We start from the raw sequence: 57,671 nt of genomic DNA on the forward strand, positions 1-57,671 counted from the left end.
AGAGGCTTATCAAAAAACTCATAAAATAATTATGTCGGTCGGTGCGTTTTTTTGTATTATTGCCACCATTAAAGCACAGTAATAAAATGAAAACGATTCGAAAAACACTTTTGGTTTTACTTTTTTTAGCAGGAACCAGTCAGCTCTATAGTCAGGATTACCGTTTTGTGACTACCGGTGTAAGTGTCGCTGAAAAGGATAAAAAAGGAAAATGGAGCGACTATACCGAGTTCCGGAAAGCGGAGATTGTTATCGACCTGAATACGCAGAAAAACAGAATCATGGTCTATTCCGGTGTCGAACAATTATTTAAGATTGTTAAATATTTTGATGTAAAGTCGACTGCTACCGATGATATTGCGTCCTTTCAATGTGTAACGAATGACGGAGAAGATTGTACTATCGCAATTTATACCCGAAAGAAACAAGGAAACCGCAAACAGATGTATATCTATTACAACGATCGGATCATAGTTTACAACATGAAATTCTTAAAAGATAAATAAAAAAAAAGAGCTATGCAGCTCTTTTTTTTTATTTATAGATGACTGTAGAATTACAGTGCCAATTTCAGAATATAATAAATGATTCCGGCAATTAAAGCAGATACCGGAATAGTCAGGATCCACGCCCATAAAAGGTTAATAGTTACTCCCCATCGTACTGCTGAAATACGTTTTGTAATTCCAACCCCGATAATCGAACCGGTAATAGTGTGTGTAGTCGATACCGGAACTCCCATATGCTCGGTTAAATATAAGGTAACCGCACCGGCAGTTTCAGCTGCTACTCCTTCTAATGGTGTTACTTTGGTAATTTTAGATCCCATTGTTTTAACGATCTTCCATCCGCCGCTTAATGTTCCTAAACCGATTGCAAGGAAACTCACAAATGGTACCCAGGCCCAATCTTCAACAAAGTGTGCAAAACGATGATTTGAATCCAAAGCCGTATAAGCTACGTCACCGATATTCATATGGTAACAGATTACAGCTGCTCCGATGATACCCATTACTTTCTGAGCATCGTTTCCTCCGTGTCCTAAACTGAACAACGCTGAAGACACTAACTGTAATTTTTTAAACCATTTATCAGCTTTATGCGGATTGACCTTTCGGCAAATATTCATAATCAGGATGGTTATCAGATAGGCGACAAACATACCGATCAATGGTGCACAAAAGATAAAAAGGAAAGTCGGGATTACTTTGGCGTAGTTAATTACATCCACTCCGTTTTCCGATAATGAACCGGCGTGTGCTAAAGCTGCTCCCATAAATCCTCCTAATAAGGTATGAGAAGAAGAAGACGGAATTCCCAGTTTCCAGGTTAATAAATTCCAGATAATTGCTGCAATAAGTCCCGCAAGAATTACTTCCAGCGTAATAAAGTTCTCATTAACCGATTTGGCGATGGTATTACCAATCTTAAATTCACCAATCCAGTACATCGAGATAAAATAAGCTGCAAAGTTAAACGCTGCTGCCCATAATACCGCCTGAAAAGGAGTTAGTACTTTTGTTGCCACAATGGTCGCAATCGAGTTGGCCGCATCGTGAAAACCGTTGATATAATCAAAAATCAATGCTAAAACAATGATTATGACAAGTAATGTAAAATCCATACGATCTTGTTTCTAGTGATGAGCTGTTATGAATACTTAACCGTAACCGATTCTAAAACATTGGCAACACTCTTACACTTGTCAGATGCAGTTTCTAATGCCGATAAAACTTCTTTGTATTTAATGATATTTTTAGCATCCGTTTCATTTTCGAAAATATCGGCTACTGCTTTATCAAATACGTTATCCGCTTTGCTCTCTAATTTGTTGATTTTTTTACAAGCATCAGCAATTGCTTTCAGGTTTTTAAGATCTTTCAGCTCTTTAATCGCGTTACCGATATGCTGACAAGCTTCTAAATTGATTTCCGTTAACTTACGGATCGATTTTGTAATTTTTTCTACCTGATACAAACGCATTCTGCTTGCCGCTCCGTGCATATAATCCGCTACATCATCAATTGCCGTAATTAGCGCGTGAATATCTTCACGGTCAAACGGAGTAATAAAGTTTCGGCTTAATTCCAGGTTTGTTTTATGTGTAATCTCTTCGATGTTAGCTTCTAACTCTTCAATCTTCTTGTAGTACTCTTCTCTTTCATTTTTCGGGGCATTTACCGCCTCATGAAGGGTTTCTGCCAACTGGATCAGGTTTAGGGAAGCCTGCTCAAAAAGAGGAAAGAATTTCTTATCTTTCGGTACTAAAAACTGGAAAATGTTGTTTAATGACATCATATGTTAATTTAATGACGCGAAATTACCCCTGTAATGTTAAGCTAACGTTAAGTAAACAACAATTCATGTTTAATTAATACTTCCGAAAAACTTCCCCTTTTACCGCCTTTTATTTTGATAATTAAATCGTAAATTAGCCCTCCGACAAACAAACCCAAAAGCTTAAACAACATATAAATGGATTTAAACTTCAACAAAAACGAAGATCATAACAAACTTTTAGTCTCTGAATTAAAGCAAAATTTAACTAAAGTTAAACTGGGAGGAGGCGAAAAACGTATTGCAAAATTACACGCAGAAGGAAAAATGACGGCTCGTGAGCGTATCGATTATTTATTGGACGACAAATCAAAAAGTATCGAAATCGGCGCTTTTGTAGGCGAAGGTATGTATAAAGAACATGGCGGATGTCCTTCAGGCGGTGTAGTTGTTAAAATCGGATATATCAAAGGAAAACAATGTATAGTAGTAGCCAATGATGCTACGGTAAAAGCCGGAGCCTGGTTCCCGATTACTGCCAAAAAGAATCTGAGAGCACAGGAAATCGCAATGGAAAATAAATTACCGATTATTTATCTGGTTGACAGTGCCGGTGTTTATTTACCGATGCAGGATGAAATTTTCCCGGATAAAGAACATTTCGGTCGTATTTTCCGTAATAATGCTATCATGAGCAGTATGGGAATTACCCAAATTGCAGCCGTAATGGGAAGCTGTGTAGCCGGAGGTGCTTATCTTCCGATTATGAGTGACGAAGCCCTGATTGTAGATAAAACCGGAAGTATTTTCCTTGCCGGAAGCTACCTGGTTAAAGCAGCTATCGGCGAAACTATTGACAATGAAACGCTGGGCGGTGCTACTACGCATTGCGAAATATCAGGCGTTACCGATTATAAAGCCAAAGACGATAAAGATGCTTTGGATACGATTAAAAACATCGTTGGAAAGATCGGTGATTTCGAAAAAGCAGGTTATAACCGTGAAAAACCGGCAAAACCGGCATTAGATGAAAACGAAATTTACGGTATTCTTCCGAAAGCACGTTCTGAACAATACGACATGATGGAAATCATCAAACGTATGGTCGATAATTCCGAATTTGACGAATATAAAGCCGGATATGGTCAAACCATCATTACCGGATATGCCCGTATCGACGGATGGGCTGTAGGAATTGTAGCCAATCAGCGAAAAGTGGTAAAAACCAAAAAAGGAGAAATGCAGTTCGGTGGTGTGATTTATTCCGACAGTGCGGATAAGGCAACCCGTTTTATTGCTAACTGTAACCAAAAGAAAATTCCGTTGGTTTTCCTTCAGGACGTAACCGGATTTATGGTAGGTTCCAAATCCGAACACGGCGGAATTATTAAAGACGGCGCCAAAATGGTAAATGCCGTATCTAACTCAGTCGTTCCGAAATTTACTGTTGTCGTAGGAAATTCTTATGGTGCCGGTAATTACGCTATGTGCGGTAAAGCTTATGATCCGAGACTGATTTTTGCCTGGCCAAGTGCCGAATTGGCTGTTATGGGAGGTGCGCAGGCTGCCAAAGTATTATTACAGATTGAAGCTTCTTCGCTAAAAGCAAAAGGGGAAGAATTGACTCCGGAAAAAGAAACTGAAATGTTTGATAAAATCAAAGCGCGCTATGATGCTCAGGTATCCCCTTATTACGCTGCTTCACGACTTTGGACGGATGCCATTATCGATCCGCTGGATACCCGTAAATGGATTTCCATGGGAATTGAAGCGGCTAATCATGCTCCGATTGAAAAACCGTTTAACTTAGGCGTGATACAGGTTTAACACGCTTTTATGTAACAATTTGAAAAATCTACTACTTATTTATAATTAGTAGATTTTTTTATTCCCGGTCTTTTACCGGAAATTGCAAAAACCTATTTTTTCCCCTGAATTAAAAGCTTGTCTTATGAAAAATATTATACTGTCTTCGCTCCTTCTTTTCGGTTTCCAACAGGTTTCCGCACAGTTAATCACTGAAAAAGAAGTATTCACACGTCGGGATTCTCTTCATGGCGGTTTGCGTCCGGAACGTACCAGTTACGATGTACAGCGCTATGATTTAAATATCACCATAAATCCCGAGGAACGCTCCATTAAAGGATTTAATGATATTACTTTTAAAGTAGTTCAGCACACGAATAAAATTCAGGTGGATCTGTTCGAAAATATGAAAGTTGACAGTATTCTGTTTCAAAACAAAAAACTGGAATACCAACGCGACAACGATGCTGTTTTTATAGCTTTTCCGGAACGCCTTTTAAAAGACAGTACACAAAAGATTCGTTTTTATTATTCCGGTCAGCCGGTGGTTGCTAAAAATGCGCCTTGGGACGGTGGTTTTGTTTTCAGTAAAGATCGTAGCGGTAAAGACTGGATTGCTGTAGCCGTACAGGGAACCGGTGCCAGTTTATGGTATCCGGTAAAAGATTCGCAAACGGACGAACCGGATAATGGTGCAACCGTAAAAGTAGCTGTTCCTAACGGTTTGATGAATGTATCAAACGGTCGGTTTAAAGGTAGCGAAGATCTGAAAAACGGTTATACCCGTTGGGATTGGGAAGTAATCAATCCGATAAACAATTATGATATCACGGTCAACATCGCTGATTATGCACATATACACGATAATTATAAAGGTTTAGATCTGGATTATTATGTATTACGCGAAAATGAAGCCAAAGCCCGTAAGCATTTTGAAGAAGTAAAACCTATGATGGATTGCTTTCAGTCAAAATTCGGAAAATATCCGTTCTGGGAAGATAGCTATAAACTGGTCGAAACACCTTATTTGGGTATGGAACATCAAAGTGCTGTGGCTTACGGAAACAAATACAGGAAAGGGTACCTGGGTAATGACCTGAGCGGTACCGGAATCGGACTTACATTCGATTTTATTACTATTCACGAATCCGGGCACGAATGGTTCGGAAACAGCATTACTTCCAAAGACATCGCCGACATGTGGATTCACGAAGCCTTTACCACTTATACCGAAGCTGTTTTTGTGGAATGTAATTTAGGCTATGACAAAGCGCTTTTATATGTAAACGGACAAAGTAGAAATGTCAAAAATGACCGCCCGATAATCGGATTTTACGGCGTAAACAAAGAAGGTTCCGGCGATATGTATTACAAAGGTTCCTTATTACTAAACACCATACGCCATATCATAAATGACGATACCAAATGGTGGAAATTATTGTTGGATTATTCCGAAACTTATAAAAAACAGATTATCGATACCGAAACCGTTGTTGCTTTCTTCAATAAGGAAACCGGTATGAATCTTACCCCTTTGTTTAATCAATACTTACGCTATAAAAACATTCCGGAACTGGAACTTAGAACACGTAATAATCGTTTGGAATACCGATGGAAAGCTGATGTTGAAAATTTCGAAATGCCCATCGAATACACTTATGACGGCAAAACCAATCGGATCAATGTAACAAGTGAATGGCAGAAATTCGACAAAAAGATAAAAGCCGACAAACTAAGTTTTAATACGATGAAAATGTATTTCACTGTTCAGAAATAAACTACAAATATATTTTTTTAACACTTTACATAGTTAAAACACTTATTTTCAACTGATTTATTATTAAATTATAATTTTATTTAGTAACTTTCATCCTAAATCAAATAGTCATTTGTTATGGATAGAGTAAAAAGTTTAAACAAATGGGCAAATGCTCATACCAGCTATCCGTTGGATCTGGTACGAATTGCTCTTGGTGTCTTTTTGTTTTTAAAAGGGGTATTTTTTATCACAAACAGACAGTACTTACATGAAATTCTAGGACAATTAAACAGGAATTTCGGTAGTGAAATGTTACTAATCCATTATGTTGCTTCGGCACATATGGTTGGCGGTATTATGATCATCTTCGGACTATTAACCCGTTGGTCGATTTGGGCACAATTACCGATACTGATCGGAGCGGTTATGATTAACTTTTTTGGGCAAATGAATGCACAAAACCTGATTATGGCTTCCATTACCCTTATGGTCTGTATTTTTTTCCTTTTCTACGGAAGCGGAAAACACTCCGCCGATTATTATTTTAAAATGAATCAATAAGTTTTATAAAATCCCACCACAAAGTCCACTTGAACCAACGTGTATTCAGAAACGTGTTGTGAACATAATAACGGGTGACTTTGTGGTTTTTTTATGCTTTTACGCCAACGTTTCTCTTCGTTTTACCTTACCGGTTTCCGTTTCTTTAAAATGCGGTACAAAAATGATTTCCTTCGGTTTTTCAAATTTCTCCAATCGGTCGAAAACCTCAGGTGCTATAGTATACGGCTCACTTTCTACGACCAACACCAACTTTTCACCCAAAGTAGCATCTTCTTTTCCGATCACAAAAAAACGATGCGAAATAGCCGTTGCCAGTTTTTCTTCAATCTGTTCCGGAAATAATTTTACTCCACCACTATTGATCACATTATCATAACGTCCTAACCAGATAAAATGCGTATCATCTACAAGGTTTACCATATCATTCGTCACCAAAGAATGATCACAAACACGAGGCGCGTCTATCACCAGACATCCTCTCTCATCGGTATGAATTGCAATTCCCGGTAAGATTGTAAAAGCCATATCCTGCACTTTTTTGGCTGCGATATGCGTTATCGTTTCCGTCATTCCATAAGTTTCGTAAACTGCTATTGGCAATGCTTTTAACTTTTCAGCCAAAGTTGCGTTTATTTTGGCGCCGCCGATAATCACTTTTTTAACGAGATCCAATGCTAACAAAGATTGCTCTACCTGTAATGGTACCATAGCTGCAAAATCATACTTCCGCCCTGTTACATCCAACGGATGAGAATCCGGCAATACATAATCCAGCTCCAGTCCGAGAATAAAAGCCCGAACCAGCATCATTTTCCCCGCTATATACTGAATAGGTAAACAATGTAACGCACTGTCACCCGGTTTTAAATCGAAAAAATCACCTGTAGCCAATGCTGAATTCACCATAGCCGCTTTTTTTAACTGAATCGTTTTAGGTGCACCTGTTGTTCCGGAAGTGGTCATTTCGATATAATCTTTTCCGTCAAACCATTCCAGGATAAAAGTTCCCAGGGCTTTTTCGTGTATCTCGCCTTCTTTAATAAATATAAAAGCCTTATCACACAATTCCTTTCCGTTAAAGTGTATTCCGTTTAATTTAAAACGATTGTGTACATTTTTGTAGGTTAGTTTCGTACTCATATTCGTATCGTTATTTTTCAAATACAATTTTACCGGTTAGCTTTTCCTTCCAGTTCTTCCATTGGTATTTCTTCGAAAAGATATAGAGCAATATCGGGAAAATCACGAATACCGGGAGAATCACATCAAATCCGGCAGTCGGTTCCGACATATCTTTTAAAATTGAATGCGTCTGAAAAGCTGTCCAATCGGATGTCACTAATAAAGCTCCGACCAGATTATTGGCCGCATGGAATCCCAATGCCAGTTCCAATCCCTCATCCATCAACGTAATAATTCCCAGAAAGAAACCGGTACCGATATAATAAATCAATATAACATACCCCATTTTTCCAACTTCCGGATTAGCAATATGCATCAGTCCGAACATTATCGACGTAATCAGCAAAGGAATTAACCGACTTCGTGTAACAACACCGATTCCCTGCATCATATACCCCCGAAACAGGTATTCTTCAAAACTGGTTTGCAATGGAATCAATATTATAGCCAATATAAAAAAGGTCAAAAACGGTCCCAATTGAAAGTTTATTTTAAAATTTTCCGGACTCGAAAAATAAACCGCCAGTGTCATTGCCACAGATAATCCTGCCCATAATCCGAACGAAAAGAAAATCCGCCCCCAATCCACTTTAGGTCGGGATGTTGTCAAACTGGTAATACTCTGATGATGGATTATTTTCACCCATCCCCATAAAAACAAACAAGCAACAGATAAAGGTATAATAAGCATTACAAATGTCAGATTTTCGCCAATTGCTGCGATACTCTGGTGTATGGCTTCATCTGTATCTACATCGGCAGCCATTATATAATTGGCAACCATCAGTGTCAGAAAAAAAACCGGAATGGGCAAATACGATAAAAATCTAAAATTTTCTTTTTTGGCTTGTTCAATAAACATATTCAGTTCGTGTATTTTAAAGTATCCTCCGTAAATAAAGTGTTTCGGAGAATTTGTTTGCACTAAGTTAATTTAATTTTCACAGAATATTATTTCCTTTGTAAAAAATATTAAGCCATGATTACGATTTATCACAATCCGAGATGCAGCAAATCCAGAGAAGGACTTTGTCTTTTAGAAGAAAAGGGAATAACGTTTGAAACTGTAAAATACCTGGATCAACCATTAACGACAGAAGAATTACGATCTATCATCACCAAATTGGGTATAAAACCGATTGAATTGGTTCGGCAAAAAGAAAGTTTATGGATTGAAAATTATAAAGGTAAAACGCTATCCGACGACGCACTGATTACCATTATGGCCGAAAATCCGAAACTTATTGAAAGACCTATCGTTATCAACGGTGATAAAGCCGTGATCGGACGTCCGACAGAAAAAATTCTGGACATTATTTAGAATTATTAAACGGTTGTTTTAACAAACATTTGTGATTTTACACTTAAACCCGGGACTACTTTTGCAGTCTTACCTTGTAAATCAAACTAAACATTCATGAAAAGATTTCATTTTGCAGTAGTATTGTTCTTACTATTGTCTTCTGTTGTCTCATTCGCTCAGAAACCGGACACGAATAAAGTGACCGTTACCGGTCGGGTTGTAGACAATGAAACCAAACAACCTTTGGAATACGCCAATATCTATGCCCAAAATCTGAAAAACACTTCCGTTGTTTCCGGCGCTATGACCAACGACAAAGGAGAATTCAGTTTTGAAGTACCAGCCGGTAATTACTACATCAAAGTGGAGTTCCTTTCTTTTAAGACGTTTGAAATCAAACAAAAAGACCTTTCCAAAGATACCAGTCTGGGAATGATTCCGCTTGCTCTTGATGCAAAACAACTACAGGAAGTAACCGTAGTAGCTGAAAAAAGCACCGTAGAAATAAAGCTGGACAAAAAAGTATATAACGTTGGAAAGGACATGACCGTTAAAGGCGGTAGCGTAAGTGATGTTTTGGATAATGTTCCTTCCGTTTCTGTCGATTCAGACGGAAATGTTAGTTTAAGAGGAAACGATAACGTTCGTATTTTAATTGACGGTAAACCTTCCGGACTTGCCGGGATTAACGTAGCCGATGCTTTACGTACACTTCCTGCGGATTCTGTAGACAAAGTGGAAGTAATCACGAATCCATCTGCCCGATATGATGCTGAAGGTGGTGCCGGAATTGTAAACATCATCCTGAAAAAAGGAAAAGCACAAGGTATTAACGGTAGTGTGACTGCTGTAGCCGGAAATCCGGATAACTTCGGAGGTAATGCGAATATCAACTTCAGAAGTAAGGACTTTAACTTATTTACCAATTTAGGATACAATTATAGTAACAGTCCGGGGAATTCTTTTACCGATACAGAAAATCTGGATCGAAATACCGGTGCTATCGAAAGTTATATCGAAGAAAGACGTAAAAATAAAAGAGAGCGTAAAGGATACAATGCCGGTTTCGGATTAGAATGGTACCTTACAAAATCGTTAACCTGGACCAACTCAATCGGAATCCGTAAAAATACAGGAGCAAATCCGGATAACGTATTCTTTAATAATTACGATGCCAATCACAATTATTTGTACACCCGAAATCGTTTTAACGACCAGACAAATGATTCTCACAATTTAGAGTATTCGACCAACTTTACACAGAAATTTAAAAAAGACGGTCATAAACTAACCGTTGATTTTTCGACTTCTACCAATCGTGATGATGATGATGCAACGATCAGCGATACTCGTTTTGATACCAATGTTGCTTCGATTGACCGAACACTTAACAATCAAAAACAAAATCGTAGCCTATTACAATCGGATTATATATTGCCAATTGGAAAAAACAGTCAGTTTGAAGCCGGTTACCGTGGTGATTTCACCGATTTAACTACCGATTACCGTGTGGATCACTTCACAGGTGTTTGGCAAAACGATCCGAGCCTGACAAATATCTTTGAATATAAGGAACAGATTAATGCGCTTTATGCTCAATTCGGTTCCAAAATCAATAAATTCAGCTATATGTTGGGTATGCGTTTTGAAGATTCCAACATCGACATTAACTTTTTAAGAACGGAGCAGTTTAACACTAAGAAGTACAACAACTTCTTCCCTAGCGTATTCTTATCTTATTCTTTCTCACAAGACAACAGCATCAGCATTAGCTATAGCAAACGCATTAACCGTCCGAGAGGTCGTTTCCTGAACCCGTTTAACGGATTATCGAGTAACATCAACGTATTTGCCGGTAACCCGGATCTGAATCCTTCTTATACCAATTCATTTGACTTAGGTTATCTGAAACGTTGGGACAAAGTAACCTTAAATACATCGGCTTATTTTAACAAAACCGACGACAGTTTCCAGTTTATCAAAAAAGCAACAGGAACTGTAATTGACGGTAACCCGGTATTTGCGAATACACCGGTAAACTTAGCAACCGAATACCGGTTTGGTTTTGAATTTACATTAAACTATACACCTTATAAATGGTGGCGTTTGAACGGTAACTTCAACTTCTTCCGAAATGAATTAGAAGGAAGCTATACGTATATCGATGCCAACAATACTGAAATCTTTACCGATTTAAGCAATACGGCTTATAGCTGGTTTACCCGCATTAGCTCTAAAGTAACATTACCTTACGGTATCGACTGGCAAACCAACGGAACCTACAATGCTCCTCAAAATACTTCTCAGGGAAGAAGTGAAGGTATTTTATCGGCTAACCTTGCTTTCAGTAAGGATATCCTAAAAGACAAAGCAACTATTGCGTTAAACGTAAATGACGTATTTAATTCCCGAAAAAGAATTACAGATACCAGCATTCCTTTATTGCTTAATTCACACAGTGAAATGCAATGGAGAGAGCGCCAGATCAACCTGACTTTTACTTATCGTTTTAACAAAAGTAAAAGTGACAGAGACAAACAACAAAAACGTGACGACAACAACGGTGGTGGTGACGAATATATGGGTGGATAATCACGCCTTTGAAAACTATAAAAAAAGCTCCGGAATCCGGAGCTTTTTTTATAACTGATTATTTTTTTATTTGATGATCAACTTTTTAATTACCGTTTTATCCGCAGCAGTAACTTTAGCAATATACATTCCGGAAGTCAAATCCAATTGTAAACGGGTTGTTCCTTCGAAATCGTATTGACGAACCAATTGTCCGGCAACATTATAAAGCTGAACCTGTCCGCGATCTGCAATACCGCTTACCATCAGATAATCGGTGGTTGGATTCGGATACAATACCACTTGTAATTTTGTCATATCGTCCGTTGTTAAAGTAGCCGACCATGTTTCTCCTGCATGAACACCCCAAATATAATCCGCCAAATTAGGATGATCAATAAATGGATTACGGTTCATTTGCCAGGTATAAATATAATTATTACGATTCATTTCAAAATCATCAGAAGGATCGCTGTGATTCCACGTTAATAACGAAGCTAAATCACCCAACTGCCCTACTGTTGTATCCGGCGGATTTCCGTTTACCAAATCCAAAGCATTATAACGAATCGCCATATAAAATAAAGCTCTTGCTACATCCCCTTTCCACGATCCCTGATTACCTACAGGACCGTTGTAATCCGTTCCCCCATAATCCCGATTGTTACGCGAACTGTTTTCCGGTCCGTCTTCCGCTCTTAAATGATGTGCATCGGCATGAGCAGCATTGATATCATCCGCATTCGTTGGCAACCAAACATTAATACCATCCGGTGTAGAAGAAGTTCCGTTGCTAAAACCGCCACGGGATTGCGGGTAGATGTGCTCCCGATTCCAGGTTCCTACGTTACTGCTTCCGGTTTGAAAATCAAGTTTAGCCCGAGGTGCTTCAACATACATCATCCATACCTGATTACTGTTTAACGGATTCTGATCTGCTTTTTTCAAAATATCTACGATGTCACCGTAATTATGCGCACGAACAACAGCCGGATTTGCAATAATATTCTGAATCGCCTGTTTTAAAGCGGCACCGCTTAAGCCCTCCAGCGAACTGTAATACCCAACCGGAGCGGTACTGGAAACTACGCCATGTGTAGGATTTAACGGTGTTCCCCAGGCGGAGGTTGTATAATCATTGTCGATTACACGGATTTCAATAAAATCATTCATTCGTACATATCCAGCAGGAAGCGTTCCGAATTTAATACGCAACACTTCATCACCTTCATCTTCATTATCATCCACTAACTGAATGGTTGTGGTAAAAGAATTGGAACCAGCCGGTATAAGAACCGTCGTATTACCGGTAAAATCGGCATTGGTAAAACTGCCGTTATTCAATGTAAAGTTAAAGGTAAGATTACTTGTGACATTGGTTTGCGTGGTAAAGGTGATCGTAAAACTATCACCTTCCGTCAAATGTGTTGTCGGAGCTGTAATCGTAATTCCGTTAAACTGAATACCGCTTCCGTCGTTATTTCTTCCGGGTGTCGGTGCTTTTACTTCATATGTACCGTCATTCTTTCGTTGGATCGATTGCGTTGTACCCTGTGAATTCGCATTTTCGTTTATTTGCGTTGTGACACCCAATGCCGTCAACAATGCTGTAGCTTGTAAATTACTATTTCCATACACCAATGCATCGATAAGATTCGTTGTGGAAGCCGGTGTGTTCATTGGAAAGTCAGAACCGTTTGCCTGATAAATCGCAATCGCATCGGGTCCGTTCTGAACCGTATTGATCGCGAAAAGATAGTTCGGTACCGGTGATACCAAAGCATTACCCAATACAATAATTCCATTTGCATCAGTTACCAAACCATCCAGATCGATGGCATAATAACTTAAATTGGATGTTCCGGCACTACCTCCGTTAAATAGCACCAATACATATCCGTCTAACGGAAAATTGGGTACTGTCGATTTTAATTCAATAAATTCTTTGTCATCCGTTGATGGTGTATCCGAATCCAATTCGTTGATAACCACCTGAGAAAACATCAAATTTGATACTAGTAAAAGTAAAATTTGCAGTAGTTTTTTTGTCATTTTAAGAAAGTTTAAAGACAAATGTAGCCATAAACCCCAAAAAAGAGCCGCTTTCAAATGTTAATACTTAATTGGATATCAAAAAATTACATTTATTTAACATCAAAAAAGTTAATTTCGACAGCAATAAACAACAAAAACACAATCGTTTTTTTTTTCTTTACGTTAAAGAATTTTAATCAATATTCTGAATTAATATTGTAACATTGTGTATCAGGAATGTGAAAAATAAAAATCAGGTCTAACACCACAAGAAAAGTCAACAATTGAAAGCCTATCTCTATCTTTGTATTGCTTTATTTTCCGGAATTTGTATGAGGGCACAACACCATAGTGCCATGCAAATCACAGTGGACCCTGATGCCCGAACATTAAAGATTCAGCAGGAAATTACGTATTATAATACAACCCGGGATACGTTAAAAGATTATATTTTAAACGACTGGAACAATGCCTATTCCGATAGAAACTCTCCGTTAGCCAAACGCTTTTCCGATGAGTTTACCCGAATTTTCCATTTAGCCAGTGAAAGTGACAGAGGACAAACCAATATTATATCGATTATTGATCAAAACCAGAGAAGATTGGAATGGTCCCGTTTACCCGATCAGCCCGATCTGGTGGATGTTCATTTATTAAATCCTGTATATCCGAATCAAAAATTTAAAATCAATATTGTCTACTCCGTAAAAATTCCAAACGATCGCTTTACCCGTTACGGTTTTGACAGCAATGGCGGATTTTATATCAAAAACTGGTTTTTAACTCCTGCCCGATACGAAAAGGGTACTTTTGTAAAAGACAGCAACGAAAATCTCGATGACATTTCTAATGCGGTTTCCGATTTTGACCTGCAAATCAAAGTTCCGTCAAATCTAACGCTTACTACCGATCTTGATGTTATAGAATCCGGTACTGAAGATACTCATACCTTATACACCCTTCAAGGTAAAAACCGTCAGGATATCCTTTTGGCTGTGGAATCGACCCCAACCTATAGTTTGTATAAAAATGATAAGACCGAAGTAGCTACCAATATTCAGGAAAAAAAACTGAATGATTTCCAAAAAGCAGTGATCATCGACCGGGTGGTTAACTATGTTTCGGAACATTTGGGAAGTCCGGCGCAAAATAAAATGATCATCAGTCAGATTGACTATGACCGTAATCCTTTTTACGGACTGAATCAGCTTCCGAAGTTCCTTCGTCCTTTCCCGGATGAATTCGTTTATGAACTGAAGTTCCTGAAAACCTACATCAACAATTATCTGAAAAATACCTTACAGTTAAATCATCGCGACGACAATTGGATTTATGACGGTATTCAGGTTTATACGATGATGAAATACATCGAGGAAAATTATCCGAATGTAAAAATGACCGGAACATTAGCCCGCTATAAAATATTAAGAGGTTTTAGTCTTTTTACCACCGGTTTTAACGAGCAATACAGCTATCTGTACCTGATGATGGCGCGTATGAATCTCGATCAGCCTATCGGTAACCCTAAAAATACTTTTGTTAAGTTTAACGAACAGATTTCCGGAAAATACAAAGCCGGACTCGCACTGAATTATCTGGATTCTTATTTACAAAATCAGGATGTAGACCATGCGCTACATGATTTTGTTACATTAAATAAATCACAGCAAGCATCCCGTTTGGATATGGAAAATATCCTAAAATCCAAAACGGATAAAAATATCGACTGGTTTTTTAAATCGGTTATCAATTCCAGAGATCTGATTGATTATAAATTCGGAAAAGTAAAAGAAAGTGAAGACGGTAAAACCGTACAGGTAACGGTTAAAAATAATGCTTCTGCTACTGTTCCGATTTCCCTTTACGGCGTAAAAAACAATCAGGTAATATCGAAAGTCTGGCTTCCCAATATAGCCAACGACACGGTCGTTACGGTATCGAAGGAAGGAATCGACAAACTGGCGTTGAACTACGGTAATGAAGTTCCGGAATTTAACCGTCGTAACAATTACAAAACGCTAAAAGGATTTCCGTCATTAAATCGTCCGGTTAAGTTTAATTTTTTCAAAGACCTGGAAGATCCGCAATACAACCAGCTTTTTTATGTACCGGATTTCAATTATAACTTATATGACGGATTAATTCTGGGTATGCGTATTCATAATGAAACCTTACTGGACAAACCTTTCCAGTTTGACATTATACCGGATTATTCCAGTAATACCAAAGAACTGGTGGGAAGTGCGACACTCTCCTATTTCCAAAATGTAAGGGATGAACGCTTGTATAATATTCGTTATTCCATTACCGGTTCGACGTTACATTATGCACCTAATGCTTCGTATACAAAAATTACGCCTTCGGTACAATTCCGTTTTCGGGAACCCGATTATCGCGAAAACAGAAAAGAAACGATTTTATTCCGTCATGTATTCGTAGAGAAAGAAGATTCGCCGTTACTTAAAAATAAAAAGGAAGAAAATTATTCCGTTTTCAATGCCCGTTATTCCGTCGGAGAAGCGGAAACCGCTAAATTATATAGCTTTCTGACCGATTTACAGATTGCTAACAATTTCAGTAAAATATCAGCCGAATACCAATACCGTAAATTATTTGACGACCGTCGTCAGTTAACCGTTCGTTTTTTTGGCGGTACTTTTATGTATAACGAAACCGGAACCGATTTCTTTAGCTTTGGTCTGGATCGCCCTTCCGATTATCTTTTCGGTTATAACCTGATCGGACGTTCCGAATCCACCGGACTTTTTAGTCAGCAATTTGTAATGGCCGATGGCGGATTCAAATCCAAACTAAAAAACCGTTATGCGAATCAATGGATGACAACAACCAATGTTAGCTTTAGTATCTGGAACTGGGTTGAGGCTTATGGCGATGCGGGAATCATCAAAAACAAATATGCGGATCCGCAATTGGTATACGACAGCGGAATCCGTCTGAATCTGGTTCAGGACTATTTTGAACTCTATTTCCCGGTGTATTCCAACAACGGTTGGGAAGTAAAAGATCCGAATTACGGACAGCGAATCCGATTCGTCGTAACACTTAGTGCCAGAACTCTTGTATCGCTGTTTACAAGAAAGTGGTTCTAAACAAACCTTAAAAAAAGTCACATTTTTATTTTATTTTATTAAAAATACCTTCAAAAAAAATAGTTTTCAATAAAATATATTCAACAAAAGCATCACATATCTCCTTTTTTTTATCAAATATTAAATTGTAATTTTTACAATTCTTTGTTTTGTATTGAGTAAATAATTAAATTTGTCCCAATCTCATTTATTATATAATTATGAATCAAACGGCCGCTAAAGAAGCGCTTTCATTTGAAGATTTCAAAACTGAAGTGCTTAACGATTATAAAATTGCAACCACCAGTAGAGAATGCAGCTTGTTGGGAAGACGCGAAGTACTGACCGGTAAAGCGAAATTCGGGATTTTCGGTGACGGTAAAGAAGTGCCGCAGTTAGCTATGGCTAAAGCATTTAAGAATGGCGATTTCCGTTCCGGATATTATCGCGACCAGACTTTTATGATGGCTATTGGTGAAATGACTATTCAACAGTTTTTTGCCGGTTTATACGGTCATCCTGATTTGGCTCACGATCCGATGAGTGCCGGACGTCAAATGGGCGGTCACTTTGCAACGCACAGCCTTGATGAAAACGGAAACTGGAAGAATCTTACCGCACAAAAAAATTCCAGCGCTGATATCTCTCCTACTGCCGGACAAATGCCTCGTTTATTAGGTTTAGCACAGGCCTCAAAAATATACCGTAACGTAACCGGATTGGAAAACAATATCAATTTTTCGGTTAACGGAAACGAAGTAGCCTGGGGAACAATCGGAAATGCGTCTACATCAGAAGGACTGTTTTTCGAAACGATCAATGCAGCAGGTGTATTACAGGTTCCTATGGTAATGAGTGTTTGGGATGATGAATACGGAATTTCCGTTCATGCCCGTTATCAGACTACAAAAGAGAATATCTCCGAAATATTAAAAGGATTCCAACGCGACGAAGAAAACAAAGGATATGAAATTATCCGGGTTAAAGGATGGGATTATCCGGCTTTAGTGGAAACTTACGGAAAAGCAGCAGCCATCGCCCGCGAACAACATGTACCGGTTTTAATTCACGTTCAGGAATTAACACAACCGCAAGGTCACTCAACATCCGGTTCTCACGAACGTTACAAAAGTAAAGAACGTTTAGAATGGGAAACCGAATTCGACTGTTTGGCGCAAATGCGTAAATGGTTAATCGAAAACAATATCGCTACAGCCGAAGAAATTGAAGCGATGGATGCCGAGGCGAAAAAGCAAGTCCTTGAAGGTAAAAAAGCAGCCTGGAGTGCTTACCTGAATCCGATTAAAGAAGAACAACAGGAATTAGTGGCCTTTTTAAATACGATTGCCGCTTCCAGTCCGAATAAAGTATTTATCGAAAAACACAGTAATGATCTTGCTGCTATAAAAGAACCGATCCGTAAAGATATTCTGGTTACGGCACGTAAAGTATTGCGCTTAATCGTTAATGAAAGCGGAAGAGCACAACTAGCAGCCTGGATTACGACTTATACCGATAAAATCCAACCGCGTTACAGTTCGCACCTGTTTTCTGAATCAAAAAATAATATTCATAACGTAGCAGGAGTAGCTCCGGCTTATGATGAAAATTCTGAAGACGTGGATGCTCGTTTGATCATCCGAGACAATTTTGATGCTATTTTCTCTAAATATCCGGAAGCGCTTATTTTCGGTGAAGATTCCGGAAATATCGGAGATGTTAACCAGGGATTGGAAGGGATGCAGGAAAAATACGGTGAATTCCGTGTAGCAGATGCCGGTATTCGTGAAGCGACCATTTTAGGTCAGGGAATCGGTATGGCGATGCGAGGTTTACGTCCGATTGCTGAAATTCAATATCTGGATTATTTATTATATGCTATTCAGATTATGAGTGACGATTTGGCAACATTACAATATCGTACTGCCGGTCGACAAAAAGCACCATTAATCATAAGAACACGTGGTCACCGTCTGGAAGGAATCTGGCATTCCGGTTCTCCTATGGGAATGATTCTGAATGCTATCCGTGGTATTCATGTACTGGTACCGCGTAGTATGACCAAAGCTGCCGGATTTTATAATACATTATTAGAAACTGACGAACCGGCTCTTGTAGTGGAATGTCTGAACGGTTACCGTTTAAAAGAAAAAATGCCGACCAATTTAGGTGCTTTCAAAACCCCTATCGGAGTTGTAGAAACCATTAAAGAAGGTAGCGATATTACTTTAGTTTCCTACGGTTCAACCTTACGTCTGATTGAACAAGCTGCAAAAGAATTACAGGAAGTAGGTATTGATGCCGAAATCATTGACGTGCAATCTTTATTACCATTCGATATTAACCATGATATCGTGAAAAGTCTTGCGAAAACCAATCGTTTACTGGTAATTGACGAAGATGTTCCGGGTGGTGCTTCGGCTTATATCTTACAACAAATTATTGATACGCAAAAAGGATACCTGCATCTGGACAGCCAACCGCAAACTTTAGCGGCCAAGGCACATCGTCCGGCTTACGGAACTGACGGAGATTATTTCTCTAAACCTTCAGCCGAAGATATTTTTGAGAAAGTATATGAGATCATGAACGAAGCCAATCCTTCAAAATATCCAAATCTTTATTAATAAAGTATTTTAAAAAGCCGGAAAATTTCCGGCTTTTTTATTCCAAAACGTAACGTTTTATCCCATTACCGTCTTGTAGTTCGTTTCTACAACAATTGGTTCTCTGCCGGCGGACTACTTTCGAATATTTTCTTCATGATTATTTTCCTAAAACTGATTATTAGATGAGATGATAATCCGGGAAAAATCATTCCGCTATACCAATTCCCTTATTACAACAGTCTGAAACAAAAAAATAATACAATATGCCTGATCATTTTTATGTAATAACCGGAGGACCGGGTGTCGGAAAAACGACATTACTGGAAGCGCTTAAACAACAAGGTTATCTTTGTATACCGGAAATTGCCCGGGAAATCATCCATGAGCAAATACAACAAAACGGAACGGCCTTACCCTGGAAAGATTATGCCTTATACACCCGGCTAATGCTCGAACGTTCTGTAAACAGTTATTGCGATACGATTCAAATTTATAACGGCACTGAGCCTGTATTTTTTGATCGCGGAATTCCCGACACGCTATGTTATGCTTCCTTAACCGATCAGCCAATTACCGAAACAATGGAACGTTTCATCAATCAGTATCGCTATAATACAAAAGTTTTTATGTTACCGCCCTGGAAAGCCATTTATCATACCGATACCGAACGCAAACAGAATTGGGAAGAAGCGATCGCTACATACGAACAAATGATCAAAACTTATCAGCAATACGGCTATCAGATCATCGAAATTCCGAAAGATAGCGTTCAGAATCGTCTTGCCTTTATACTACATCATATATCCTAAGATTACTTGTTACGGATCAAATCTTGTTTCGTTTATAATATCCCGTTCTAAGCTTAAAAAAGAGATAACCGGAAAACGATCGATAAAATCATTGTGATATTTACAATCTTTACTCAATCGTAAAGTGATAAGAATGTCGCTTTTGTATTTTTCATCACTTATAATAACAAAATAGCATATTTCCTCAAAAAGTGTTGTTTTTCAAATCAATATAAAAAAAATTGTAACTTTATAATACGAAAAGTTATAAGAATATCGTTACTAAAATTTATAAGAAAACGTCCTATGCCGGAGAAACAATACTACAGTAATCATCAGGTTTTATGCCAATCGCCCAAACCTTTGGATCTCAAAACTTTTATCCCGTTATATTCCGGACAAACGGAAATAACTACTGCAAAACCTTACCAGGAAGACTTTGCCGTTTTTGAGATTGATCCAACTGTAAAATTGATCGGCGTGGCTCGTTTTGATTTTACAACCGTTATACTTTGCCTTTCCGGAAGTCTGGATTGCATTGTCGGACAACATCGTTTTACAATAAAAGCGCAGGATATTGCTATTATTCCTGCCGAACATATTAATACATTATCCGGTTTTTCAACCGATTTTAAAGCCCGGCTTATTGTTTTTAAATCCGATTTTCTGAAAAAAGGGTTTCTGAATACTGCCATTTTGGATGAATTACTCTATATCAATCCGGACTACCCTCCTGTTTTTGAATTGGATTCGGCAAACTTTGAATCCAACCGTTATAAATTCGACAAAATACAGGAAGAACAAAACAAGGCCAATCCTTTTTTTCTGGATATGATTCGGCTTTACCTGATTCAGATTTTGTTTGATTATAATCGGGTTTGTGAAATATGCTTGCTCAACTCAACAACCAACATGAACCGGCAATTTCAACTCGTTCATAAGTTCAGAAAACTGATTGACAAGCATTTTGCTACGCTAAAAACAGTTAAGGAATATGCCGATCTGCTTCACATTACGCCTAAACATTTGGGAGAATGTACCAAACAACAACTGGGCTATTCAGCCATAGATCTGATTCACCAACGAATTGTATTGGAAGCTGAATTCCTATTGCGTTATTCCGAATTGACAATTAAAGAAATAGCCGGTTTTCTCAATTTTGATACGCTTTCGCATTTTGGTCGTTTCTTTAAATCTCAAAAGAACATGACCCCTTCAGAATATCGTCAACTCCGGTAAAATTGGTTCTTTAAACCGTAATCCTGCTCTTGATGTCCTGGCTGTTTCGCCGGAACTTTGTCAAAAAACAATATGAGAGGTTTAAAAGCAGTGGTAGTAGCTATCGGATCAGTCTTCTTAACGACGGCCTGCCACAACAAAACAGAAACACAAGAAACAATGAATGAAAAAACAACCGGGCTTAATGCCGTACAATTCCGGGTTGCACGTCCGACAAACAATTTAAAGGCAGTGGTCGCTTTTTATAAAGATGCTTTAGGTTTAAAAGAACTCGGCTCCTTTACCGGTCACGACGGATACGATGGTGTTATGCTCGGACTTCCGGATGAACAGTATCATCTTGAATTTACACAACACAGCGATACAACTCCTTTACCGGAACCGACCCGGGAAAATTTACTCGTCTTCTATTTTGATACACCGGAAAAATATCACAAAGCAATCCAACGTATGACTAACTTCGGAATACAACCTGTAGCACCGGAAAATCCGTATTGGATCGGTAAAAGCGAAACCTATGAGGATCCGGATAAATGGCGTGTAATTCTTTTTAACGGTCTTTATAAACCATAGCATGTTATCACTGAACCCGCAATTTCGCAAAACAACAGGAGCTTTTTTTGAGCTCCTTTTTGTCATAACTGTCGGTTTCGGTGTTTTTATTTATTCCGCTACCCAAAGTATTGCTTTGCGTGATAAGGGCGTCATTCCAACCTATAATGATACCGATTTCACAGGAATACTCCTTTATGAAATAATAGCACTATCGCTTATTGCTCTGTTTTTAAAATACAGGAAATGGACTATCTCAGATTTCAACCTTGACTTTCGTATAGCCTATCTTTTAACGGCACTTATTTTAGTATTCATCCGAAATATCCTAAGCTATTCCGGTACCAAACTACTACTAACTTTCGATATTGCTCCTCCGTCAGTAAATTTTGACACCGGATTGTTTAGTATTGTCTCTATAATCCTGATCAATTCCTTTTATGAAGAACTTCTCTTAATCGGTTATATTTTTAAACGCTTCAAAAATTGTCATCCTCTTCTCCCCTTAACATTCAGCTTACTGCTTCGGGTTTCTTTTCACACCTATCAGGGTTGGGGTATGTTACCGTCTGTAATCACTTTAGGACTTGTTCTTGGCATTTATTATCAGAAGTATCAGAAATTGGGACCGGTTATCCTCGCCCATGCGATTGGTAATCTCTTTAATTTTCTTAATTATTACCATAATTGGCTTTCGTTTTAAAATACAAATGTTTCTTTTATTCGTACAATTCTTCTAAATTTGAGATAGTAATCAAAAAAGCATAAAGATTATGGATAAATCAATTCAAAAAATAACACCTTTTCTTTGGTTTGATAATCAGGCTGAAGAAGCCATGAATTTCTATATTTCCATTTTCAATAACGCAAAAGTACTCAAAACGAGTTATTACAGCGAAGGCAGTCCGGCTCCGGCCGGTACACTGATGACTGCTTCTTTTCTATTAGAGGGACAGGAATTTGTTGCGCTAAACGGTGGTCCGCAATTCACTTTTACACCGGCTGTTTCCTTTGTTGTCAACTGTCATAATCAGGGTGAAATCGATACTTTATGGGAGCGTCTTTCCGAAGGCGGTCAGCAACAAAAATGCGGTTGGTTACAGGATAAATACGGTGTTTCCTGGCAAATTGTCCCTTCAATTATGGGCGAATTAATGGGATCCGGCGACAGTCAAAAATCACATCGCGTTATGATGGCATTATTACAAATGGATAAACTGGACATTAAAACGCTTCAGGATGCGTATAATGGCTAAGTCTCACAACTATATTGGTTCTTATTAAATACATTACACACTATGAATCCGCAAACATACAGTGCCAAAGCCGCAATGCTGATCCGAAAACCGGTTTCGGAAGTATTTGAAGCCTTTATAAATCCGGAAATCACCACTAAATTTTGGTTTACCCAAAGTAGCGGGCGATTGGAAGCCGGAAAATCCGTTCAGTGGGATTGGGAAATGTATCATCATTCTATTACTGTCGATGTTAAAATTATTGAACAGGACAAACGGATCGTAATTGAATGGCCAACTACAGTAGAATGGATTTTTACAGCCCGTGAAGATAACACGACATTCGTTAGTATTTCCGATTCCGGTTATGACGGTACAATGGATGAGATTATCGCAGACGTCCGCAATTCTACTGAAGGTTTTACATTGGTTTTGGCCGGCTTAAAAGCTTATTTAGAACATACTATCCAATTGAATCTCGTAGCCGATCGTTTTCCTGATTTTGAGCCTTAATTCTTTATGAAAAATATCTTTTTTTATGGTTTTCTGTTAATCTGCTGTAGTGTTTTTGCCGAAAATCCGATTATTACAAATGTTGATTTTAATGCTTTGGTTCAACAATGGAACAAAGCACACGATACTAAAAATACCAGTTTATTTGCTATTGTATTTGATGATACCGTTTTGTTTTACGGAAAGCAGGAAAGTAAGGCTGATTGCATTTCAAAAAAAATCGCCTTATTTAAAAAATTTCCGGATTTTAAGCAGGAAACCGGTATTGTCAGCCAAGAAAAACAAGCTGACGGAACGGTTAAATGTAGCTTTACCAAAACAGTTCATTATAACGGAAAGAATGAAAATTATCCGTCTTATCTCATTTTTAAACTTTCCGGTTCCGATTGGAAGATCATTGTTGAAAGTGATCTGATTACCGATAAAAACCTTGCCAAAAAGAAAACGAATGCTGTTAAAGTCCCGGAAAATGCAGAAAAAGGGGACTTTAATGGTGATGGAAAATTCGAATATATGTGGTTAGAAACACCTCAGTTAAGTGAAAATGAAATGGATTGTATAGGCAGTTGTAACAGCTATATCCGGTTTTCCGATGCTACAATTCCTACAATCAGCATCCAGGATTGTATTGACGGTATCCCGGTCAATAAAGGGGATTTGAACGGAAACGGAACAGACGAAATCGGTTTGCTACCGGTATGGTTTACCAGTTGCTGGCATTCCTATTATGTCTGGACACTAAAAAACGGCAAGTGGATTTATGCGGTAAAACCTTTTCCTACACATTGCAATCAATGGGAGAATGATGTAATTCCGATTGAAATTGACAAAAAACGCAAAGGAAATGTGATCATCCGCTATAGTTTACTTACAGACGATGACATTATTGTGAAAACGGCATCCGTAAAAATAAACTAACCCAAATCTGATACATATGAAGATTCTACAGTTTAAAATTGACATAAAAGCATCCCGAACGGCTGTATGGAACGCTTTATGGGAAGACTCCAACTATCGCAAATGGACACAGGTATTTAGCGAAGGATCGATAGCGATATCCGACTGGAAAGAAGGCAGTAAAGTCTTATTTCTGGACAATAGTCAAAACGGTATGTATAGCATTATTGACCAAATGGTAACAGGAGAGTTAATGTCATTTCAACATATTGGGGTTGTAAAAAACGGCAACGAAGAACCTTTGGATGACGAAACCGAAAAATGGTCAGGTGCCAAAGAAAATTATATACTGATTGATTTGGGAGACGTAACCCAACTGGAAGTCAGTATGGATATTACAGAAGATTTTGAAGATTACTTTCAACAAAAATTTCCGTTAGCACTGGAAATTGTGAAAGAAATTGCAGAAAACAGTGCATAATTGTACACGATTACCGGTTACTTTCTTTTTTTAGTTTATCTCTGGTTACGCTATATAGTGCTTCAGTTAAAATGGTAGCCCCTTTTTCATTGAGATGCCCACAATCATAAAATAACGTATCCGAATAACCCGTAGATAAATCCAGTAAATCCGGAAATTTGATTTTTAATTTTTCTATATATCCGTTTGTATTGGTTTTGCTACAGTATGGCGTAGTAAACAATACCAGTTTAACATCATGCGCCTTACAAATGGCTATTATCTCGTCCAAAACACTATTCGAATTTCTTATAGTTTCCGGCAGACTATTTTCTATGGCCGGGATATAATTTCCAAACTTTGGTATAAATCCAATTTCCAGATTGTTACTTGGTTTTTTATTGATTAGCGAAAAGAATAATTCGCGTAACCCAATTTTCGGGTCGTTAAGAGCATATCTGTAAAACGGGATATAAAGTAACTCCCGTTCGTTTTTAAAATATTTTTTGATGTGCTGTATTATAATTTCATTATCCGTATATGGCATTGCTTCTGCAATCGAAATATTAGACGGATTGGTGCTTTCGAAATTGGCATCAAGCTGCAGAAACAAATTTGAAACATGGTTCTGATTGGCCAGTAAAAGCTTTAATTCTAATAAATTATCGTTTAATCCGGCACCTTCCACTCCCAGATTAATGGTTCTTTTCCCGGACAAACTGTCAAATAACCGGGTATCTATATGATTCGCCACTCTTGAAGATCCAAGAAAAACAACATCAAAATGACGCTTTTCCGTTTTTAGAATGTATTGCAGTTTGTTTCTCGGATGCGAATGTAAATAAACCTGTGTATAAACAAAATCACATAAAAATAACAGCGTTATTAGTATCGCTACAAGAAGTACCAATCTTTTCCCAAATTTTTTCATTAGAATTGAAAATAAATAAAATCTGTTATTTGTGAATACACACCTAAAATAATGATGAAAAGTAACGCTAAAATCAACTTTAAAATGGTAAATCTACCAAAAAAAGGATGTTCACGCTCTCTTGAAATCCATTCTACAAACAGGAACCCTCCCAGAATTAATAGCAGTTCGACCGAGTAACGTTCGATCGACAGGTAGGCAATTCCTCCTGAAAAATTAAACGAAAACAGGTTTTTAAGGTATACCAATGCTTTGATTACTGTTTCGGATCTAAAAAACACCCAGGCCATCATCGTTAGAAAAAAAGTTATGATCATCTGTGAAAATTCCCGAAAATTAGGTAGTTTTCTCCCTGCTGCCACTATATCGATATTTTCCCTATTGGTTTTCATTAAAATGGAAGGCATGATATAAAATGCATTTAAAAGTCCCCAGATAATAAAAGTCCAATTGGCTCCGTGCCAAAATCCGCTTACCAAAAAGATGATAAACGTATTGCGAATCCGCATTCTGTTACCTCCCCGACTTCCTCCAAGCGGAATATACAAATAGTCTTTAAACCAGGAAGAAAGCGAGATATGCCAACGCCGCCAAAATTCGGCTATATCGCGGGAAAAATACGGATAATTAAAATTACGGAGTAAATCGATTCCGAATAATTTGGATGTTCCTAAAGCGATATCCGAATAACCGCTAAAATCACCGTAAATCTGAAATGAAAAATAAACGGCGCCCATAAACAGGGTAAGCGAATTTGCCGTGTCATATTTTTCAAAAATTTCATTGGCATAGGTCGCACAACTATCAGCAATTACCATTTTTTTAAATAATCCCCATATAATCTGGTATAAACCATCTATTGCTTTATCGGTATTAAAAACTCTTTTTTTCTTTAATTGTGGTAATAAATGTGTCGCCCGTTCTATTGGCCCGGCTACCAACAACGGAAAATAGCTTACAAATAAGGCATAATCCACCAGATTGCGTTCCGCTTTAATACGGTTTTTATAGATATCGATTACATAGGATAGACCATGGAACGTATAGAATGAAATACCCACCGGCAGGATAATTTTTAAAGTCCAGATTGCTACATTAAACCCAAAATGGTGTAATAAATCGGCAAATGATTCTATAAAGAAGTTATAATATTTAAAAAATCCGAGGAAACCGAGGTTTACAATAATACTCAACCAAAACCAAAACTTCTTTTCATTTTCTTTTGAAGCATCCTGCATTTTTAATCCGGTAACATAATCCAATACTGTGGAAAACAGCAGTAAAAACAAAAAACGCCAATCCCAGCAGGCGTAAAAATAATAGCTTGCCGCCAGTAATAAGATATTCTGTAGTTTGAGATTTTTGTTTATTACAAACCAATACAGCAGGAATACTGTCGGTAAAAATAGTGCGAAACTCAGTGAGTTAAAAAGCATCGTTATTCCAGATTAACAAAACTGATTTGGGGCACAATCCCGAAACAAAGTCTGTTTTTTTATTATTCTATATTCTTATTGTAACATTGTTACGCCGGCGAAAATACAAAAAAGCTATCGTATTCATTTCTTATTTTACATCTAAATAGATGATCATATATTATTTTTCCAAAGCTTTTTATTAAGTATAACGAATACACTTCGCGATATCGGCTCATTGTTATTCATAAAGAGGGAGCACTTCCATAAACTGCTTCTTCCCTTTTGTGGTCAGGTACGGATAAATCGAATGCAGGAATAACAAGGTATGATTTCCCATTGGTCGATAACCGATTGTATTTTCGGTAATTTCTTCAGCTGAAAGATAAAAATCAAGAATAATCTGAATCCGCTTGTACAACATTTCATATTCATCCAATAGCTCGGCTTCCCGAAATAATCCGGAATCAATAAACTGTTCGATCATTCGCAGAAACTGTAATTTTCTTGAAATGATCAATTGCTTATAATGTCCCGAAATGACTTCGTTATTTCGCATCAGATGCACAATATCCAGATAAACAAAACGATAGGCATAAATGGTTACAAAAAAGTTCTCCACAAAAGTAATCAGGTTCTGTAAGCTCACCTCCTTTTCTCCCATCAAGCGGAACTCTTCACTGATGTTATTAACCAGATCAAAATACAAAGCTTCTTCAATATCTTCTTTCTTTTTAAAATGATAGGTCAGATTACCGGGACTTATGCCTAAATGTTCGGCTATTTTCCGTTGGCTTACATTAGGCAGTCCGTAAGTATTAAAAAGCTGTAAACCGGCTTCGAGGATCTTCTTTTTTGTTTTATTCATACAACAAAAATATAAAAATTAGTACAACTGCACTAATCTAAACACTATTTAGTACTTTTGCCCTAAACACTTAATCCCATGAAAGTTATCGAAGAGCATGTTGATCTCAGTGAAAAAGCACTGAAAAGCCTAGTAAAAATTGATTTTTCCGATACTTTTTCCACAACCAATCATCAGGATTCTATAGCTGAAATTACGCGAAAAATATTCGGGCAATCCCCTGTTTGGATTCGAACATTGTTTACAATTCGTAATTTTCTGGTTCGATTGATCGGTTTAAAAAATGAAAAGCCGAGCGATTATAACGTTGGTCTTGCTGTGGGACAATATATTGGTTTTTTTAAAGTTTTTTCGGTCGATAAAACTGAAATACTCCTCGGTGCAGATGACACTCATTTAAATTTCAGAGCGCTGATTCAGAATACTTCTACAGCCAACTATAACATTAAAGTAACAACGTTGGTTGCCTATAACAATCAAAAAGGGCGCTATTACATGCGGTTTATTCTACCTTTTCACCGGATCGTGGTAAAAAGCATGGTTCGCCAAGCGTATCAAAATTAAATTACATCCTAACTTATATCTTTTGAAATTGAATAAATAATAGGTAATTTTAGGTAATTCTAATCCAAACCTAAAAGTTATACTATTATGACTAAGCATTTCCTGTTCCTTTTTATGCTATTGATTTGGGGACCTGTATGGGCCTTAAAACCGGATAAAAATTATGTTGCAAAACCTGAAGACTTATCTTTGACCTATACCGCTAATACTATTACAACCCGCGATGGCTATGTATTACAGTCCTGGGCAATTGCACCTAATAAGGAAAACGATAATAAAACCACTTTGATTGTAGCTTACGGTGATTCGGGGAATATGTCATACTGGCTTAATCAGGCATGGGTTGCTTCCAATAATGGTTATACTGTCGTTTTATTCGACTACCGCGGATTCGGAAAAAGTCAGGATTTCAACATCAACAACGACTATTTGTATTACAATGAATTCGCAACCGATTTGGAAGCAGTAATTGAATGGACAAAAGTGAATCAAAAAAATACAAAAACAGGAATTTGGGCACTTTCAATGGGAACCATTATGACCAATCTTGCCCTTCAAAAACAAAAAGTGGATTTTGTAATTGCCGAAGGACTTGTTTATGATCCGTCAGCAATCGCATCTAAAATCAAACAGGTTAAAAACAAAACGATACTGTTACCGGATACGAATTTTGATATTAAAAAATTATCCCGGTCCATTACTTGTCCTTATTTGCTGATTGCCGGAAAACAAGACAAAATGACAACATCGGAAGACAGTAAGCTTTTTTCAGAACTGGCAAAAGGGCGACAATTAATCGAATTTGACGGCAATCATCTGGAAGGATTCACCAAATTATCCGGCGATGGTTTCGGTGCTATTTATATGCAAAAAATACAGCAATTTATCAATCCGTAGTAACCTGTCAACGTTATAACCATGCAAGACATAAAAGGACTCACAGCAAAGGAAGTACTCGAATCCCGAAAAAAGTACGGCAAAAATCAAGTCGACTATAAGAAGGAAAACGGTTTCTGGAAAGCCGTTAAGAGTCTTGTTCAGGAACCCATGGTATTGTTACTGTTGGTAGCAGCATTACTTTATTTTATCAGTGGAGATACCGGCGATGGTATTTTTCTGGCATCAGCGATTGTTTTGGTAGCAGCAATTTCATTATATCAGGATTCCAGAAGTCGAAATGCGCTTGAAAAGCTAAAGGCGTATACCGAACCGGAATGTACCGTGATTCGCAACGGAATTACCAAAAAAATCAAAAGTGAAGAACTAGTTATCGGAGATTCTCTGGTAGCAGAAGAAGGTACTGCTATTGCTGCGGATGCCAAAATTATTCAATCCAATGATTTTTCGGTTAATGAATCCATACTTACCGGTGAATCCCTACCCGTTGCAAAAGATGCTGAAAGTTCAGATTCATATCTTTATCAAGGTACAACAGTTGCCAGCGGATTGGCTATTGCAACAGTTACAGCTATAGGAAACAAGACCAAACTGGGACAAATCGGAAAAAGCTTAGACAGCATAAAAGAAGAAAAGACTCCGTTAGAAAGACAAATCGGGAATTTTGTCAAAAAGATGGTTATCATCGGAGCAATCGTTTTTCTTATTGTATGGCTTCTCAATTATTACCAATCGGGAGAATTACTCGACAGTCTGCTAAAAGCATTAACACTGGCCATGAGTATTCTTCCGGAAGAAATTCCCGTCGCTTTTACAACCTTTATGGCTTTGGGTGCCTGGCGTTTAATGCGACTCGGCATATTGGTCAAACAAATGAAAACTGTCGAAACACTAGGGAGTGCAACTGTTATTTGTACCGATAAAACCGGAACATTGACCGAAAACAAAATGAGCCTCGCTAAAATATATAATTTTGAAACTGATTCTATTTCGGATTATACTGAAGCCAGCGCTAACGGGAATGCCACAATTATCCGAATGGCAATGTGGGCCAGCGAACCTATTCCTTTTGACCCGATGGAAACGGCAATTCATGAAGCTTACCGGCAAACCCATGTTGATGATGAACGACCGGGTTATAAGATTGTACACGAATATCCGTTGGGCGGTAAACCACCTATGATGACGCATATTTTTGAGAATTCAGCAGGAAATCGCATTATCGCTGCTAAAGGTGCTCCGGAGGCATTTTTAAATTCTATTTCTTTTAGTGAAGACCAGAAAAACAGCATAAATTCTGCCATTAAACAGCTGGCATCTGACGGTTATCGCATTTTAGGAGTAGCCGAATCCCGTTTTGAAGGAGATCATTACCCGAAACAACAACAGAATTTTGATTTTACATTTAAAGGAATCGTTGCTTTTTACGATCCGCCGAAAAAAAATATTACTTCGGTATTGCAAGAATTTTATAAAGCCGGTATTACTGTAAAAATCGTTACCGGAGACAATGCCGAAACAACTGCTGCCATTGCACGCCAAATCCAATTCGTTGGCAGTGAAAAAAGTCTGAACGGAGATGAACTGATACAAATGGATCAGCAGGAATTACAGCAACGGGTTCGCGATACTCATGTATTTACCCGAATGTACCCGGAAGCCAAACTTAAAATTATCAATGCTTTAAAAGCACAAAATGAAATCGTAGCGATGACCGGGGACGGTGTTAACGACGGCCCTGCTTTAAAAGCCGCTCATATTGGTATTGCTATGGGAAAAAAGGGGACTGAAATTGCTAAGCAAGCCGCCTCGCTAATCTTACTTGAAGATGACCTTTCCAAAATGGTAACCGCTATTGCAATGGGCAGACGAATTTATACCAATCTGAAAAAAGCTATTCAATATATCATTTCAATTCACATTCCTATTATTCTTACCGTTTTCCTTCCATTAGCATTAGGATGGATCTATCCGAATATTTTTTCACCCGTACATGTGATTTTCCTAGAGCTGATCATGGGACCTACCTGCTCTATCATTTACGAAAACGAACCAATGGAAACCAATACCATGAATGAAAAGCCGCGTCCGTTTTCGAATACTTTTTTCAATTGGAAAGAACTCACAACAAGTATCATACAAGGGTTAGCTATAACAGCAGGAACTCTGGGAATATATCAATATGCCGTTTACCATGATTACAATGAAAATACAACCCGGACTTTGGTATTCACCACATTGATCATTGCTAATATCTTTTTGACTTTGGTCAATCGTTCGTTTTACTACTCCGTCATCAAAACATTACGCTATAAAAACAGTATGATTACAAGTATAATAGGCATAACCCTACTACTACTTGGGCTCTTACTTTTTGTACCGCCTCTGACTGCTTTTTTTGAATTTGAAACGTTATCGCTGCAATCTTTAGTGACCAGTATATTAATCGGGTTTATATCCGTAATCTGGTATGAAATTATTAAGGCTTTTAAACGGTTAAACCATCAGAGTTATAAATGGCTTAAAAGACAAATTTGATGTAAAAAATATTTTTCACGCCCCATCAGCATTGATATTTTATGTAATTTCGCTTACTATTTGGACTCCTAATGACGAACGAACGAACCGCTATAAAAACGACCTATTTCAGTATCATCGGTAATACTGCACTGGCATTGATTAAAGGTTTAACCGGTTATTTTGGGAACTCATATGCCCTGATTGCCGATGCCATCGAATCGACTACCGATATTTTCGCTTCGTTTCTGGTATTATTCGGTATCAAATATTCCAATCGCCCGGCTGATAAAAACCACCCATACGGACACGGAAGAGCCGAACCGCTTATCACGTTTCTGGTTGTAGGCTTTCTTATTACATCGGCAACTATTATTGCTTACGAAAGCATTATCAACATCGGAACACCACACGATCTCCCTAAACCCTACACGCTGATCGTATTGGGTGCTATCATTATCTGGAAGGAAATTTCCTTTAGAATGGTTTATAAAAAAGGGATTCAAACCAATAGTTCTTCCTTAAAAGCCGACGCCTGGCACCATCGAAGTGATGCTATTACCTCACTGGCTGCGTTTATCGGAATATCGATTGCTTTAATTTTCGGAAAAGGGTATGAATCCGCGGATGACTGGGCAGCCTTATTTGCTTCGTTCTTTATTTTATACAATAGCTATTTAATTTTCCGTCCGGCTTTAGGCGAAATCATGGATGAACATTTCTATGATGATCTGATTGAAGAAATCAGAACGGTTTCTATTGGTGTCGAAGGTGTTATGGATACCGAAAAGTGTTTTATCCGTAAATCGGGTATGAAATACCATGTAGACTTACACGCCGTTGTAAATGCTTATCTTACGGTAAAAGAAGGTCATGAAATCGCACATCGCCTTAAAGACACATTAAAAGAACGTATTCCGGAATTAGGACATATCCTGATTCATATTGAACCAAACGAATAAAAGTAAAATTACTTTCCTCAACTGACATACTGTTGTCACTATCCGGTTTTACTTTCGTGCCGTTATTCAATTAATGCGTTAACATCATGATAAAAGTAAATACCCTGAATGCTTCCGTAATGGAATGTACCCGTTTCCGGATAGCGGAAAACGCAACTGAAAAAGACTTACTACAAGCTATTTCCGATTTCGAAAATCAGTTTTTAGCCCATCTGGAAGGAATCGCTTTTCATTGCCTTGCCAAAAACGATAAAGGCGAATATGCTAATATTCTTCTGGCTCAAAACACAGCAGTACTCACAACCATAGAAAAAGATATTACTTCCAATCCCGGAGCACTTTCCTTTTTAAAGTTAATCGACAAAAAATCAGTAATAATTCATTATTTGAACATTGAAAAAGAGCCGCTACTTATACCTGAAAATTTTTCCTGTGTCGAACTAGGCACTTTTGCATTAAAAAAAGGAACTTTACAGGAGCTACTGGCTGTTTCCGATAGTATTGAAAAAAATTATTTGTCCCATTTCCCAAATACACAATTACATTTTATCGGTACGCTTCCGGATGATATCTATGCTGAGGTAACTTTCGGTACAACACTTCAATCGACACAACAAATCTGCGCCGGTTATCTGTCGGATCCCAATTGTACTCCGCTAATGGAAATGATTGACGAAACCCGAATGGCGCTTGATTTTTGGAGTGTACTCGCTTAAAATCTGTATTTTTAAAATAATCATAAATTGCATCTTTATATCCAATACCAAAACTTATGAACCCGGAAAAAATAGAATCCTTTAGTGTAATCGGAATTTCCGTACGAACAACAAATGAAAACCAACAAGCGATGAAAGATATCGGATTGCTTTGGCAACAATTTATAACGGAAGCCTGTATCGAAAAAATCCCGAATAAAATTGATTCAACCGTATATTGTATTTATACCGATTATGAAAAAGATCATACCAAACCCTATACTACAATCTTAGGATGCCGTGTATCGGATACAGCAAATATTCCGGATGGGATGATCGCTAAAGACATTTCAGCCAGTAGTTATCAAAAGATAATTGCTAAAGGAAATATATTCCAAGGCGCATTAGCTGAAGCCTGGACCCAAATATGGAATTCCGATATTAAAAGAGCCTATACCGCCGACTTTGAAGTCTATTCAGACAAAGCCAAAAATCCCGAAAATGCTGAAGTTGATATTTTTATCGCAATATAACACGCCCTTTTTATCGGAAACAGCAATATTATAAATCATCCTGAGTTTTGTTTAATTTTACCCAAAACAGCACTACTCAGGATACTCTACTTATACAAACATTCTTTTACCCCTTTCACTTTTACCGGGAAACAAATTTTTAAGCACAATCACAACCATACCAATCACATTGGCAGTGGAAGTTATCAATAAACTAATCAGAACACTATCGGAGAGTTTATAACTATTATTTCTTAGAATATCAAGCACATTACACAACCAGTATACTAAAACCAAAGTATAAACAGCCGAAAATACGACTCTTAAGATCGTATTGGATCGATACCGATCCGTTTTTGATTTGAACTTTCGTATTCTTTCTTTTTCCAGATTCATTGATAAACACTTCCCTTGAACAATTCCGATTTCCATATCAAATTGATTTACAGGCGAAGTATTTAATGCTATCCGTTCTACGTTTTCTCCAAAGCTATTCATCCTCTTTGGCACTCATTTTTGCTTTGTAATGCTGATATATCGTTTCATCATTTAATTCTCTATTCGATCCTTTACAATACACTTCATTCCAGGGTGCACCTTCTTCATGTGTTAAGGCACTTAAATAAACACCATCATACTTACCGTAAATAGACCATATTTTATCTAAAAAAGTCTTATCTCTATCTTTTATCTTTTCTAAAACAGGCAGAGGAATTTTTGACGAAATGTTCCATTTCTTATAATTTTTCTTAATATTCCGATAAAGAGAAGGGAACACAGGCCCCATATCCCAGGCAACCGGTTGTTCATCGGTTAATCGTTCTTTGCCTTCGGTAACGGCAAGATACCATCCGTAAGCGATATAAGTTAGTTTCAGGAGCTTCATCGGTGTTAACTCTCCTCCTTTTCCGTACTTTTCAATGTAATAATTGGCAATTGTTGTGGGACTGTATGGCATAGATTCTTTGAATTACGGTTGCTAAAATTTACTCCTTTAGCCACAATTAATACTAACACGAAGTACGTGTTTCTTTTTTGACTTAAACTGTTTTAACAAAATTTGTCCTCATTTCTTTCCGAATCGACCAAAGTAAAAAGTAAAAACGTCGGTTCAACCGCTTTTATATTTCCGATATAATTTTATACTTTTGAATACTAAAAAAAATTGAAACAATGGCACAAATCACTTTACAAGGAAATACCATCCACACATTCGGGGAATTACCTGCTGTAGGAACACAGGCAAAAGATTTTCAACTGGTTAAAAACGATCTTTCCGTAGCATCACTATCCGATTTTAAAGGAAGTAAGGTCGTTTTAAATATTTTCCCAAGTGTTGACACGGGTACTTGTGCAGCATCGGTTCGTAAATTTAACGAAAAAGCAAGTAATCTTGAGAATACAAAAGTACTTTGCATTTCCCGTGACCTACCTTTTGCACAAGCGCGTTTTTGCGGAGCTGAAGGCCTGACTAATGTGGTTAATCTTTCCGATTTCAGAGACGGAAACTTCGGAAAAGAATACGGATTAACAATTACCGACGGACCTTTGGCCGGATTACATTCCCGAGCAGTTATCGTACTTGATGAAAACGGAGTAGTACAATACAGCGAACAGGTTTCGGAAATTGTAGATGAACCGAATTATGACAATGCTTTAGCAGCACTTTAAAAAATCAATGAAAAAAGATAATTCCTTTTTTACCGGCCGGCTAAGAAGCCTTGTTTTTGCTTTTAAAGGAGCATACAAACTGGTAACTACTGAACACAGTGTTATGGTTCAGTTTAGTCTGGCAGTACTGATTACACTGGCCGGATTTTATTTTCAGATTACGAAAGAGGAATGGTTAGTACAAACCCTTGCTATCGGATTGGTACTTAGTATCGAAGGTTTGAATACCGCTGTCGAAAAAATAGCGGATTTTATTCATCCTGATTATCATCAAAAAATCGGTTTTATAAAAGACATAGCTGCCGGTGCTGTATTTTTTGCAGCTATTGCCGCTATAGCTGTGGGATTAATCATATATTTGCCACGGCTAACCTGATTTGCATTTTTAGCAACATAATTTCAACTTTCTGAATGGCAAAAGCGACCAAAAAAGATACTTCTGATAAAGGAGAAAAAACGGCTAAACCGAAATTTTCATGGCAGTTATCACGCCAGTACAAAGTCCTCCTGGGGGCTTTACTTGTTTTATTTTCGGTAGCCCTGTTACTCTCTTTTATTTCCTATTACATTTATGGCGACTACGACCAGAGCGCACTAACAGACTTTAGTGACCGTAGTGAAAAAACCTATAACTGGCTGGGAAAATTCGGAGCTTTCCTTTCTGATATTTTCCTTTATAAAGGATTTGGAGTTGCTTCCTTCCTTTTTGTACGGTTATTCTTTTTAGCCGGTGCCTATTTATTGGTTGATCTATCTTTAGGCAAACTCAAAAAGACCATGTTCTGGGATTTATTTGTGATGGTTATTCTATCCATCTTATTTGGTTTTTTCTGGAACTATGTACCGCAATTAGGAGGTGTAATCGGCTATGAAATGAACCTTTTTGTCCAGGATTATTTGGGTAAAACCGGTACTTTCCTTGTATTACTTTTTGGTATTATTGTTTATTTAATTCTAAAAATCAGAATCTCCACAGAAGGTATTAAAAACTTTTTTGAAAGATCAAATCAATCTTTTACAGAAGAATTAAATCAGGACAAACCGGTTACCGACAGTCAAATCATCACTCCGGTACCACTTCCCGATGAAATCGTAGACGAATCCATTACCACTTCCAATCCAAGTCTGGATTTTAACAATGAAGAAGACGATGAAATTCTGTCGAATATCGAATTAAAAACCAAACCTTCATCATTTGAAATCAATAAAGATGCCTTAAAACCAACAATTGAGCATCCATCCGAAATCACACTAAAAACAAAACCTGTTGAACCCGTTGTTCCGGTAACGGCACCTCCGGTTATCCCGACAGCACCTGCCTCGGAAATTATCCAAACGAATGATGAGCATTTTGTGATCGAAAAAATAGAAGAAGAAACCTTTGTAGAAGAAAATCTTGCCGCAAAACTGGTTCAGGATTTTGGAGAATTTGATCCTACACTTGAGTTATCCAACTATCAGCTCCCTTCTGTTGATCTTCTTAAAGAATATAATTCCGGTGGGATCACAATCAATCAGGCTGAACTGGAAGAAAATAAAAACCGTATTGTTGAAACCCTTCGCAATTACAAGATTGATATTGCTCAGATTAAAGCAACTGTCGGACCAACCGTAACTTTATACGAAATTGTACCCGAAGCCGGTATTCGTATTTCAAAAATTAAAAGTCTGGAAGATGATATTGCTTTGTCGTTAGCTGCTTTAGGTATTCGTATCATCGCACCGATTCCGGGTAAAGGAACTATCGGTATCGAGGTTCCGAATAATTCACCGACAATGGTGTCCATGAAGAGCGTAATCGGTTCACCTAAATTCCAGACAGCCGAAATGGAATTACCAATAGCCCTTGGAAAAACCATCTCCAATGAGACTTTTGTAGTCGATCTGGCAAAAATGCCGCACTTACTAATGGCCGGAGCAACCGGACAAGGTAAATCAGTCGGACTAAATGCAGTATTGACTTCCTTACTTTATAAAAAACATCCGGCAGAAGTAAAATTTGTCCTTGTTGACCCTAAAAAGGTAGAATTAACCCTTTTTAATAAAATTGAACGTCATTATCTGGCCAAACTTCCGGATACAGAAGACGCAATCATAACAGATAACACCAAAGTAATCAATACATTAAACTCATTATGTATTGAAATGGACAACCGTTACAGCCTGCTAAAAGATGCAATGGTGCGTAACATTAAAGAATATAACGAAAAATTCAAGCTTCGTAAATTAAATCCGGAAAACGGACATCGTTTCTTACCTTATATCGTTTTAGTTGTCGATGAGTTTGCCGACTTAATCATGACTGCCGGTAAAGAAGTAGAAACACCGATTGCTCGTTTAGCCCAATTAGCCCGTGCCATCGGAATTCATTTGATCATTGCAACCCAGCGTCCGTCAGTAAACGTTATTACCGGTATTATAAAAGCCAACTTCCCGGCTCGAATTGCTTTCCGTGTGACATCTAAAATCGATTCAAGGACAATTTTAGACAGTCAGGGCGCCGATCAGTTAATTGGTCGCGGAGATTTACTTTACACACAAGGTAATGATCTTACCCGCGTACAGTGTGCTTTTGTTGACACACCTGAAGTTGAAAAAATAACCGAATTTATCGGTTCACAAAAAGCCTATCCGAATGCTTATTTGCTTCCGGAATACGTAGGCGAAGAAAGTGGCATAAGTCTTGATATTGATATTGCTGATAGAGACTCTTTATTCAGAGATGCTGCCGAGATTATTGTAACGGCACAACAAGGATCAGCCTCTTTGTTACAAAGAAAACTAAAACTGGGCTATAACCGGGCCGGACGTTTGATCGACCAATTGGAAGCCGCCGGAATCGTAGGACCTTTCGAAGGCAGTAAAGCCCGAAGTGTATTAATCCCGGATTTAGTAGCGCTCAATCAATTCTTTGATAATGAACTAAATGACTTGTAAAATGCGTACTTTTCTTTCACTTTTAACATTACTCCTATTCGGTTTAACCTTACAGGCACAGGATTCTAAAAAAGCAAAAGACTTGCTGAATGAAGTTTCAGCAAAAGCCAACAGCTATGACAACATTGTAATCGATTTCCGTTTTACACTTCAGAATCCGAAACAAAACCAAAATCAGGATAGCAAAGGAAACCTGACTTTAAAAGGAAATCAGTTCGTTTTAAACTTTATGGGCGTAACCCGTATTTTTGACGGCAAAAAGAACTATACCATCATTCCGGAAGATGAAGAAGTAACAATTTCGAAGTATAATGAAAATGATGAAAATTCCATTACACCTTCAAAAATGCTGACATTCTTTAACTCCGGTTATAAGTATTCATGGGACATCCTTCAAAACATCAGAGGACGTAAAATTCAGTATATAAAACTGACGCCATTAAGTACTAAAGACAAAACCAAAGAAATTCTGTTAGGCATTGATACTCAGACCAAACACATCTATAATAAGATTGAAGTAGCTAAAGACGGTACGAAAACGACACTTACTGTTAATTCTTTTAAAACGAATCAGCCTATTTCGAAAAATCATTTTACCTTTACCGAGAGTAAATATCCCAATTATTACATCAATAAATTAGACTAATTATCGGGTGAAAATATTAGACCGTTACATTCTTAAAAGCTTTCTGATTACATTTGCTACGGTATTTGTAATCCTTTTTTTTATATTCATTTTGCAGGGAATATGGCTCTTTATTGCCGAATTAGCCGGTAAAGATCTCGATGCCTGGCTGGTATTCCAGTTCCTTTTGTTCTATTCTCCTAAAATGATTCCGTTGGTATTACCGCTGTCTATTTTATTAGCTTCGATTATGACTTTCGGTAGCTTTGCCGAGAATTACGAGTTTGCCGCCATGAAATCGTCCGGGATATCCCTGAAACGAGCCATGAAAAGCCTTAATATTTTTATTATCGTTTTAAGTTTCGTATCCTTCTTTTTTGCGAATAATGTTATTCCGAAAGCCGAATATAACTTCGTTAACCTCCGAAAAGAAATTTTCCATACCAAACCTGCAATGGCAATCGCCGAGGGGCTTTTTAATAAAATCGGTAATTTTTCCATTAAAGTAGACAAAAAATCCGGTGAAAAAGGCGAACAGCTTCAAGGTGTAACGATGCACGAAAAATCCAATTTGGGAACCGGAAACAAATCGGTTATTAAAGCCAAAAGAGGCGTTTTGATCAACGAAGAAAACTCAAACATCTTAAAATTAGATCTGATTGACGGCTATTACTACGAGGATATTATGCCGAAAAACTACGAGGATCGTAAAAAAGAACCTTTCGCTAAAGCCGCTTTTAAAAAATACCGCGTGAATATTGATCTTACAGTATTAAATCCGGTAGACGAAAACGATAAGATTACGAATACCAACACGATGCTTACTTTCAATGAATTGAATTATACGATCGATTCACTTGAAACCAATCTGAAAAAAGATAAAATTTCCTTTGCCGAGAACATCATACAGGGAACCGATTATGCCCTGAAACATAAATACCGTCCTATGGGCGGTGATCCGAACAAAACAAAAGACCTCCTTTCCTTACTGAATCCGGAATTAAAATATAAGGTTTTGGAAATTGCTAAAAACAATGTAACCAGCCTTAATTTTTCCATAGATAACAACAGTACCGACTTATTGGAAAAACAAAAAAACATTAACGTACACTGGATTGTGCTTCACGAAAAATTTGTTGTGGCCTTTTCTTGTCTGCTAATGTTCTTTATCGGTGCGCCACTGGGTGCCATTATCCGAAAAGGCGGATTGGGATTACCGATCGTTTTTGCTGTACTGATCTTTATTATTTACCACTTTATCAACACTTTCGGTAAAAAAGTAGCACAGGAAAACGGTATTCCTCCCTTTTTAGGTACCTGGATGTCATCCATAGTATTAACCCCGTTGGCTATATTCCTAACCTATAGAGCCACAAACGACATTGGTGTCATGATCAATTTTGATTGGATCACGGCTCCGTTCCAAAAACTTTCAGAAAAACTTTTCAAAAATAATAACAACTAAAATGGCAACTAACACAAACATACAACTCAACACTATAGAAGAAGCTATTGAAGATATCCGTCAAGGCAAAATTATTATTGTTGTTGATGACGAAGATCGCGAAAATGAAGGTGATTTTATCGCAGCTGCTGAAAAAGTAACTCCAGAGATGATCAATTTCATGGCCACACACGGTCGCGGTCTGATTTGCGCTCCTTTAACAGAAGCCCGATGTAAAGAATTGGAATTAAACCTAATGGTAACGAACAATACGGTACTTCACGAAACCCAGTTTACCGTATCTGTTGACTTAAAAGGACATGGTTGTACAACCGGTATTTCGGTACACGACAGAGCCAAAACAATCCTTTCGTTAGTCGATGACAATACAAAACCGGAAGATTTAGGTCGACCGGGGCATATTTTCCCTTTACGTGCGAAACAAGGCGGTGTATTACGTCGTACCGGACATACTGAAGCCGCTATCGATTTAGCGCGTCTGGCAGGCTTAAAACCAGCCGGAATTTTGGTAGAAATTTTAAATGAAGACGGTTCGATGGCTCGCCTTCCGCAATTGGTTGATGTCGCTAAAAAATTCGACCTTAAAATTGTATCGATTGAAGCTTTAGTGGCTTATCGTATGCAACATGACAGTCTGATTCAGAAAAAAGAGGATTTTGAAATTGAAACGCGTTTCGGAACTTTCCGTTTACGTGCTTATTTACAGATTACCAACAAGCAAGTACATATTGCTTTGACTAAAGGTAGCTGGAGTTCCGGAGAACCTATTCTAACCCGTATCAATTCAACACATGTCAATAATGATATTTTAGGAACGCTTACAAATGATGCTGATAAACGTCTGGATGATATGTTCCGTCGTATTAACGAAGAAGGTCGTGGTGCGATATTGTTTATCAATCAGGAAATTCAGTCATTGGATATGCTTAATCGTTTATCGGAATTAAAAAATTTACAGGCTCAGGGGATTAACAAAGCACCGCAAATCAAAATTGACACAAAAGATTTTGGTATCGGGGCTCAGATGTTACACGATTTGGACATTTGTAAAATCCGTTTATTATCTAATTCGGAGCAGACAAAGCGTGTCGGAATGATCGGATATGGCCTTGAAATTACAGAATATGTAGGATTTTAATTTTTTTTGGATTTTATAAAACCAACACTATAAAGCAGTTACAAAAAATAGTTGATTTTACTACTATTTTATAGTTCAAAAGACTTGTAAAACCCGAAAAACGCATTATATTTGCAACCGCAATACAGCAATGGTTGCAACATATTGGAGAAATGGCAGAGTGGTCGATTGCGGCAGTCTTGAAAACTGTTGACTGTAACAGGTCCGGGGGTTCGAATCCCTCTTTCTCCGCAACAATCTTCTAAATAATGAAGAAAACGCAAATGTAGCCCTAAGATTTCTAATCTCAGGGCTTTTTCTTTTTTAAACGTGGTAATGACAAATGGCGACAATTTAATGAAAAATTGTTCTTTTAAATCGTTACAAAATAGTTACCATTGATTTGGAAAAGTATTATAACTAACCCATTTATAAAGCGTTATAAAATAAAGTTTGGGAGTCTCACTCTCCGTAGCTACCTTCTAAAATTATGCAGCTATTAATTCACTAAGGGATTTCAAATCTTCTAACAATTGGTTTGAATTTTGTATGATAAGGTCACAAAAGCTATAAAAAGTAAAAAAACTAAAAGCACACAAACAGAGGCAGGGACCTGTGTAGTGTGCTTTTTTGTTTAATCGTACTTCCGTTGAATTATACTTGATAATGATATACTTAGATGTACCAATCCAAGTATATAAATGCCTAGGTCAATTTAGTTTGCAAACAATGCGTTATGTAAAACTACAGCTGCTTGTTGTATTGAAACTTGAATCGCTGGAATATGGGCGATTGGATTCAACAATCCGTAATCATGGATAAAGCCTTTGTACTCGGTAATGGTAGTTGGAACACCTGCCTGATCTAATTTTCGTGCATATGCGACACCCTCATCATATAAAATATCATTCTCGGCTACTTGTACCAATGCTGGCGGCAGACCTTGTAATTCGTCTAGTGAAGCTTGTAAAGGAGACGCATATTTGTTTTTACGGTCTTCTTTTTTAGGTAAATAATTATCCCACATCCATTTCATCAATGGTGTTGTAAGAAATCTTTCCTGAGCAAATTTAGTATATGATGAACGGCTGAAATCGGCATCCGTTACCGGCCATAAAAGTACTTGCTGTACTAATTTAGGTCCTTTTTTGTCTTTTGCCATCAGTGCCACCACAGCTGCCATATTACCACCAACACTATTGCCAGCAACGGCTAATCTAGTGCCATCTACCCCAATTTCTTTTCCATGTGCAGCAGTCCATTTTGTAGCAGCATACGCTTGATTAATTGCTATAGGAAAACGAGCGTCGGGAGCAGGTGTATAATCCGGGAAGACTGCAACAGCGCCGCTATTTACAACCAAATCTCTAACTAACCTTCTGTGGGTTGGATAATCTCCCAAAACCCAGCCACCGCCGTGGAAAAACATAAAAACAGGTAATCCGTTTTTAGCTCCTTTAGGTTTCACAATATGAAGCTTCACGGTTAAACCGTCCTGAGTAATTGTTTTTTCAGTTTCTTCGATATCGGAGTAATCGTAAGTTACAGAATTTTGAGCCCCTACCAAAACGAGTCTGGCCTCTTCTGGTGTCATTTGTTCTAGTGGTTTTCCATTACCACTGTTTAAAACTTTTAAAAATGCACGAATATCTTTTGATATGTTTGGGTCTTGTGCAGCTGGTGTTTTCTGCTGTGCAACTGTTGGTGTAGTGTTAAACATCAATGCTGCGAGTGCTGATAAGGTTATACCTTTAAAGAATGAATTTTTCATAATCTATATTTTAAATTGTTATTTTTTATGAGACAAAGGTATGTCGCGATAACAGCTTTATATAGATTAAAAAGTGTATTAAAATTGTACTTTTTTCCTTTTAAAGTTATTTTTATTGTTTTTTGAATTCTTTTCTAAAATGTGCAGGTGTGTTTCCAAGCTTTTGAGTAAACATTCTGTTGAAATAACCCGGATCGTCATATCCCAGCTGATACGCAATTTCCTTTATGCTTAAATCGGTATAATAAAGCAGTCGTTTTGTTTCGAGTATAATCCTGTTTTTGATTATTTCGTTTGGATTCTCCAGATTCAATTTTTTAAATTTATGGGATAATGTTTTAGGGGCCAGACTCATTAGGTCTGCATAATCGGCAACAGCATGTTTTTCACGAAAGTGAATTTCAACCAGACGGCTGAAATTTCTGAAAAAATCATGGTCAGTGGACTGAAGCATTATCTGATCATTTTCGAGATTCTGTTTTTTCCATTCTCTTGTTGCCTTCAAAATTAACTGTTTTAAGTAGACGCGGATCAGTTCTTCTGAAGAAGAATCTTTCAGTTCGATCTCTTCTTTTATTTGGGAAAATAGTTGCTGTACGTTAACCATTTCCAATTCATCAAAAGCTACTTTAGGGATTTCAAAAATATTATTGAATAATAATCCATCGCACGCAACTTCAGCATCATGAATCTGAACACAATAAAAATCCCTGTTATAATAGATGAAGTGAGCAGGAGTATTTGAGGCTTTAACGATAGTAAGGAACTGATTGCTGTTTACAAAAAATACAGCCGGTCTATCCAATTCATATATTTTAAAATCGACACTGATTATGTAATGTGCAGGTACCAGCAAGACTTTAATGAAGGGGCGAAAAAAATTAGTATTAATTAATTCCAAATTCTGATGATCAAAGGTGGTACAGCCTAACTTTTTGTATTTAGATTCAAATACAAGTTTATTATTTTCCATTTCGCAAATTTATGTAAATCTTTTTTGCTCGTTTAATTTCAAGCCTTATTGAACGGTAAATATACTTCGCCTTGGCAATCCATTCGAATTCAGGCTTCTTTCTAAAATTTGGGGGACACTGCCTTTATGTTTTCTAAAAATCTTACTGAATGACCAATAGTTTGTACCGCAGTAAAAATAGTAAGAATTTGATGCCATATAGTTTATTATTTTATGGACGGAAAGGTATGTATTACTTGATAATTCCTGATAAATATACTTAAAAGTTATGGATTAAAAAAAACAGACAGACAAGTTTGTCTATTTTGTTTTTTTGTTTTAAGTTTGTCCTGTCGAATAGTACAGGATGTGTTATTCGAAAAAGATGACTCAAAAATTATTAACAACTTAATTTATTAAAAACATGGAACAGAAACATCCACTACCACCGTTTACATTTGAATCAGCATTGCAGAAAATCCAGTTTGCAGAAGACGCATGGAATTCACAAGACCCTGTAAAAATTTCTAAAGCCTACACCATCGACAGCGAATGGCGAAATAGAGATAAGTTTGTAAACGGGAGAGATGAAATTGTAGCATTTCTCGCTGATAAATGGACAAAGGAGCTGCAATACAAGCTTAAAAAAGAATATTGGTCACATACTGACAACCGTATCGCAGTTAGATTTGAATATGAGTATAGTGACCTGGAGGGGAACTGGTTCAGGGCATATGGAAATGAAAACTGGGAATTTGATGAGAATGGTTTGATGGCCAGAAGATATGCTAGCATCAATGATTTAGCAATCAAAGAAGAAGACCGAAAGTTTAAATAAATGAAATCTTTATTAGAGTAGGATTAGCAAAATTTTAAGGAAGCTAATTCTACTTTTTTTAGTAAAGAGAGTGACAGGCCACGTTTCCTTCATCTTGATAATTTTGTACCTCTACTGGTTACTTCAAATCCATTTAAAGACAGACAGGTTTGTATGTTTTTAGGATTAATTATATATTTGTTCTATAAAAACCACCTTATGATAGCTCCAAAAGAAAGAATTATGGATGTAACCTTTGTCCTCTTTGCCAATCAAGGTTACAATTCAACAGGTATTAATCAGATTATTTCTGAAGCAAATGTTGCTAAGGCAAGTTTTTATCAGCATTTTAAATCCAAAGAGGATTTATGTGTTGCCTTCTTAAATGCTAGACATGCTTATTGGTTCAGTGAGCTTAATGATTTTATAAGCGATAAAAAAGATGTGAAATCAAAGGTTCTGGCGACATTTGATTACTTAGTTTATAGGAACGAAAAGGAAAATTTCAGAGGCTGCAGTTTCTTGAATATTTTATCTGAAATTCCGGGCGATAATTTAAAAATACTGACTGTAATTCAGGACCATAAGAAAGACCTCCGGAAATTTTTTTCAGATTTTATAGAGGATGAGGTTTTATCAGACCACATATATATGCTGTTTGAAAGCTCCATAATCGAAAGTCAGATGTTCAAGTCCAATGAGTTGATAGAACGATCCAAAATGATTATTACAAGTTTAATTTCATAAAGAGTGAAAAAAAGCATTCCGAATTTATTATTGTCTTTGATTTGCTAAGTGTCAAATTTGTGACAGTAGCCTAATAATGACAGTAATTACGTTACCAAATCGTTACCGTTTTTGTTTTAAAATACTTAAAGGCTTATAAATAGGGCTATAAAGGAGGATAGTCCGAGACCCTTCCTCTCTGCAAAATCTTTTAAAAGCTCCTATTTTAGGGCTGTAGATTAAAAATTGGATTAGTACATTCAAGTATATAAATGCCATATTTTATTCATTATGGCTTACAAAAGGCATTTAAAACTGGTAGTAAGTACCAAAAAAGAACTATTAATCAAACTACAAGGAGGATTAACAAAAATCAAAAATAACACCAATGTACCAGTTATTTCTGACAATTTCGAATTTATCCCAAAATTCAAAATTGTCACAGTAATTTTATCTTAACGGGATAGTGTGCATAGTTTACAACTTCCTAAAGCCTTAATCCGCTATAAACAATAAGTCATATAACTAATGTATAATATTTGATCATATATATTTACTTAGCCAATCTTATTAAAATACAACAAAAGCGGCATCAGGTGTTCGATCGTAACACCTCTCATCCTCAAAGAATTTTCTCACAAAAGCCTTAAGCAAAATGTTTAAGGCTTTTTTATTTCTTCTATTTTTCCTCAAACCAACCTGTAAGATATTCTATATTTTTCGCTTCGAATTCTAACTCAATAATTTAAAGTTAATTAGCTAATAAATTAGGTAAAAACACGTATTGTTTTGTTGTGTATAAATTTCTTTCTTGTGGATATACAAAATACAGCTATATCGCTTTTTTACGAAATAAATAAGGAGAAAGTTTTGTGAGAAACACTGTTATATGCCACTTCAACAAACCACTAACAAACGATTATAACTACAATAACTTGCATAGATAAAGGCAACAATCATAAATAATTTTAAATATTCTTATTCTAAAGAAGAGAATTTTGAAGATACAATGGGTATTTAAGGTTGTTCCTGAAAGTCAAAAATACAATGATTTTTTTACCAAAAATGCAGAAGAAGTGGACGATAAAAATTTGAAGATAGCAATGATGAATAATCATCATCAAGAAGAGTATATTGCGAAAGCTATTCCAGAGAAAATTATTGAAGAATTATCAACTTTATTTGAAAAGACAATTATTTCAAGTAGTAATAAAAATAATTATAAATCTTTTGCTGCAGAATTTAGAACTAGTCCAGCGACAAAAGTTTGGGAGAGAATTGTTAACAATGGATTAGCCGAATATAATGATGAAAAAGATATTCATACATATACTAGATAAAAACAGCATATAACAGCCATTTGATACAATAGCTAATTTTCTTTGTTTTGGAAAATTCGTTGGATTTTCCAATCTAGTTTCACAACATATTTCTCCTTAAATTCCCGGCTACTTCGCCAAGTGGCGGAACGTTAGCGAAAATCGCTACAAAACTGCCATTAAAACCAGGTACGCATAACCGTAAGCAAGCTTAAAAGTGAAATAGCAAAAAAACTTAATAATAAAAGTTGTCTTACCTTCTTCAAATCATTTTTAAAAACAAGAATCTTTGGATCCTTTAGTTTACAAATTTCTTCATTACTTGCCGAAAATAGATTTACCACTTTTCCGTCTAATGATTCAGTAATCGTTTTATTCTTTATATAAAAATCAGGATGATTCTTCTTTATATATGAAGATGAATCAAATGTTACTTTCATCATTCTGAAAATTAGAAAAGGATAAAACAATAAACCAAATATAATTGGAATGTAATTTGAAAATTTCAGTTTAATCAATATCAAAAAAGCTGAGACAAAAAAGGTAAAGATTATTAGATAAAATATTTTTCTATAAATTGACATTAAAACGAATTTAATACCAAAATTAGCAAATTTATGACATCCGTTAACAACGGTTTTTAGAATTTGGAGGTTTGACTGTTTAATGGGACGATCCCGCTCTAAAATCTTTACTTTGTTACAGCATCCACTCTTTAAACTTTTCGGTATATTTGTAAGCATCAGTAACAAAAATCCCTACTTACACAAAGCCGGTAATATATTAACGGCAAGCAAAAAAAACGACGCCTAAAGAAAAATATGAATGTAATATTTGAAATCCCTTTAATTATTTTAACAGCAATTTTATCTTCAAACATTTCCATGCAGGATGTAAAAATTGGTGATAGAGAAAACTCACTAAACAAAATCAGCTTGAAAATTGTAGCAAAAGAAAACGGGATGATAAAATATCTTACCGAAAATAAAAATCATTTTTCAGTAACTTGTGAAAATAGAAAAGTCGTTTACATGGAAAATGATTGGCTTCAAAATTTAGAAAACACAAAACCTTTATTTTCAAACTTTATTTTTGGAAAAACTTCTTTAAGAGAAATTCGAAATATTTATCACACAAACGGTTTTACCTATAGAGAAAGAGGAGGTTTTGTAACAGAAACTGATTTAATTTAATTTAATTTAATTTAATTCAATTCAACTGCTTCGAATTCGACTCTCCTTATAATGAAGTTTTAGTAGTTATTACGAAAGCTTCATTAAAAGCCAAAATAACAGAAAAGAACATGGCTGATAAATTAAAGCTTGATGCAATTATTATTGCCGATAAAAAATACTTAGATGAAACTTGGGGTGATGAAAAGGCTTTTGATCCAAACTATAAAAAGATTAAACATTAAAAACATTGACAGCCATTAACAATGGTTTTGAAAAATTGGGGCTTTAGGCTTAATGGAAGGATCTTTTCGTATATTTGACTTCACTCCTACTGAAAAGGTTTAGGGACAAAATCCCCAACTTCTTAAAGCCGGCGGGACATTAGCGGTAATATTTCCTCAACTAACCTGAAAAAAATCTTAAATGAAATACAGTATATATATTGTATTGATCTCAATTATTCTCTTTTCATGCACTAAAAAAGAGAAAGATTTTGACTCTTTTGAATATTCTTATTGCGGAACTTTTTCTACATTTTTCTCAATCAAGTTTAAGCAAAACGACACAATATTCTTAAGAGAACATTGGAATAGCGGAGGCAATAAAGATATTAAGTTCCCCAAATCTGAAAGGAATTATTTTGCTTTACTAACCGAAAAACAAAAACAAGAGTTGAGCAATTTATTAAGTAAAATTAATTTTAGAAAAATTAATTCAGAATATTTTGAAGATTACAATGATGGAAGCGCATTTCAAATAATTTTTAGAAAAGGGAATTTTAAAAAGAAAGTTTTAGTCCACAGTTATCACATTCCAAGGGAATTAGATTCACTTTCTCATTGGATTTATAAAACAAAAATGAAACTGAAACTAAATGAAATATCTCAGAAATTAGAATTTGAAAGCGCAAAAGAACTATTTCCGCCACCTCCGCCGCCGCTACCAGTTATGAAATGAAATACTACCGTAACAATGTTTTTGTGCATTAGCCCGCTTATCATTCTTAAAAACACTCGGAGCATCAAAATTTCTTATTACATATATTCTTAACTTACTAATATGGTGCCAAGCCGTGAAACGTTAGGCGACATGAAAAAAATTAAAATATGAAACAAGCATTTCTATTATTCACACTTCTATTTATATCGAATAATTTTGCTCAGAGTTTAGAAAATTACCAAATAGATAAAAATATTTCTCTAAGTATGCCCCAAAACTTGGAAGTATCTGATACTTTGCAACAGAAAATAATCCAAGGTTTTTTGGGGAAAAATGTAGTTATAATAACAAAAGCAATTTTAAAGGATACTATAGTTACCATTGAATGTGAGAAAGATTTACTGGAATATTATAATGGTGCACAAAAAGGTTTTTTAGAGAGTACTAAAGGTAAATTGTTAAAAAAAGATATCATTAAGATTGATGGGTTGAAATTTTTAAATCTTAATGCGATAGTGTCAATAAATGATGAAAAGAAATTATGTGATAGTTATATTTTATTCTTAGATAATTATACATATTCTTTGTCATTTATTCAGTCTATCAACGAGGATCAAAATTTTAAAATCAAGAAAGAGGAAATAATTTCGTCAATTAAATTTCAAAAAGGATTAAATATAAACAATCAGTTTAATCACTTTGGAAATAGTACGCGAGCATTCAAATCGGGTGAACTTGTAGGTAAGATATTTTTTTATGTATTATTTACCTGCGTAATTATTTATTTAATAAAAAGAGGTCGAAAAAAGAAAGACATCACCTAACAACGGTTTCGTGAAATGGCAAGGCTTGGTGCATATTTGGAAAAGTTTGGGAGTAAAAGGCTTTTCTCTTATTCCTATTTTTCTTTCTAACTTTTTTAGTAATAGTCCCCTACTTCTTAAAGCCGCCGAACATTAAAAATAAGTAAGCCATAATAATATTAAACAATACGATCATTATATATCACCCAACGGCATTAAAATACAACAAAAGCGGCATCAGGTGTTCGATTTTGATACCTCTCAGCCCGCAACTTTACAAAAGCCCTGGTTTTAAAATCAGGGCTTTTTTTATTCTATTTTTTTGCAAACACGGATTACAAAACCCGATAGCGCGGGTTTGCTTATCCGGTTTCAACTTTCTCACATTCAATAAAACTCCCCTTTGCTACCGGAGGATTACATCGTGTGGCATTTTTATCGCTTTCTTTAAAAATTATCTTTAGGCTATTATAATCAAAAAAATATATAATATTGTTGCCCTTAAAATGTTTGATTTATAATACTTCGTTCGGCAGGGAGGAATTATAGAAAATCTGAACATATAAACAGGATATAAAGATGGAAGAATCAGTCAGTTTTATACAAAATCCAGAAATTCATATCGAGTTTTTTCTAAAAAAGAGAGGCATCATTATTAATGACTTAAAAAACATTTCGAATAATTGGGAACTTTATTTTTTCCGTTTTAATGAATTAAACGAAAGCGAATTAAACAAATATTTGGCTGAAGACCGTTTTTATATTGAAGGTGCTATGCACATAGCCTATTATGGAAAAGAACTCATCGGATTTAAACATTGGGATTTAATAGATCAACTATGTTCCTATTTTATTAATTCTATTTATGAGATAACAATAAAGAATAAAGAATTTGATAGATTTTATTTCCCGGACCAACCTGTTGAAGTTACTTTAACAAAAGAAAAAGAACTTATAAGTATCAAAATTGGTCATGAAAGTCCCGTTTTTCTACACAAGGATATATTTATTAAAGCGTTTTTAAATGCCTGTAAAAATTTTTATGAAAGAATAGATGGAAATTCTTATAAATTGGAAATTCAAAAGATAGAAGAAATTCAAAAATATTTAAAATAAAAAAATAATTATATTAATATTTTTAGCAAAGTACAGACAAAGTGAATTTCAAAAATTTATGTGCTTATTAAAACGAATTGAAATATAGGAAATCCGATATATGGGACTATAAATTCGTTACAAATACGTTTAACAAATCACGGCGGCATCGAAACTTAATAATATGACTGTAAAAGATTATTGCATTGCAATACAAAAACTCTTGACTGAAGTCGAGGAATTAAATTGGGCTAAATGTTTTGAAAATTTTATATCCGAATTGGAACTATCAGAAGATCATTCAACCTACAGAAAAATAATCGCTATATATGGCGGAATGGGATCTTTTGATGATTTAGTACTTTACAAAGACGGTGTCCTCTGCCAAAAGGAAAACGACACTTTACATACATTAAAAAAGGAATTATACAATAAAATCGGGAATGTCTGGCAATAGCAACCTGTTCCTCGTTTCATGATCAAATGAAATGAATCAACTGCAAAGAAGAAATTGATTTCACAGCATTCAACACAAAAAAATTCAACTCATAATTTAGAACTAAATAAAATATATGGAAGAGATTAAAAATTTTATTACCGCTTTTATTCAGGATGAATTTACCTGTAATAAAGCGAATTATGATTTTTCTATTTCTGATGAAGAATATGAAAAAATGCGACTAAAAGTGACAGCTTACTTTCATACTGTGAATGCAGACGAATATTGGAGAGGATTAGAGGGAGAAGATGTACAAGAGTTGGATCATACAATGAAAGAGGTCTATTTTCAAAATGTAAAGAGCGCAATTCCGCGCTCCTTATTTCAAATTAAGCAATACAAAAACCCTAAAGTAGGCGAAGGTTTAGCCAGATGGCTAACCAGCGATGCCCTTTTTGCGTGTTATACGAGTTATACAGAAACCAATGACTTACCGCTTGATTATTCTACTGTATTTTATGTAGCGTCAACAAATGAAGGTTTTAAAATTATCTATAAAATACGCTATGAAAGTGATGTGCCTGAATGGCGTCATTCACACAATTTAAAAATAAATCAAGTAGCGAATCCCGGTAAATTTATAGCTGTTGAAAAATACCAAGCGCCACAGGAAGTAAACAGTTTGGCGGATTACAATGCCGGGTAAAATAATTAATCATTAATTAGATGCGTGATTTCCTTTACTTCGGTTTGAATCCGTATAAAACGAAATGAAATCGGTTAAAGGAAAATCAGATACGAAATAGAAAACAATGGAAAAAGCAAAAGAATTTATTTTAAAATTTTTTACCAAAGAAGCGGAATGCTGGACAAATTTAGAGCTGACTGATTTAGGCCGGTTTAATAATGCTGTTAAAGAATTATAGGCGATGGCAATTGAAGACCTTGATGAGTCATTAGGAATTCTTCAGAGAAATGAATTAGATCAGGAAGATAATCCAACAACATACCAACCTCGTCATTTATATAAACTCAGCGCTTATAAAAATCAAATTTACGGCGATATATGGGTAGCTTATGCTTCAAGTACCGCCACCGAAACGGATCCTAATGCTTATACTATTTTTGAAGCTTTTATTGTAGGCAAAGTTGAAGATGAATTGAAAGTTATCGGAACGATGATGCGACATAAAAACCGCTCAACTATGAAAGTGGAAGGTTGGAAAGCGAGTATATATAACCCATCCGATTTAGATATTAAAAAATTAGGCGAGTTTGTTGCTACAGAACGCTATTTTGAACCTAGTAATCGGGATAATTTTTCACTTGAAGAATATTTAAAAGATAAATAACATTCCGGGGTATAATGGCAGACTACTTTGATATCGTTATATATAACTAATTTTGAACAGTATGATTATACAGATGATCAAGAAATATTCGGTTTTGATATGCCTGGTAACTTCAGTGATTTTAATCGTAATAGCAACATTAGGCTATTCCGGCGGTTCACTGCTTGACAAAAATTCTATAGGCTTTAACTGGTCCAAAAATTTTATCAGTAATTTATTTGCACCAAAAGCGATAAACGGTTCTGAAAACTCGTATCGGATTTGGGCAATCATCGGAATGGCATTTCACTCGGTCGGTTACGGGCTTTTCTTTATCAATATGTCAAAAAAAATCACTCAAAGACAATTGTCGGGTGCTTTAAAATTTATAGGAGTTGCCAACATAATACTTATTTTCTTAATCGCTACGCCCTTGCATGATCTGGGAACTCTATCGATCATTTTAACATTGGCAGGTTTATTTACTATTACTGTATTTATCCTAATGTCTAAACTTCATTTCCTTAAATTCTGTTGTATTCTTTGCTTATTAACTTATTACGGTTTCTTTTCCGTTTTTGGTTTAGGCTATTTGGATTTGGCCATCATAATGCAAAAAGTATATATTGTAAGTTCGATCCTATTAGTTTTAGGACTTGAGTATTTTACCAAATCGGAAGACTTTAAAGCAATTAAATCAGGAAGACAATAGCAGGCTGAAATCAATTTACACAAATTAGACAGAGACACCAACAACGCGAGGTCTACATCAAAATAAACTTAAAATCATAGGATTAACGGGCGTGAAATTAAGCAATTCAACAATGAAAGTGGAAGGTTGGAAAGCGAGCCTATAACCCATCCGATTAGATATTAAAAAAATTAGGAGAGTTGTTACTACAGAACGCTATTTCGAATCCGGTAATCGGAATAATTTTTCACTTGAAGAGTTTTGAAAGATACATAACGTTTATCGTAGCGCATGGCTTTGCTCCTTTCTATTCTACTCTTGAAAGTGTTTTAACTACAAAATCCATTTGTCTGTCAAACCCTGTTTTTAAATCATCAGCCAAAAGCGGTACTTCGACGTCCGGCTTTATTCCTTTCGGATCATTTTTAAAATTCGGCGTTTTCATTTTGTACTGAAGTATAGGAATCCATACCAATGTTTTAGAATAAGGCAGTACAAATGCCTGACCACCTGCATTACTATAATTACTTCCCTGAGAATATTCTCCATAAAATTTTCCGATCTTATATTCCCGCATTAATGCTAATAAATGCCCGGTGGTTGAAAAACAACCTCCATTAATCAAAACACTAATATGTCCTTTGTAAAAATTCGGTTTATTTTGTTGTTTTTTAAACCACCAAAAATCAGTGGCACTATTCGTTGTTGTGAAACAGTTTAGTCCGTTTCTTTTCTTAGTTTCTGCTAAATTTATTTCTTCAATGCTTTCGGGATATTGCGCATAATGCTTCCAGCTTTTCACACTATTATACTTTGCGCCAACATAATCAAAATAGTCATAGGGCCTATCGATCAAATAAGAAAACAAATAATTGGAAATTTCCGCAGCTCCACCACCGTTATCGCGTAAATCAATAATTAAATTTTTAGTTTTCAGGCTGTCAAGCTTTGCGAAAAAAATATCCAATTGATTTTGCGCAATCTTTCTATCGGCTTCATTATAACCATTTACAAAGGAATGAAACTTGAGAACCGCAATTTTATCTTTTCTGATTTCAGTTGTTAAAGGTTGAATGTTATCGGCGGTGCTTTTTGTGAAGCTGTCCAAAGTAATTCCTTTTAATGCAACTTTTTGCTTTTGGTTATTTTTGTCAATAAATTCAACTTCAAATTTTTCACCTGGGTTGTGAATAAAATAATAAAAAGGAAAATTCTTAAATTTCGTATTTAATCCTGTTTCATTGCTACCTTCAAGATGAATAATTTGTTTAACCTCTTTTACTATCGCATCAATATTTTCTACATTTATTTTAAGAATCTGTAAACCGGAATAAATGTTGTTTTCCTTTATTGAATTATCAAAATAATACTTGTTTTTTATCTGATAAATGCTGAATGGAAAAACGGGTTTTTCTTTTAACAATGTCGTAATTTGCCCTCTGTCAACAGTTGTATGCCCGTCTTTGATTTTTGCCATTAGTGTGGCTGTAAGTTTGTAATACTCCACAACGGAAAGATCCCCTTTTATCGAATTTTTCAAATCAAGATAGGTTTTGTCAAATTCTTTTTTCGAACAAAACATAAACTGTCCCGGATGAATCGTATTGGTCAGGTTGTATAGCTGCGTAAATTCTGAAGAAATACTATCTTTTTTTAACGTTTTATCGAACAATGATTGATGCTGTCCAAAACTGAAATTAATCACAAAGCATAAAAACGGGAATATTATTTTCAAATTCATTATTGCGTTATTATTCAGACTTATTATTTATTGAATGACACGTAAAATCAAATATATACATTGCATTACTATGATACAAATAATTAGTACACTAGTCCTGTCTTTTGTTTGAGATAAAATATGGCAATCCCTTTTTTTAAAACTGACATTGAAAGAATACCCGTTATTTAGTATTAAGAGTGAGATCAAATCCCATTAACCGATTCCTTTTCGAGCGCTATTTTTTTATGTTTTGCCCCCCATTGACTTAATTGGTCCCAGATAGGCACTAATTCCACGGCGATGGCTGTCAACTCATAGTCTACTCTTGGAGGAACTTCAGCATAAACGGTTCGCTTTACCAATCCTTCCTTTTCCAACTCCCGAAGCTGTAGCGTAAGCATACGCTCTGTAATTCCATTAATCTGATTCCGTAATTCACCGAATCGCAATTTTCCTTTTTCAAGTTGACAAAGAATTAATAGTTTCCACCTACCGCCTATTTTGCATACCGCATACGTCAGATTACAGTTTTCTACTATATAAGTCTCGTTCAACATATTAGTTGAATTCTCTTTTCTTTTTCCCATTACTTACAAATTTGTTAGTACCATACATTTAGATGTGTAGCACACGAAAGTAGTAATTACCCGATACATTTGCCGTATATCTTAACATAAATTAATATGACATTGTCAGAACAAGTAAATAACGTATTGGCCTATATTCAGGATATAGAAGTGCCTGCAAATCGTACTCCCTGGGAAACCGGAAGAGCGTTTTATGAAAAATTTATTCCGCTCGCAGGAGAAAAGGAAACCGTTTTTCAAATTGAAGAACAAACTGTATTAAAAGACAACCATCCAATCCGGTTACGGATTTATCGTCCGAATGCTACTGAAAAACTACCCGTTATTATTTATTTTCACGGAGGTTGGTTTAACGCCGGAAGTTTAGAAACGCACGATACGCCATTACGCCAACTAACCAATCGTTTACAGGCGATTATCATTGCTGTAGAGTACCGATTGGCTCCGGAATATCCGTTCCCGTACGGATTAAATGATTGTGAATTTGCAGTGCAGTGGATTATCGATAATGCTGTATCACTTCGTATCAATGCCGACAAGATTTCGATTGCCGGTGATAGTGCGGGCGGCGCTTTAGCAGCAACGGTCACAAGAAAATTCCGTCAGAATAGTATCGCTCAGCTCCTTATTTATCCGGTTACCGATAATTCGCTGAAAACAGCATCCTGGAATGAATTTCAAAATGGTCCGCTATTAGATTTAAAAGGCGGTATTCAGGCCTGGGATTGGTACTTACCCAATAGAGCAGATCAAAATAATCCCGATGCAATTCCTTTATTAGCCAATGATTTTGAGGGATTACCTCCCACATTTATAGCCGTTGCAGAATACGATCCTTTACGGGATGAAGCGGTTCAATATGCCGAAAAGTTAAAAGCAAACGGAGTACAGGTAACACTAAGCTTGTATAAAGGGACTACGCACGGGTTCTTCCAAATGGGCGGTTATATTGATGATACAGAAGTACTATTACAGGATATGGCTGATTTTTTTAAAACCTACACTAATACAAAATGAAAAAATACGCATATATAGGTTGTTTAGGATTTATAGCCGTTATCACAACCGAATTCGGTGTAATCGGTATTTTACCGCAAATTGCAACTCATTACAACATTTCTATTGATAAAGCCGGCCTATTACTCAGTGCCTTTGCGTTAGTAATCGCATTAACCGGTCCGTTTATGACTTTACTGGTTTCCGGTATTGACCGTAAAAAGATCATGCTAGCCGCTATTTTTATTTTTCT

56 protein-coding genes and 1 tRNA gene (1 of these 57 only partly in view) are annotated in these 57,671 nt (G+C 36.4%); 42 read left to right on the top strand and 15 right to left on the bottom strand.

Translation table 11 applies throughout. The features are described from left to right. The first annotated feature begins 86 nt into the window (after positions 1-86). The gene (locus tag NOX80_RS15825; protein WP_256550772.1) at positions 87-506 is read left to right on the top strand and encodes a hypothetical protein; all 420 of its coding nucleotides are present in this window, start codon (positions 87-89) and stop codon (positions 504-506) included. A 50-nt stretch (positions 507-556) separates the two neighbouring features. Here the strand turns inward: NOX80_RS15825 and NOX80_RS15830 are convergent, their stop codons facing one another. Then, positions 557-1,624 carry an inorganic phosphate transporter gene (locus tag NOX80_RS15830; protein WP_256550773.1) on the bottom strand — a complete coding sequence of 356 codons (1,068 nt, stop codon included), beginning with the start codon at positions 1,622-1,624 and terminating at the stop codon, positions 557-559. A 26-nt stretch (positions 1,625-1,650) separates the two neighbouring features. Next, positions 1,651-2,295 carry a DUF47 domain-containing protein gene (locus NOX80_RS15835; RefSeq protein ID WP_256553029.1) on the bottom strand — a complete coding sequence of 215 codons (645 nt, stop codon included), beginning with the start codon at positions 2,293-2,295 and terminating at the stop codon, positions 1,651-1,653. 180 nt (positions 2,296-2,475) lie between these two features. Between NOX80_RS15835 and NOX80_RS15840 the strand changes: the two genes are divergently transcribed. The 3 genes from NOX80_RS15840 to NOX80_RS15850 all read left to right on the top strand — a co-directional run bounded on the left by NOX80_RS15840 (position 2,476) and on the right by NOX80_RS15850 (position 6,403). Further along, the gene (locus NOX80_RS15840; protein WP_256550774.1) at positions 2,476-4,104 is read left to right on the top strand and encodes an acyl-CoA carboxylase subunit beta; all 1,629 of its coding nucleotides are present in this window, start codon (positions 2,476-2,478) and stop codon (positions 4,102-4,104) included. A 124-nt stretch (positions 4,105-4,228) separates the two neighbouring features. Beyond that, on the top strand, positions 4,229-5,860 hold the full coding sequence (locus NOX80_RS15845) for a M1 family metallopeptidase (RefSeq protein ID WP_256550776.1): 1,632 nt from the start codon (positions 4,229-4,231) through the stop codon (positions 5,858-5,860). A gap of 117 nt (positions 5,861-5,977) precedes the next feature. Next, a complete protein-coding gene (locus tag NOX80_RS15850) occupies positions 5,978-6,403 on the top strand; it encodes a DoxX family protein (protein WP_256550777.1) in 426 nt (141 codons plus the stop codon). A gap of 99 nt (positions 6,404-6,502) precedes the next feature. On the opposite strand, the gene NOX80_RS15855 is transcribed toward NOX80_RS15850, so the two are convergent. Together NOX80_RS15855 and NOX80_RS15860 are read right to left on the bottom strand one after the other, a co-directional pair. Beyond that, the gene (locus tag NOX80_RS15855) at positions 6,503-7,546 is read right to left on the bottom strand and encodes an AMP-binding protein (protein WP_256550778.1); all 1,044 of its coding nucleotides are present in this window, start codon (positions 7,544-7,546) and stop codon (positions 6,503-6,505) included. Positions 7,547-7,556: 10 nt separating this feature from the next. Next, the gene (locus NOX80_RS15860; protein WP_371926057.1) at positions 7,557-8,513 is read right to left on the bottom strand and encodes a CPBP family intramembrane glutamic endopeptidase; all 957 of its coding nucleotides are present in this window, start codon (positions 8,511-8,513) and stop codon (positions 7,557-7,559) included. 54 nt (positions 8,514-8,567) lie between these two features. Here NOX80_RS15860 and arsC point away from each other — a divergent pair, with 54 nt between their 5' ends. Next, a complete protein-coding gene (gene arsC, locus NOX80_RS15865) occupies positions 8,568-8,909 on the top strand; it encodes an arsenate reductase (glutaredoxin) (protein WP_256550779.1) in 342 nt (113 codons plus the stop codon). 96 nt (positions 8,910-9,005) lie between these two features. After that, entirely contained in the window at positions 9,006-11,483 is a 2,478-nt protein-coding gene (locus NOX80_RS15870) for an outer membrane beta-barrel family protein (protein ID WP_256550780.1), read from the top strand. Between the two features lie 66 nt (positions 11,484-11,549). Here the strand turns inward: NOX80_RS15870 and NOX80_RS15875 are convergent, their stop codons facing one another. Then, on the bottom strand, positions 11,550-13,514 hold the full coding sequence (locus NOX80_RS15875; RefSeq protein ID WP_256550781.1) for an endonuclease: 1,965 nt from the start codon (positions 13,512-13,514) through the stop codon (positions 11,550-11,552). A gap of 266 nt (positions 13,515-13,780) precedes the next feature. Here NOX80_RS15875 and NOX80_RS15880 point away from each other — a divergent pair, with 266 nt between their 5' ends. The 10 genes from NOX80_RS15880 to NOX80_RS15925 all read left to right on the top strand — a co-directional run bounded on the left by NOX80_RS15880 (position 13,781) and on the right by NOX80_RS15925 (position 24,899). Continuing rightward, entirely contained in the window at positions 13,781-16,606 is a 2,826-nt protein-coding gene (locus NOX80_RS15880) for an aminopeptidase (protein WP_371926058.1), read from the top strand. A gap of 200 nt (positions 16,607-16,806) precedes the next feature. Beyond that, positions 16,807-19,212 (top strand): alpha-ketoacid dehydrogenase subunit alpha/beta, encoded by a 2,406-nt coding sequence (locus tag NOX80_RS15885; protein WP_256550782.1) that lies wholly within the window; start codon positions 16,807-16,809, stop codon positions 19,210-19,212. Between the two features lie 245 nt (positions 19,213-19,457). Next, positions 19,458-20,003, top strand: coding sequence for an AAA family ATPase (locus tag NOX80_RS15890; protein WP_256550783.1), 546 nt, complete (start codon positions 19,458-19,460; stop codon positions 20,001-20,003). A 285-nt stretch (positions 20,004-20,288) separates the two neighbouring features. Beyond that, the gene (locus NOX80_RS15895; RefSeq protein ID WP_256550784.1) at positions 20,289-21,221 is read left to right on the top strand and encodes a helix-turn-helix domain-containing protein; all 933 of its coding nucleotides are present in this window, start codon (positions 20,289-20,291) and stop codon (positions 21,219-21,221) included. Between the two features lie 72 nt (positions 21,222-21,293). Continuing rightward, positions 21,294-21,794 carry a VOC family protein gene (locus tag NOX80_RS15900; RefSeq protein ID WP_256550785.1) on the top strand — a complete coding sequence of 167 codons (501 nt, stop codon included), beginning with the start codon at positions 21,294-21,296 and terminating at the stop codon, positions 21,792-21,794. 1 nt (position 21,795) lies between these two features. Then, positions 21,796-22,476: a CPBP family intramembrane glutamic endopeptidase gene (locus NOX80_RS15905; RefSeq protein ID WP_256550786.1), complete on the top strand. Its 681-nt coding sequence runs from the start codon at positions 21,796-21,798 to the stop codon at positions 22,474-22,476. 70 nt (positions 22,477-22,546) lie between these two features. Next, positions 22,547-23,029 (top strand): VOC family protein, encoded by a 483-nt coding sequence (locus NOX80_RS15910; protein WP_256550787.1) that lies wholly within the window; start codon positions 22,547-22,549, stop codon positions 23,027-23,029. A 42-nt stretch (positions 23,030-23,071) separates the two neighbouring features. Further along, the gene (locus NOX80_RS15915) at positions 23,072-23,521 is read left to right on the top strand and encodes an SRPBCC family protein (RefSeq protein WP_256550788.1); all 450 of its coding nucleotides are present in this window, start codon (positions 23,072-23,074) and stop codon (positions 23,519-23,521) included. Positions 23,522-23,527: 6 nt separating this feature from the next. Further along, positions 23,528-24,439: a hypothetical protein gene (locus tag NOX80_RS15920; RefSeq protein ID WP_256550789.1), complete on the top strand. Its 912-nt coding sequence runs from the start codon at positions 23,528-23,530 to the stop codon at positions 24,437-24,439. 16 nt (positions 24,440-24,455) lie between these two features. Beyond that, positions 24,456-24,899: an SRPBCC domain-containing protein gene (locus NOX80_RS15925; RefSeq protein ID WP_256550790.1), complete on the top strand. Its 444-nt coding sequence runs from the start codon at positions 24,456-24,458 to the stop codon at positions 24,897-24,899. Between the two features lie 10 nt (positions 24,900-24,909). Here NOX80_RS15925 and NOX80_RS15930 read toward each other — a convergent pair whose 3' ends face one another. From NOX80_RS15930 to NOX80_RS15940, 3 genes are all read right to left on the bottom strand, one after another. Then, entirely contained in the window at positions 24,910-25,809 is a 900-nt protein-coding gene (locus tag NOX80_RS15930; RefSeq protein WP_256550791.1) for a hypothetical protein, read from the bottom strand. Continuing rightward, positions 25,809-27,245, bottom strand: coding sequence for an MBOAT family O-acyltransferase (locus NOX80_RS15935; RefSeq protein ID WP_256550792.1), 1,437 nt, complete (start codon positions 27,243-27,245; stop codon positions 25,809-25,811). Before NOX80_RS15935 ends, NOX80_RS15930 begins: the two co-directional genes overlap by 1 nt. A gap of 220 nt (positions 27,246-27,465) precedes the next feature. Beyond that, complete coding sequence (locus NOX80_RS15940) at positions 27,466-28,092, bottom strand: TetR/AcrR family transcriptional regulator (RefSeq protein WP_256550793.1); 627 nt, start codon at positions 28,090-28,092, stop codon at positions 27,466-27,468. A gap of 78 nt (positions 28,093-28,170) precedes the next feature. Between NOX80_RS15940 and NOX80_RS15945 the strand changes: the two genes are divergently transcribed. From NOX80_RS15945 to NOX80_RS15970, 6 genes are all read left to right on the top strand, one after another. Continuing rightward, a complete protein-coding gene (locus NOX80_RS15945; RefSeq protein ID WP_256550794.1) occupies positions 28,171-28,656 on the top strand; it encodes a DUF2867 domain-containing protein in 486 nt (161 codons plus the stop codon). Between the two features lie 87 nt (positions 28,657-28,743). Next, the gene (locus tag NOX80_RS15950) at positions 28,744-29,553 is read left to right on the top strand and encodes an alpha/beta hydrolase (RefSeq protein WP_256550795.1); all 810 of its coding nucleotides are present in this window, start codon (positions 28,744-28,746) and stop codon (positions 29,551-29,553) included. A gap of 21 nt (positions 29,554-29,574) precedes the next feature. Next, the gene (locus NOX80_RS15955; protein ID WP_256550796.1) at positions 29,575-32,091 is read left to right on the top strand and encodes a cation-translocating P-type ATPase; all 2,517 of its coding nucleotides are present in this window, start codon (positions 29,575-29,577) and stop codon (positions 32,089-32,091) included. A gap of 71 nt (positions 32,092-32,162) precedes the next feature. Further along, a complete protein-coding gene (locus tag NOX80_RS15960) occupies positions 32,163-33,032 on the top strand; it encodes a cation diffusion facilitator family transporter (protein WP_256550797.1) in 870 nt (289 codons plus the stop codon). A gap of 86 nt (positions 33,033-33,118) precedes the next feature. Then, the gene (locus tag NOX80_RS15965) at positions 33,119-33,748 is read left to right on the top strand and encodes a hypothetical protein (RefSeq protein ID WP_256550798.1); all 630 of its coding nucleotides are present in this window, start codon (positions 33,119-33,121) and stop codon (positions 33,746-33,748) included. A gap of 56 nt (positions 33,749-33,804) precedes the next feature. Continuing rightward, positions 33,805-34,260, top strand: a complete 456-nt coding sequence (locus tag NOX80_RS15970; RefSeq protein WP_256550799.1) for a GyrI-like domain-containing protein — start codon at positions 33,805-33,807, stop codon at positions 34,258-34,260. 90 nt (positions 34,261-34,350) lie between these two features. Here the strand turns inward: NOX80_RS15970 and NOX80_RS15975 are convergent, their stop codons facing one another. Next, a complete protein-coding gene (locus tag NOX80_RS15975) occupies positions 34,351-34,737 on the bottom strand; it encodes a hypothetical protein (RefSeq protein WP_256550800.1) in 387 nt (128 codons plus the stop codon). Beyond that, a complete protein-coding gene (locus NOX80_RS15980; protein WP_256550801.1) occupies positions 34,730-35,197 on the bottom strand; it encodes a Panacea domain-containing protein in 468 nt (155 codons plus the stop codon). Before NOX80_RS15980 ends, NOX80_RS15975 begins: the two co-directional genes overlap by 8 nt. A gap of 215 nt (positions 35,198-35,412) precedes the next feature. On the opposite strand from NOX80_RS15980, the gene tpx reads away from it, so the two are divergent. From tpx to NOX80_RS16015, 7 genes are all read left to right on the top strand, one after another. Continuing rightward, positions 35,413-35,910 carry a thiol peroxidase gene (gene tpx, locus NOX80_RS15985; protein ID WP_256550802.1) on the top strand — a complete coding sequence of 166 codons (498 nt, stop codon included), beginning with the start codon at positions 35,413-35,415 and terminating at the stop codon, positions 35,908-35,910. A 7-nt stretch (positions 35,911-35,917) separates the two neighbouring features. Then, positions 35,918-36,286, top strand: coding sequence for a diacylglycerol kinase family protein (locus NOX80_RS15990; RefSeq protein ID WP_256550803.1), 369 nt, complete (start codon positions 35,918-35,920; stop codon positions 36,284-36,286). A gap of 35 nt (positions 36,287-36,321) precedes the next feature. Beyond that, positions 36,322-38,847: a DNA translocase FtsK gene (locus NOX80_RS15995; RefSeq protein WP_256550804.1), complete on the top strand. Its 2,526-nt coding sequence runs from the start codon at positions 36,322-36,324 to the stop codon at positions 38,845-38,847. Position 38,848: 1 nt separating this feature from the next. Beyond that, complete coding sequence (locus NOX80_RS16000) at positions 38,849-39,493, top strand: LolA family protein (protein WP_256550805.1); 645 nt, start codon at positions 38,849-38,851, stop codon at positions 39,491-39,493. Positions 39,494-39,500: 7 nt separating this feature from the next. After that, positions 39,501-40,937, top strand: a complete 1,437-nt coding sequence (locus NOX80_RS16005; RefSeq protein WP_256550806.1) for an LptF/LptG family permease — start codon at positions 39,501-39,503, stop codon at positions 40,935-40,937. 1 nt (position 40,938) lies between these two features. After that, on the top strand, positions 40,939-42,075 hold the full coding sequence (gene ribB, locus NOX80_RS16010; protein ID WP_256550807.1) for a 3,4-dihydroxy-2-butanone-4-phosphate synthase: 1,137 nt from the start codon (positions 40,939-40,941) through the stop codon (positions 42,073-42,075). Positions 42,076-42,221: 146 nt separating this feature from the next. Further along, positions 42,222-42,306: transfer RNA gene (locus NOX80_RS16015), tRNA-Ser, on the top strand. Between the two features lie 463 nt (positions 42,307-42,769). On the opposite strand, the gene NOX80_RS16020 is transcribed toward NOX80_RS16015, so the two are convergent. Together NOX80_RS16020 and NOX80_RS16025 are read right to left on the bottom strand one after the other, a co-directional pair. Further along, entirely contained in the window at positions 42,770-43,825 is a 1,056-nt protein-coding gene (locus NOX80_RS16020; protein WP_371926059.1) for an alpha/beta hydrolase, read from the bottom strand. 112 nt (positions 43,826-43,937) lie between these two features. Next, positions 43,938-44,630, bottom strand: coding sequence for a helix-turn-helix domain-containing protein (locus NOX80_RS16025; RefSeq protein ID WP_256550808.1), 693 nt, complete (start codon positions 44,628-44,630; stop codon positions 43,938-43,940). Between the two features lie 571 nt (positions 44,631-45,201). On the opposite strand from NOX80_RS16025, the gene NOX80_RS16030 reads away from it, so the two are divergent. The 3 genes from NOX80_RS16030 to NOX80_RS16040 all read left to right on the top strand — a co-directional run bounded on the left by NOX80_RS16030 (position 45,202) and on the right by NOX80_RS16040 (position 47,660). After that, positions 45,202-45,615 (top strand): nuclear transport factor 2 family protein, encoded by a 414-nt coding sequence (locus tag NOX80_RS16030; RefSeq protein WP_256550809.1) that lies wholly within the window; start codon positions 45,202-45,204, stop codon positions 45,613-45,615. A gap of 198 nt (positions 45,616-45,813) precedes the next feature. Beyond that, on the top strand, positions 45,814-46,341 hold the full coding sequence (locus NOX80_RS16035; protein ID WP_256550810.1) for a TetR/AcrR family transcriptional regulator: 528 nt from the start codon (positions 45,814-45,816) through the stop codon (positions 46,339-46,341). A gap of 977 nt (positions 46,342-47,318) precedes the next feature. Then, entirely contained in the window at positions 47,319-47,660 is a 342-nt protein-coding gene (locus NOX80_RS16040) for a hypothetical protein (protein ID WP_256550811.1), read from the top strand. 158 nt (positions 47,661-47,818) lie between these two features. Here NOX80_RS16040 and NOX80_RS16045 read toward each other — a convergent pair whose 3' ends face one another. Beyond that, a complete protein-coding gene (locus NOX80_RS16045; protein WP_256550812.1) occupies positions 47,819-48,082 on the bottom strand; it encodes a hypothetical protein in 264 nt (87 codons plus the stop codon). A gap of 378 nt (positions 48,083-48,460) precedes the next feature. On the opposite strand from NOX80_RS16045, the gene NOX80_RS16050 reads away from it, so the two are divergent. The 8 genes from NOX80_RS16050 (at position 48,461) to NOX80_RS16085 (ending at position 54,133) form a co-directional block, all read left to right on the top strand. Beyond that, positions 48,461-48,832 carry a hypothetical protein gene (locus NOX80_RS16050; protein WP_256550813.1) on the top strand — a complete coding sequence of 124 codons (372 nt, stop codon included), beginning with the start codon at positions 48,461-48,463 and terminating at the stop codon, positions 48,830-48,832. 405 nt (positions 48,833-49,237) lie between these two features. Beyond that, on the top strand, positions 49,238-49,771 hold the full coding sequence (locus NOX80_RS16055; protein ID WP_256550814.1) for a hypothetical protein: 534 nt from the start codon (positions 49,238-49,240) through the stop codon (positions 49,769-49,771). Positions 49,772-49,920: 149 nt separating this feature from the next. Continuing rightward, positions 49,921-50,577 (top strand): hypothetical protein, encoded by a 657-nt coding sequence (locus NOX80_RS16060; RefSeq protein WP_256550815.1) that lies wholly within the window; start codon positions 49,921-49,923, stop codon positions 50,575-50,577. Between the two features lie 558 nt (positions 50,578-51,135). Further along, positions 51,136-51,672 (top strand): hypothetical protein, encoded by a 537-nt coding sequence (locus tag NOX80_RS16065; protein ID WP_256550816.1) that lies wholly within the window; start codon positions 51,136-51,138, stop codon positions 51,670-51,672. 163 nt (positions 51,673-51,835) lie between these two features. Then, complete coding sequence (locus NOX80_RS16070; protein WP_256550817.1) at positions 51,836-52,108, top strand: DUF6966 domain-containing protein; 273 nt, start codon at positions 51,836-51,838, stop codon at positions 52,106-52,108. A gap of 115 nt (positions 52,109-52,223) precedes the next feature. Then, entirely contained in the window at positions 52,224-52,796 is a 573-nt protein-coding gene (locus NOX80_RS16075; protein ID WP_256550818.1) for a hypothetical protein, read from the top strand. Between the two features lie 223 nt (positions 52,797-53,019). Continuing rightward, a complete protein-coding gene (locus tag NOX80_RS16080; RefSeq protein ID WP_256550819.1) occupies positions 53,020-53,442 on the top strand; it encodes a hypothetical protein in 423 nt (140 codons plus the stop codon). A gap of 61 nt (positions 53,443-53,503) precedes the next feature. Then, the gene (locus NOX80_RS16085; protein ID WP_256550820.1) at positions 53,504-54,133 is read left to right on the top strand and encodes a hypothetical protein; all 630 of its coding nucleotides are present in this window, start codon (positions 53,504-53,506) and stop codon (positions 54,131-54,133) included. 286 nt (positions 54,134-54,419) lie between these two features. Here the strand turns inward: NOX80_RS16085 and NOX80_RS16090 are convergent, their stop codons facing one another. Next, a complete protein-coding gene (locus NOX80_RS16090; protein WP_256550821.1) occupies positions 54,420-55,853 on the bottom strand; it encodes a S41 family peptidase in 1,434 nt (477 codons plus the stop codon). A gap of 185 nt (positions 55,854-56,038) precedes the next feature. Then, positions 56,039-56,422, bottom strand: a complete 384-nt coding sequence (locus NOX80_RS16095; protein ID WP_256550822.1) for a winged helix-turn-helix transcriptional regulator — start codon at positions 56,420-56,422, stop codon at positions 56,039-56,041. A 96-nt stretch (positions 56,423-56,518) separates the two neighbouring features. Here NOX80_RS16095 and NOX80_RS16100 point away from each other — a divergent pair, with 96 nt between their 5' ends. Both NOX80_RS16100 and NOX80_RS16105 read left to right on the top strand, forming a co-directional pair. Next, the gene (locus NOX80_RS16100; protein ID WP_256550823.1) at positions 56,519-57,439 is read left to right on the top strand and encodes an alpha/beta hydrolase; all 921 of its coding nucleotides are present in this window, start codon (positions 56,519-56,521) and stop codon (positions 57,437-57,439) included. Next, positions 57,436-57,671: the start of an MFS transporter gene (locus NOX80_RS16105; protein WP_256550824.1), read on the top strand. The gene runs 925 nt beyond the window's last position; the window shows 236 of its 1,161 coding nt (coding positions 1-236); the start codon lies at positions 57,436-57,438; its stop codon lies beyond the right edge, outside the window. The genes NOX80_RS16100 and NOX80_RS16105 overlap by 4 nt, the downstream gene beginning before the upstream one ends.

Origin of the sequence: Flavobacterium cerinum (assembly GCF_024496085.1) — a bacterium.
Taxonomy (GTDB): Bacteria; Bacteroidota; Bacteroidia; order Flavobacteriales; family Flavobacteriaceae; genus Flavobacterium; species Flavobacterium cerinum_A.

Excerpts from the sequence above, each read along its gene's own strand:
- NOX80_RS15910 (WP_256550787.1), top strand. The coding sequence starts at position 22,547 with ATGGATAAATCAATTCAAAAAATAACACCTTTTCTTTGGTTTGATAAT.
- NOX80_RS15935 (WP_256550792.1), bottom strand. The coding sequence starts at position 27,245 with ATGCTTTTTAACTCACTGAGTTTCGCACTATTTTTACCGACAGTATTC.
- NOX80_RS16070 (WP_256550817.1), top strand. The coding sequence starts at position 51,836 with ATGACTGTAAAAGATTATTGCATTGCAATACAAAAACTCTTGACTGAA.
- NOX80_RS15980 (WP_256550801.1), bottom strand. The coding sequence starts at position 35,197 with ATGCCATACAGTCCCACAACAATTGCCAATTATTACATTGAAAAGTAC.
- NOX80_RS15890 (WP_256550783.1), top strand. The coding sequence starts at position 19,458 with ATGCCTGATCATTTTTATGTAATAACCGGAGGACCGGGTGTCGGAAAA.
- NOX80_RS15905 (WP_256550786.1), top strand. The coding sequence starts at position 21,796 with ATGTTATCACTGAACCCGCAATTTCGCAAAACAACAGGAGCTTTTTTT.
- NOX80_RS16060 (WP_256550815.1), top strand. The coding sequence starts at position 49,921 with ATGAAACAAGCATTTCTATTATTCACACTTCTATTTATATCGAATAAT.
- NOX80_RS16045 (WP_256550812.1), bottom strand. The coding sequence starts at position 48,082 with ATGATGAAAGTAACATTTGATTCATCTTCATATATAAAGAAGAATCAT.
- NOX80_RS15885 (WP_256550782.1), top strand. The coding sequence starts at position 16,807 with ATGAATCAAACGGCCGCTAAAGAAGCGCTTTCATTTGAAGATTTCAAA.
- NOX80_RS15940 (WP_256550793.1), bottom strand. The coding sequence starts at position 28,092 with ATGAATAAAACAAAAAAGAAGATCCTCGAAGCCGGTTTACAGCTTTTT.
- NOX80_RS16050 (WP_256550813.1), top strand. The coding sequence starts at position 48,461 with ATGAATGTAATATTTGAAATCCCTTTAATTATTTTAACAGCAATTTTA.
- NOX80_RS15870 (WP_256550780.1), top strand. The coding sequence starts at position 9,006 with ATGAAAAGATTTCATTTTGCAGTAGTATTGTTCTTACTATTGTCTTCT.
- arsC (WP_256550779.1), top strand. The coding sequence starts at position 8,568 with ATGATTACGATTTATCACAATCCGAGATGCAGCAAATCCAGAGAAGGA.
- NOX80_RS15915 (WP_256550788.1), top strand. The coding sequence starts at position 23,072 with ATGAATCCGCAAACATACAGTGCCAAAGCCGCAATGCTGATCCGAAAA.
- NOX80_RS15925 (WP_256550790.1), top strand. The coding sequence starts at position 24,456 with ATGAAGATTCTACAGTTTAAAATTGACATAAAAGCATCCCGAACGGCT.
- NOX80_RS15930 (WP_256550791.1), bottom strand. The coding sequence starts at position 25,809 with ATGAAAAAATTTGGGAAAAGATTGGTACTTCTTGTAGCGATACTAATA.
- NOX80_RS16080 (WP_256550819.1), top strand. The coding sequence starts at position 53,020 with ATGGCAATTGAAGACCTTGATGAGTCATTAGGAATTCTTCAGAGAAAT.
- NOX80_RS16030 (WP_256550809.1), top strand. The coding sequence starts at position 45,202 with ATGGAACAGAAACATCCACTACCACCGTTTACATTTGAATCAGCATTG.
- NOX80_RS15990 (WP_256550803.1), top strand. The coding sequence starts at position 35,918 with ATGAAAAAAGATAATTCCTTTTTTACCGGCCGGCTAAGAAGCCTTGTT.
- NOX80_RS15875 (WP_256550781.1), bottom strand. The coding sequence starts at position 13,514 with ATGACAAAAAAACTACTGCAAATTTTACTTTTACTAGTATCAAATTTG.
- NOX80_RS15825 (WP_256550772.1), top strand. The coding sequence starts at position 87 with ATGAAAACGATTCGAAAAACACTTTTGGTTTTACTTTTTTTAGCAGGA.
- NOX80_RS15995 (WP_256550804.1), top strand. The coding sequence starts at position 36,322 with ATGGCAAAAGCGACCAAAAAAGATACTTCTGATAAAGGAGAAAAAACG.
- NOX80_RS15900 (WP_256550785.1), top strand. The coding sequence starts at position 21,294 with ATGAGAGGTTTAAAAGCAGTGGTAGTAGCTATCGGATCAGTCTTCTTA.
- tpx (WP_256550802.1), top strand. The coding sequence starts at position 35,413 with ATGGCACAAATCACTTTACAAGGAAATACCATCCACACATTCGGGGAA.
- NOX80_RS15965 (WP_256550798.1), top strand. The coding sequence starts at position 33,119 with ATGATAAAAGTAAATACCCTGAATGCTTCCGTAATGGAATGTACCCGT.
- NOX80_RS16085 (WP_256550820.1), top strand. The coding sequence starts at position 53,504 with ATGATTATACAGATGATCAAGAAATATTCGGTTTTGATATGCCTGGTA.
- NOX80_RS15855 (WP_256550778.1), bottom strand. The coding sequence starts at position 7,546 with ATGAGTACGAAACTAACCTACAAAAATGTACACAATCGTTTTAAATTA.
- NOX80_RS15970 (WP_256550799.1), top strand. The coding sequence starts at position 33,805 with ATGAACCCGGAAAAAATAGAATCCTTTAGTGTAATCGGAATTTCCGTA.
- ribB (WP_256550807.1), top strand. The coding sequence starts at position 40,939 with ATGGCAACTAACACAAACATACAACTCAACACTATAGAAGAAGCTATT.
- NOX80_RS15950 (WP_256550795.1), top strand. The coding sequence starts at position 28,744 with ATGACTAAGCATTTCCTGTTCCTTTTTATGCTATTGATTTGGGGACCT.
- NOX80_RS15895 (WP_256550784.1), top strand. The coding sequence starts at position 20,289 with ATGCCGGAGAAACAATACTACAGTAATCATCAGGTTTTATGCCAATCG.
- NOX80_RS16090 (WP_256550821.1), bottom strand. The coding sequence starts at position 55,853 with ATGAATTTGAAAATAATATTCCCGTTTTTATGCTTTGTGATTAATTTC.
- NOX80_RS15955 (WP_256550796.1), top strand. The coding sequence starts at position 29,575 with ATGCAAGACATAAAAGGACTCACAGCAAAGGAAGTACTCGAATCCCGA.
- NOX80_RS16075 (WP_256550818.1), top strand. The coding sequence starts at position 52,224 with ATGGAAGAGATTAAAAATTTTATTACCGCTTTTATTCAGGATGAATTT.
- NOX80_RS15830 (WP_256550773.1), bottom strand. The coding sequence starts at position 1,624 with ATGGATTTTACATTACTTGTCATAATCATTGTTTTAGCATTGATTTTT.
- NOX80_RS16035 (WP_256550810.1), top strand. The coding sequence starts at position 45,814 with ATGATAGCTCCAAAAGAAAGAATTATGGATGTAACCTTTGTCCTCTTT.
- NOX80_RS16095 (WP_256550822.1), bottom strand. The coding sequence starts at position 56,422 with ATGGGAAAAAGAAAAGAGAATTCAACTAATATGTTGAACGAGACTTAT.
- NOX80_RS16065 (WP_256550816.1), top strand. The coding sequence starts at position 51,136 with ATGGAAGAATCAGTCAGTTTTATACAAAATCCAGAAATTCATATCGAG.
- NOX80_RS15920 (WP_256550789.1), top strand. The coding sequence starts at position 23,528 with ATGAAAAATATCTTTTTTTATGGTTTTCTGTTAATCTGCTGTAGTGTT.
- NOX80_RS16100 (WP_256550823.1), top strand. The coding sequence starts at position 56,519 with ATGACATTGTCAGAACAAGTAAATAACGTATTGGCCTATATTCAGGAT.
- NOX80_RS16055 (WP_256550814.1), top strand. The coding sequence starts at position 49,238 with ATGAAATACAGTATATATATTGTATTGATCTCAATTATTCTCTTTTCA.
- NOX80_RS15840 (WP_256550774.1), top strand. The coding sequence starts at position 2,476 with ATGGATTTAAACTTCAACAAAAACGAAGATCATAACAAACTTTTAGTC.
- NOX80_RS16020 (WP_371926059.1), bottom strand. The coding sequence starts at position 43,825 with ATGAAAAATTCATTCTTTAAAGGTATAACCTTATCAGCACTCGCAGCA.
- NOX80_RS15835 (WP_256553029.1), bottom strand. The coding sequence starts at position 2,295 with ATGTCATTAAACAACATTTTCCAGTTTTTAGTACCGAAAGATAAGAAA.
- NOX80_RS15850 (WP_256550777.1), top strand. The coding sequence starts at position 5,978 with ATGGATAGAGTAAAAAGTTTAAACAAATGGGCAAATGCTCATACCAGC.
- NOX80_RS15945 (WP_256550794.1), top strand. The coding sequence starts at position 28,171 with ATGAAAGTTATCGAAGAGCATGTTGATCTCAGTGAAAAAGCACTGAAA.
- NOX80_RS15975 (WP_256550800.1), bottom strand. The coding sequence starts at position 34,737 with ATGAATAGCTTTGGAGAAAACGTAGAACGGATAGCATTAAATACTTCG.
- NOX80_RS15845 (WP_256550776.1), top strand. The coding sequence starts at position 4,229 with ATGAAAAATATTATACTGTCTTCGCTCCTTCTTTTCGGTTTCCAACAG.
- NOX80_RS16000 (WP_256550805.1), top strand. The coding sequence starts at position 38,849 with ATGCGTACTTTTCTTTCACTTTTAACATTACTCCTATTCGGTTTAACC.
- NOX80_RS15960 (WP_256550797.1), top strand. The coding sequence starts at position 32,163 with ATGACGAACGAACGAACCGCTATAAAAACGACCTATTTCAGTATCATC.